We start from the raw sequence: 57,671 nt of genomic DNA on the forward strand, positions 1-57,671 counted from the left end.
GGCTTAACCGTCCCAGCATCCCGCGCCCAGCGCACGATCAGGTCCTTCGGCGCCCGATTGATCTGATGCACCGTATCCAGATCATAATCCTGTAAATGCGCTTGATACATCTGGAAGATCGGCATCACATCCACTTCCCGCCCGCTCAGCAACTTCACCCGGTACGTCCCGGTCAGGGCCGATTCAATCCCACTGTTGCGATAGTGCCAGCCCACCAACTCCCGGTGAATCGGCACCGCTTGATTCTTGTTCGTATCCCACACCATGAACCCGCCTAACCGCGCGATCTCAGCCGGGCTCAGCGTCTGCACTTTCCCCGAATACGTCTGTGAGAAGTCCGGCATCTGATACCCTTTGATCACTTCCCGCGGGTCCAGGTACTGGAGCGTATCCGTCCGCACCAACAACGGCATGTCCGTGTAGGCCTGACAGAAGTCATAATCGTACATGTTCTCATCGAAGATGATCTTTAAGGCCCCCAGGAACAACGCCCCGTCTGTGGCCGGCCGGACCGGAATCCAGTAGTCCGCCCGATACGCCGTCGGGTTGTACTCCGGCGTGATTACCACCACGCGGGCCCCCCGCTCAATGCTCTCGAGCTTCCAGTGCGCCTCCGGCATCTTATTCTCCACGAAGTTCTTCCCCCAACTCGTGTTGAGCTTCGAGAACCGCATGTCGTTCATGTCCACATCGGAGCCCTGCACGCCGTTCCAGAACGGATGCGCCGGGTTTTGGTCCCCGTGCCACGTGTAGTTCGACCAATACCGGCCCCCTTGCGCCTGGTTCGGCTTCACCTTCCGCACCCACGTATCCAACAACGCCCCACAACCCCCGTTCATCCGCGTAATGCCCATCTTCCCAATCACGCCCAGGATCGGCATCCCCGCTCGGAACTTAAAGCACCGGATCGCCGAGCCCTTCGTCATCTCGATCATTTCCGGCGGATACCCTTGCTCCCGCATCCGGCGCGCCCCGGCTTCCCCACTGTACCGCTTCGCGATGATGATCATCGCTTTGGCGATGTAGGTAAACGCCGTATCCCAGCTCACCCGCAGCATATCATCCAGGTACCGCGCATTGAATTTATACATCGTCATCACGTCATTGGTGAATTCCGGACTCCCGGCATCCATCCACGCTTTCCACCCCCGGCGCATCAACGGCCCCTTCAGCCGATATGGGCCATACACCCGCCGATGCATCGTGTACCCCTTCAAACACATCCGCGGATTGTGCGCAAACGTCCCCCGGTTGCCGTATAAGTCTTCGTACGTCTGATGGTCGTAGTTCTGCTCCACCCGCATCACCACCCCGTTACGCACAAAGGCCCGAATCCGGCACGCATGCGTGTCGTTGGGTGAACAACACCACGTAAACGAGGAGTCATACCGATATTGGTCGTGATACACCCGCTCCCACGACCGGTCCGGGTACTCGCCCAGGGGGTTGCCCACTTCGACCACCGGCTGCAGCGCCGTCAAGGCCAACGCCTTGTCCGCTAACGCCACCGCCGCCACGGTCCCCGCGGAGACTTTTAAAAATTGCCGTCTAGATAAAAACATGAAAACACCTCCCTACGTTAATAATGAGAGATTAAATAACTGTCTTTCACAAAAACGAGCAGGGTGTATACCTGCCTTGGTGAAATACCCTCCTTTTTGATTTAAAAAGTGGATTGATATTTTCATCTGATAACGTTGCCAATACTTTTCACTGATTTCTCAATCTGAAACAGTGAAAAAGCAAGTGACATACCTTGTTCAGCGTAAACTTACGGTGACAACAGAAAACACATAAATACTTAAAAACAAATGAGTTTTTTAATTACCACGGAGAGACAGACATCAAAATCCACGACATCAATTCGATATTTCACGGAAAATCAATGAAGTCATAGAAATTTCAATGGACCGATTGGCCTAATTTAATGCAAAAACACTAGGGTCAAGACACTAAAAAAGACAGGAAGTTACCGAAACATCACGGGAACCCTTGAAAACTTGCGGCCTTTAGCACAATGAAAGAAGCGTGGAGAGATAGTCGTACGAAAAATAGTTGGAGGTGAAAAAAAGCGGTGAGAATGCTCTATCCTTTTGACGCTGAATACCAAGCTTCTTTAAACGAGACCGAAGAGTGCTTGGGTTTAGCCCAACGAGTTTCGCAGCCCCTTTTGGCCCATCGATCCGCCAATTGGTCTGCTCGAGAACTTCAAGGATTTTATGCTTTTCGACATCACGGAGCGTATGCCCCCCATTCTGGGCCGATGAGCGGACTTCAGAAGAAGAATCCAGCGTGCAAAAATGATGATGCTCAACCTTCAAGTCCGAGCCATCAGAAAGAATTGCCGCACGCTGAATCACATTTTGTAATTCCCGAACATTTCCCGGCCAGGAATAAGCCATCAATCGCTCAAGAGACTGTTCGCTCATCCGTCGGCAAGGGAGTGAAAACTTGGCACAGACCCGGTCAAGAAAGTGCTGAGCAAGAAGAGAAATATCCGTCGGTCGATCACGAAGGGGTGGAAGCGCGATCGGGAACACATGAAGGCGGTAAAATAGATCCATACGAAATTGACCACTGCTGACCGCGTGCTTCAGGTCCGAATTCGTCGCGGCAACAATCCGAACATCGACGGGGATCGATTCTTTTCCACCGAGTCGATCGACCTGCCCATCCTGCAAGACACGCAGCAGTTTGGATTGAGTCGCTTGCGGCATTTCTCCGATCTCATCGAGAAAGAGCGTTCCGCCATTGGCCAGTTCGAATCGACCCAGCTTGAGCTCATCCGCTCCGGTAAACGCTCCCCGTTCATGACCAAATAATTCACTCTCGACGAGGCCTGACGGTAAACCGGCACAATTAATCGCGATAAAAGGCCGATGCCTCCGCGGACTCTGATCATGAATATAGCGAGCCAAGAGCTCCTTCCCTGTCCCCGTTTCGCCAGTAATGAGCACGCTGGAATCAGTAGGAGCTACAGATTTTGCGAGGCTTTGCACCTTCTTCAAGCCCTTACTCTGACCAACCATCCCTCCAATCGCATCAGGTTTCTCTAACTTCTCCCGACTCACGTGAAGACCTGAATCTTCCGAAACCGTATTACTGACCTCTAATTGATGATGGACTAATTCATTATTCACAAGGAGGCCAAGCAGGGTCGCAATCTGCTCGAGAAACGCGATTTCATCCCCGGCGCGGTTACCAGCATCGATTCTGCCGACATTTAAGGTCCCCAAGCATCGATCCCCAATCAGCAATGGAAGGGTGACCATGGAATTCAGGCCTTCTTTCACGTAGGAATAATCTTCGACATACTCCAGCCGAGCTCGCAGGTCCGAACGAATGAGTGATTGTCGGTGCTCGTAGACCCAGCCCAGCGCACTTCCCTTGCGATGAATCAACGAATCGGCCCGCAAAACCAATTCTTCCGAAAGTTTGCTTTCGACGGCATAAAATTGAAAAGAGTCCAGCTCAGGCAGAAAAAGGGTGATTTCAACTTTGTCCCAGGCGACGACATCGTCAATGTGCCTCACAAGGTCCTGCAAACAATTTTCAAGGTCTAAACGAAGGCTCAGAATTTTGGTAACTTTTGATAGAGCATGGTAGTAATGTGCCGGCATAATGTCTTTCACCATAAGTTGTTCGAGCACCATTCCTGATTGTTAAAAAGTATTAAAGGATATGACATCGTTGATCACACGATCGGCATGAATTACGAGTGTTTCCTTTACCAAATACTCTCAAGCCAAGCAATTCCAGGGCCACAAAACCATTTCAGGTCCGACAGAGAACATGTCATAAAAAAAGCCATTGCATGAACAAACAGCAAGAGCTTTCTCTTTCTAACATCTCGACTATGTAGGCTAAGATCCTCCTCTTATGCCTCTTATTTATACTATACAGGTGTTCCCTTTAATAAAGCGAGTTCAAGCGCTCATTCTGAAACCAAGTGCCGTCCGCTCATCATTAAACAACAGGCCTAGAAAAAATACAAGACCGTGCGATTTCGAACAGATTTTCTCGTGCAAACATGCACAACATCACTCTCAAGACCGTTCAATCTTCCTGCATGTCATCTTTACCATTACCATCTCCATGATCAAATGGCAGACATCCCGAAATCGGGCCCCGAGACCGAAACTGTCAACCAATGACGTTCCATGCTACACTACGACTCAGTATTTTCACTATGACAACCTCTGCCGATAAACCCAATATCTATCAACTCTCTGGACTCGATGATCGAGAACGCGGATTCACTCGACAGGTCGAAAGTCGCTTGCTGGATGGAACGTATCATGTTGTGCTGCGGTATGAACGGATGAGGTTCGATGAAGAGTCCTTGACCGATGAAAATTCAGCCCTCCAACGTTTGATCAAGACCCTGCAAAAACTGGGATATACCCAGCTTCGTTCCCAGTTAATCTTTCAGGGCGAGGCCTACTTGGGGACCCAAGAACTCTGGATTGAGTATCCAGATGACCAACCGGAAGCAGAAGATAAACTTTCAGTGTTCGAGCGTATAAACCGATGGCTCAACAAAGAAAAAAGCCAAAAGCCAAGGAATCGTTTCCTTGGTCAGTGTTAATCATCACTCTTGACCACCATTTCCGAATGATCGAGAAAGGGAATTACGACGACGCAGCCTGACACTCTAGAGTCGCTTGAGCATCTCCTGCCTGCGGAGCCGAGGGGTAGTAGGAAATAATTCGACGGGGATTCAAATAATCCCGAATTTCCGGGGAGAGTTCCCGGGGCCGGATCGCTTCTTTAATGGCAATCTCTTGTTCGCGGGCCAAATCCAGGATCATCGCCTCGTCTTTTGGTATATCGGGAGAATACACCATAACGATGGGGCGAAGGCGCGTCTCCATGTTCACGCTCGTCACGAGACCAATCGACCCATTCGTCAACGCCACCAATGATCCGGGAGGATAGACGCCTAACTGACGAATCAACGTCACGACAGCCTCTCCCCACAACGTCGAACGCTCTTTCGTATAGAGCATTGATAGCGCCTCTGAAGGAGTCAGACTTTTGTGTGGATCCGGATTATTACACAATTCATCATAGGCATCGGCTACCATCACGATTTTGGCATACTGGGTAATCCCGCCCTCTTTCAACCCCAACGGATATCCGGTTCCATTCAACCGCTCATGATGTTGCAGGACGATATCCAAACACTCATGAGGAAAAGATGGAAACGCCGTGAGCGTCTCTTTTCCGTAACGTGGGTGTTTTTTTAGGATAGCCTTGGTTTCGGCAGATGCGGTTCTGGACTTTCTCAACAACATTTCCGCGGAGTACTTGAGTTCACCAATATCATGCAGCATCGCTCCCATCGCGATTTTTTCTATTTCGTGACGTTTCAGGCCCAGATCACGGGCGATGAGGATTGCCAGCGTGCACACATTGAGAGCATGGAGAAGAAACTCTTCCCCGGTATCATTCGATCCCATAAGGTTCATCAGAGCTCGTGACGTGTTATTATCGACCAGAATATCGTTGAGTGAACCAATCATCTTTTTGGCGGTGGCCAAACCACGAGGCGAGCCGGAGCTCAGGTCTTGCAGCATGACCTTGCCTTCACGCAGGACCTCTTTATAATCGGCCTCAACTTTTCGAAGTTGTTCTTGGTAGTTTTGATAATCCTTCTGGAGTTCGATTTTGTGTTGAACCAGTTCTTCTTGCGCTGCGGCTTCATCCGCCGATGTTACGTCCTGGCCTCTTTGCAGACTGGCCGTCTCGCCTTCCAGGCCGGCTTCATCTTCCTCAAGCCCTTCAGGGTCTGATCTGTCAGGATCGAAGAGAAGTGTCACATTTTTGAGACTCTTCAACGTTTCAAGTTCCTTGTGATACCGAACCTTGAACGTATTCGTCGGGAATGGATGACTAAACCACGAACCCTCGATTTTGATGTATAGGCCTATCCGTAGATCGTTCGTAGTGATTTCTTCAAATGCCATTCTCAGATCTTTCGGGCTATGTCCATTTCATGCTTCGTTACCGACCGTTTCGACTGGCCACTTTTTCCAGGCCATAGAATCCCCTAGACCCATCAAAAAAGGCTCCCTCAAGGATTGCGCCCTTGACAGTCGTGCCTGACAGATCCGCTCGTTGAAACTGTGCGTTCATCAGATTCGCCTCCGAGAAGTCCATGTCACGAAGGTCCGCATCTTGAAAATTCGTTTCGGTACAATTGGCGTATTTGGCGTGAGCCATGAGAAAGAGGGCATGGGAACAATCAGCTCGAGCTAAACACGCACGTTCCAAAAATGCCCCAATAAAATGCGCCCCTTCGCATTGCACGCCGGAAAGATTCGCGCCCTCCAGATTCGCCCCAAACAAAAACGCCTGCGACAAATTCGCACCACTCAAGTCCGCCCCGTGAAGATTCGCTCCGGTCAAGATGATGGCTTGCAGATCTCGCCCGCGCAGGTCCACGCCACAGAGGTCCGGACGAATCTGTGGGCACGCTTCCCGCCAGGTGTTCCAGGCGGAAAGTCCGTCTTCAAGAAGACATTGAAGATGTCGTGAATTGGCCATGTAACTTCTTCTTCCTCACCCCTCATGACGAACAATTGCAGCCGATTTCTTGAGCGTGTACCGGACGGACACATACAGGCATCATTCACGCCCTCATGATAAAAACATGCAGCGTCCCTTTTGGAATCTCCGATGCCATGCGTGGCCTTTCGATCGTTCCGATGGGAAAATCCAGCAATTCGTGGGTTGAATCGGACTCCCTCCCGTCCGCAATGACCATTACTTCGAGAAGCTCGCGAATGATGTTCGTGAAGAGACGGCGTCATCAACCGTCGCGTACACCTTGATCAGGTTTCCAAGATTTGCCAATGAAAAGATTTTCCGAACATAATCTTGAGGTTCGGCAACAACGAGGCGAATTTTGGCGGCTTCCAAATTCTTATAAGCCACGGTCAGAAGGCCCAAGGCAGCACTATCGATAAAAGAAACGTCTTTCAGGTGGGCCACGATTAGGTGGACGCCGGTAGCCTTGGCTTTTTCCACCGCAGCCTGAAAGTCGTGGCGTGCATTAAAGTCCAAACGGCCAACCAATGACAAAATCGCGGCATTATCACGCGTTGTTTGAGTGATCATCATGTTCGTTCTCCTCCTTGAAGGCTCATCACCATAGCGTCAATCCAATCCCCTCGTTCCAGTCTGCGTTGACTTCGTCTCTCTCGCAGCATTTCACGTTTACTCGTTCATTAGGCAGTTATGAATGTGAATTCGAGAAACCCAGCGTCATCAACTTGCTGGTCTTAGGTCACCAGCACGCTAAGGCAAGGCAGGATAGACAACTGCACCTGTACGGGCGCCAGGCTAGGCAGCCCACATCTTTTCGGGGCCCTATGAAGAATATCGGTGAATACAGTCGGAATCTTAAGGGATCTCAGAGGAAGTATTTTCGAGGAGGGCTTGGAGGTGTTTCCTGAGTTCACCCAGCTCCTTGGATTTAAAGGCTCCTTTGGTACGCTGAAGAACTTGGATCGTCTCGTAGAGTCCTTCTCGAAGACGAAAATAGTCCGAAATCGACGGTTGAGTCGAGACCATACTTGAATCAATGAGTTCAGCCAAATCCGCGACTTGCCGTTGCAACTCCATGACATGCGGATCAGCCACCAACGCTTGCTCCACCTGAACATCCTGGACCGCATCACCCAGCATGCTTAACGTATTTTCGATCGCGGCCAAGCGTTTGGTCCGCCGTTCCGCTTCTTGCTTGGCCGCACGGATGGTTCGGAGCACCTGCTTCTGACGAACTCCTCGTTTGACAGCATCAAGCAACATGGGAAACGGCACGGGTTTGATCATATATTCCAGCACGTGTAATCGTACGGACTCCACCGCTGAGGGCACGGACGGATAACCGGTCAGGACGATCACCGGAAGCGTCTTGGCTTGCATACGAACTTCATCGACCATTTCCAGCACCCGATTCCCTGGCATGTTGAGATCTGTGATGAGTAAATCGAACTCCAGTGCTGTCAACGATTCACAGATTTCTTCGGCATTCCGAACCTTATGACAAGCAAATCCCTCGTTCTCGAGTAATTCTCCCGTTGCTTCTAGAAAGATTTCTTCATCATCTGCGAGCAAAAGATTCCCTTGAGAGACCATCGTAACGCCCTCCTTGTTCAGGATACCTTTGATTAAGGAAGCATCGTACCACACCCCCATTGCCCTTGGCCTGGATCATGGCTATAACAGGCCCGCTTGTTGTCTCAGTAATTGTACGCAAAACGTGGTGCCTTCCCCTTCATAACTGGTAAAGCTCACCGTGCCACCCATCGATTCGATCAGACTCCGAGAAACCGCCAGCCCAAGCCCCATTCCGCTCTCAGTATCTCCATATTTGGTCGTAAAGAATGGTTCAAAAATACGAGCCTGCTGATCTTTCGGAATGCCTCGTCCATGATCGTGAATAGAGATCGTCACCGTTTCCTCATCAGCCGTGATGTCCATGAAGACCGTTTGCCCAGCCACGGAAGCCTCGATCGCATTTTGCGTGATATTACACAGGACTTGAATCAAACCCGTTTTGGGGTACTGCGCATACACCCGGGACTTCGACCACCGGCACGCGATGGTGACTCCGTGAGTTTGAGCCAAGGTGGTCATAATACTCTTCGTACTCGTCAGAAGTTCAACGAGGTTGACTTTTTCCTGTTTTCCAGTCTCCGGACGATAGAGCTGGTATAACTGTTTGACGATTTGCGAAATCCGTTCGATACAGTCATCGATTTTCTGCGCGTAGTGAAAATGTCGATGTTGGGGCGGCACCGCCTGCTTGAGCAAGGCCATGGATTGCGCGATGCTCGCTAAGGGATTGTTGATCTCATGAGCCACGCCAGCCGCGACCTGAGCCAATGCCGCGAGCTTTTCCACTTGCATCCGTCGTTGTTCAAGCTCTTGAATACGTTCGCTTCGCCGCTCTACTTCAGCTTCAAGCCCTTCCGTATATCGTTTCAGTTCCTCTTCCAAACGCTTTTGTTCAGTCACATCTTGCCCGACATAGGCAAATTGTGGCTTGCCTTCTTCGGACATCCCGATAAACGACACGGTTATCGACAGCCAGTGCTGCCGGTCATCGCGAACATGTTGGGACTCAAAGTGTACAGGTGTCCCGGTCCGTTGACTCTTTCGGTAGGCCCTCAACCACATCTGACGTCTCGCCTCCGTCCCGCCAAGACCCGGGACATACCGTCCATGTAAATCAGCCACATTTAAGCCAAAAAACTTCCCGGTGGCGAAATTGTCAGAAAGATGTCGAATATCTTCACCATCGATTTCAGCCATACCCATCATGAACGGCACACTGTCGAAAAAACTTTGCAAAGCCGCCTTCCCTGACTTTAATTCTGCTGCTGTTCGTATGTGACGGGAAATATCGAGATATTCCGCACACGATACAGGAGCTTCCCATGTCTATCTTTGACGACCGAGACCATCACCAGCGAGAGAAACGTCGTTCCATCTTTTCGAAGGTTGGTCGATTCGTACGAAAGATGTCCATGCCTGTGGACTCGCCTGATGACCTCCGGTAATTCCATCCTCGACTCTTCGGTCAATACCGAGGCCATCGGCTTTCCTATCAATTCATCTGGTGCATAGCCATGCATCCTGGCATAGGCGGGATTCACCATACCAATTCCTGCGTTTTCGAATATCGCGTGAAAACGCTTGGCACTGCCCTCACGCGCGATTCCTGCACCTTGACGCTCAGCCACGTCCACCACGGTTGATCAAGACTTCACAAATCTCCTTTGGCCTCAAGAGGTCGTCTCCCGGCGCTTGTCTGTAATCTCTTGACACGTACACACCAGCCCCGCAGGGTATCGATCATGCAAATTCAAGAGGGTGAGAGAGACGAGCACGCGAAATTTCTCACCGGTTTTTCTACGTCCCAGTAATTCACCACGCCAACTGCCCTGTTGTTTCAAGATCGGAAACACTTGATGTTTAATCCGAGTCACTTCTGCTTCATCATATTGCTTTTCCCAAGAATGCCCCACTAACTCATCGCGCTCATATCCATACATCTTGGCTTCTGCTGAATTGACATAGACAAAGATGCCATTTTCATCATGAAGACTCAGACCTTCAATGGCACGATCCACCGCATACTCCAGTCGTGCCCTCCCAAGCTCAGCCTGCTTTCGGTCTGTGATATCCCGAGCCACAACCACGATGCCCTCGACAACTCCGTGACTCGTTCGTAGTGGAGTATAGGTGACGATCATATACCGTTCACCCGCACGTCGAAAGGTGAACCAGGATTCGTACATCACCTCTTTCCCGACCAGACATTGGTCGAGCCTCGGCTTAATCACGTATTGAAACGTCTCGTTACCCAATAAATCGGACACGGAGGAGCCGACGATACCCTCCATGGTCGTTCCATGCGCCATCTCATAGGCCGGATTAACCCGCCGATACCGGTAATTGAGATCGAGGATCGCAATCTGATCGGATGAACCGTCAAACATCTGTTTCGCTAACCGCCATGACCCTTTCAACAGCATCTGGTCCGTTTGGTCGATTGACACGGTCAGCACACATTCACCCGGAATGTATAACGACCGGAACGGCATTCTGGTCGTCTGGAAAATTCGTGTTTCACCTTGCCGACTCGTGTATACTTCGTGCTCATCACATTCCGGTTTTTGTTGTTCCCGTACTCGTGTTTCAGCCTGCCGACGCTTCTCCTCCTCGACAGGATCCATACTCAACCGTATCTCGTGCAATCCGAGAAGCTCTTCACGGGAGATGCCGAGCGATTCCGCCGTTTGCCGGTTCGCCATCGTCATTTTGCCATTCTCGTCTCGGACATAAATCATATGAGGTATCAGGTCGATCACGGCTTGGATATCCTCCGCCCGCTTTCGCACTTCTTCTGCATACTCTTTCCAGGAAATCATGAATAGTGAGGTCATTCCGATCGCCAGGATGGACAACCCTCGATTCACGAGCACTTGCCACTCCTTCCCTCCTGGAGGCGATAAAAAATACCCCGCGACCGTCAGCCCGGAGCAGAGAACACCCACAAGAACGGTCACACGCCGTCCCGGCATGTCTTTCGTCAGGAACACGGCGAACAGATAGGGAACGCCCGAGGCCACGCCCAGGGGCAAGACCAGGTCTAAGACAAACAGACTGCCCACCACCCCACTAAGCACGAAGATCGGCGGTAGGATCCAGGCCTTCCTTTCAGACTTGGCAATCATCCTCGTAATAAAAGCTTCGACCGTATCATGAAAGAACAGCGTGACAGAAAACGTGTATCGTCATAACGAATGTCATGAGTCTGAGAAACAATCAGGAAGGAAACTGGTACGTCGAACAGCAATCAATGTATTATGCCGGCCCATAACAACTCACGGTTTCATCCTGAAAAGATGACTGTAGAAAACACGGAGAAAAGCCGGATTCTATCTGGCGGGATAAAAACAGTGTGTAGGCTTACATGATCTGAGGAAATCCCTGTGAATGCTTGAAGATGAGTCATTTCCTTAGCGAAAATGAAACCAGAGAAACCAGGACAACATTGTACCCGTTCATTTCAATCATTTCAACGGGAATCTGGAGCGACGACAGACCGCTGACTACGGGCGCGTCCCTGAGGGCCTGGTCGGCGTTCAATCGAAAGGTAAAGTGTTTAGGAGTTGTACTCTGACACGGGCTCCATCGCTCGCACATCCACATAGGTGCGTTGCACCTCGAGCATGAGCGGGAGCATGTCTTCGAAGCGTTCCACGAGATGAGGATCAAGATGGGTGCCAGACAATTCGTGGATATGTTTGATGGCATCTTCCACGGCCCAGGCCTCTTTGTATGGACGCTGAGAGGTGAGGGCATCGAAAATATCGCAGATGGCGCAGATTCGTCCCGGTAAAGGAATATCTTCCCCTGACAATTTATTGGGATACCCTGACCCATCCCATTTTTCATGGTGAGTCAGTGCGATAATTTCCGCCATTTGGAGCAAGGGAGAATCACTCCCAGAGAGCAATTCGGCGCCGATGAGCGTGTGGCGTCGCATTGTGTGCCATTCTTCCGACGTTAACTGGTCTGGTTTTAAAAGAATGTCGTCTGGAATGCCTATCTTCCCGATATCGTGCATCGGCATCGCCTGCTGAACGAGCTTACACTCCTCTTCGGTCATGCCCGCCGCCTGGGCGAGAATCGCCGCATAGTGACTCATCCGCACAATATGAGATCCGGTATCATTGTCCCGGTATTCGGCAGCCCGTCCCAATCGATGGATGACTTCTCGTTGCGTGTCCTCGAGCGCTTGCGTCCTTGTCAGGACCGTTTCTTCCAGGGTTTCCATATACCGCTTATTTTCTTTGTGGAGCAGGCTGGTTTCCAATAGATTACGAATCCTCATCAACACTTCTACTTTATCAAACGGCTTATTCAAAAAGTCTTTTGCGCCAGACTCAAGCGCCCGCAATCGGGTTCCCCGGTCCTCTTCCGAGGTTAAGACCAGAATGGGCAAATAGGGTCGCTTATTGACGATCTTCAATTGTCCCATGACCTGAAAACCATCGACTTCAGGCATGCGAATGTCCAGGCAAATCAGGTCTGGGTTCATTTCTCGGTAGAGTCGCACGACATCGGTCGATTCGGTCGTACTATGAATGTTCGTATAGCCGGCTGACTGAAGAATGTTCTCCAACAGCATAATATTCGTCATTTGATCATCCACGATCAAAACGGCTGCTTGTTGACATTGGTGTTGAGAGATCATGATTCCTCTCGCCAAAAGGTGGACTTCAAAAAATTACTCTCAATCAAAGGAGGTAGATGAAAGCTCCGGCTTGATGTCCTCTCTGCGGCCGTAGACCGACTGACCATGAATAGAACCTATTTCGGTCACTTACCCGAGAACTTTACGCAGTTCACTGGCTTGTGACAGATTGGAACGTGCGTGAGGAAGGGTTCTTCACACAATGACCAAGAAGAATGAACAGATGCCCACAACATCCAAAGTCGGCAGCGTTACCATTTTCAGATTTGACGACTGCGTTCCTCCATGTCATCCGCGACCGGTTCCATCTCAGAACGAGCACACGCGCCGCTCTCTCCGTTGGCGGCATCAGACATCGAGGAGCCGGATTCTCCTCTGGTTAACCACTTCGTCAACACCTCCGTTAAGGCTTCCGGCTTGATTGGCTTCGTGATATAGTCGTCCATTCCAGCCTCCAAACATTTTTCACGATCACCTTGCATCGCATTCGCCGTCATAGCGATGATCGGTACTCGACGGCCACACATTCGGCCACTCGTGTCTCCATTCAGATCTTTAGCCTCTCGCTCGACGCGCAACGCTTCACGGCGTCGAATTTCTCTCGTTGCTTCATAGCCATCCATCTCCGGCATCTGACAATCCATGAGGACCACATCATACGGTTGCCGGACAACCGCCTCGATCGCCTCTTGGCCATTCGCAGCCACATCCGCCCGATGCCCCAGTCGTTCGACCATCAAGACCGCCAACTGCTGATTGACCCGATGATCATCGGCGACGAGGACTCGGACGCTTTTCTTGCGTTCGACTTCTTTCAGCGCATGGCTGGTGATCAAAGCCGGGACAGATGCTTCCGCGCTCCCAGAGCCGTCGTTCATCACCGTCAACAAGCAGGCTTCGAGTTGGCCTTTGCGAATGGGCTTCGTTAAATACGCGGAGAACCCAGCCTGACGAGCAGCCGTCGCATCACCCCGGCGGCCTAGCGAGGTGAGAAGGATCAACCTGACTGATGCAAGGGACGAGTCGGCCTTGATAGCCCGTGCCAGGTCCAGCCCATCCATCTCGGGCATCTCCATATCCAGGATGGCCATATCATACGGCAGGCCCCGCTGAACCGCTCGCCGCAAGATCTCCAGCCCTTCTGCCGGGGTGGCCGCGGTCGTCCCGTCCATCTCCCAGTCGACAAAATATTGTGCGACGAGACGACGATTGATCTGATGATCATCCACATAACACACACGAAGTCCCTGGAATGAAGTCTGACGGTCAACCGGTTCAGGTGACGCCTGACGCTGTTTCCCTAATCGCATCGTAAACCAGAACATCGTCCCGACGCCTGGCGTGCTCTGCACGCCAATCTCTCCGCCCATTTGCTCAACGAGCTGCTTGGAAATGGCGAGGCCCAGTCCCGTCCCGCCATACTTCCTCGTAGTCGAACTATCGGCTTGGGTGAAGGGTGAAAACAGCTTGGCCTGGACTTCGGGGGACATGCCGATCCCGGTATCGGTAATTTCAGCTCGTATCAGAACCGAGTCTTCTGTTTCTTCAGAGCCATGAATCTGAACGGACACCTCTCCCTGTTTGGTGAATTTAATGGCGTTACCCACTAAATTCATGAACACCTGACGAATGCGGCCAGGGTCGCCGCATAGTGCGGTCGGCACTCGTGCCGAGACAAGCCCGACCAGTTCGAGATGCTTCTCACTGGCCTTCCCGGCCAAGAGATCCAGTGTTTCTTCGAGCGCAGTCCTGAGGTCAAAATCAATCGTCTCAAATTCAAGTTTCCCGGATTCGATCTTCGAAAAGTCTAAAATATCATTGATAATGGTCAAAAGCGCTTCAGCAGAACTTCGTACCGTATCGGCATACTGACGTTGTCGGGCAGTCAACGCCGTTTCCAATAACAAGCCGGTCATGCCGATCACGCCGTTCATGGGCGTACGAATTTCATGACTCATCGTGGCAAGAAATTCGGACTTGATTCGACTGCCCTCCTGCGCCATCAAGGCGGCCTGTTTCATATGTGCTTCCGCTCGAGTTCGTTCGATGACCCGACCAAGTTGCGTGCCGATAATCGTCACCACTTCCAATAAATGATCATCCAGATAAGCCCCCTGAACGAAGAAGAGTTCCATCACTGCGGTAGCCTTACTCCCGATACAGATTGGAAAGGCAAAGGCGCCTGTCAACCCGACCGCATCGGCGACTTTCGCTCGCGGGAAAATTTGATCCTGCGCGAGGTTTTCAACCCACACCGAACGGCAACTGGCGGCGACACTGCCGGGAAGACCTCTCCCAAGACGAAAGGACGTCTGCTCAGTGATCTGTCGAAATGAGTCAAATACAGAAGATTCAAGGTGCCAGATTTTTGATGGAACTAATAGGTGTTCATCTTCCTCATGCGTCAGATAGACATGCCCGACGGGACAATGCATATGCTCGCAGACAAGATCGAGAATGGCCTGAAACGCCTCATCGATCGACCGGGCTTCATTCGCAGAAACCGCCGCTCGCTGCAGTAGTTGCACCATAGCCGTCTCTTTCTGTAATGCGGTTTCGCCTTCCTTGCGTTGGGTAATATCACGGATGAAGGCATGAAACTCCCATTCCCGGTTCATCCCTTTGACCGGGGAAACTGCCAATTCCACTGGGAACTCCCGGCCCTGCCTGTCACACGCAACCGTTTCAATGCGTGTGCCGAGGATCGTCGGGGTTTCGGTCTCGAGAAACCGATTCAGTCCCGTGAAATGTGCCTGCCGGTATCGAACCGGAATGATGCAGTCTGACAAGAGTTGTCCGACAGCCTCGTCTCGAGGCAATCCAAACATCACCTCTGCCTGAAAGTTCCAGTCCAGGATCAATCCGTAACTGTCCATGCCGACGACGGCATCCAGGGCCGTATCAATAATCCGTCGATTTTTGGTCTCACTGAGTTTGAGCGCCTGCGACAAACGCGTCACGGCTTTACGGACCAGATACATCGTCAGCAGGATAACCAACAGACTCACCGTCGCCTGCTTCATGATCACGTAATAGGTTTTCTGACGAAGACTCTCCAAGGAAAGCGTCACTCTGATCCACCCCACAAGTTGAGAATTGGCAAGAAGGGGATGAAAAATGACCATGGACTCTCGAGAGCCTTCCTTGCCCTCTTGAATCGAGACACGCACATCAGGATCAGCCTCTCCAAATGTCGGCGGCACAACGGTCTTGCCAATTTTATCCGAGCGATCAGAAGCGACCACCATATTATCTTTATCGATGACGACCACATCCAAAATTTCGTCATTCGCCTGACTACGGTTCATCAAGGCTTCTTGAACGGGAAACAGATTGTCCAACACCGCCGCCGCTCCGAGCAGCGACAGTCCTTCGGCCAGAGCCAAGCCATGTTGTTGGGCAGCACTCTCTAACTCCCTATGACGCTCGACAACCTGTAAAAAACCATAGATGCCCATCACGAGCGCAATCACTGTCGAAAGGACAACGATGAGCCATTGTTCGGGCTGCTTCTCGATGAACGTCTGGAAGCGAGACTTAAGAGATTTCATACAGGTCGTTATGGTTCCAGGACTATTCCATTCAAGCCTGACAGTTCAACAGGCACAGGGATGGTTTTCTTCTGAACGCCGAGAAACCGATGCCAAATGGCAAACTGATACGTACCCGCACAATCATGATGAGGCATTCCCATCCCCTTGTACTTGTTGAACCATCCTCCCAACACGAGCGAGTTCCTCCTTAAACTCTTGAACATTGACCGCTTCGGGAGCATCGGAACTCGAATGACAAGCTCTCTCGAGTTGTTCAGCCATCGAAGCGAAGTCCGTCGCCCCAATATTTCGGCATATGCCTTTTAATCCATGCGCCGCCTCCGCCAGCGCGGTACGATCGAGACTCGTGACAGCCCGTTCAACTTGATCCACACAGGCCGTTGCATCATGGATAAACTGGTCGAGCATCCGCATCACAAACTTGTCTCCCCCCATGGCACGCCACTCGGCCAGGACGCTTTCATCGATAGGAGGCACGTTGACGGAAAGAGCGGACAGAGGCATGGAAGATTCAGAATTTGCCGCAGACGTTACGCCTTCCTCCATGAGGGCATCCGGCTCATCTTGTCCTTCTCCGAATTCTTCACGACCCTCATTTGGGAACCATTTCTCCATGGTCTCGGCAAGCTGTGGAGGCTTAACGGGTTTGGTGATGTAATCGTCCATCCCAGCAGACAAACATTTCTCCCGATCGCCCTGCATCGCATTGGCGGTCATGGCGATGATTGGGACGCGGTGCAGGCGGTTCATCTCGCCACTCACGTCTGACGCTTCTTCACGACGTCGGATTTCCCTCGTGGTGTCATACCCATCCATTTCCGGCATTTGACAATCCATCAAAATCAATTGATAGGGAATCCGTGCATAGGCTTCGAGAGCCTCTTGGCCATTGGCCACAACATCAGCCCGATATCCAAGCCGAGCCAACATTAAAACCGCTAATTCCTGATTCACGCGATGATCATCCACGACCAAGACTCGTCCAACTCCCTTTGCTTGCCGCTCCTTGAGACTATGCCGCGTGATGAGGGAAGGTTGAATTTTCCCTAGGGGTTCAATCGTTTCTCCCATTAATATCGCCAAACCTTCAAAGAGCTGATTTTTTCTGATGGGTTTCGTGAGATACGCCCCAAATCCCGCTTCCCGGGCGTTCGCCCCATCTCCACGTTTTCCGACGGATGTGAGCAACATCAATTTCAAGTCTGACAGTTGAGAATCACCCTTGATGACTCGAGCCAACGAAAACCCATCCATGCCCTGCATCTGTCCATCGACGATACAGATATCGAAAGGATGGCCTTGCGACAGATGTTCATGCAGCAGAGCCAAGCCTTCGTCCGGAGTCGCCGCGATCACACAGTCCATTCCCCAATCTTGCGCGTAGCGCATGAGAAGATACCGATTCGTGCTGTTATCGTCGATACAACACAGACGCAGCCCTTTGAGCGTAGATCTGGGAATCACGACCGGTTGCGTCGATTGCTTTCCAAGCTTCAACGTAAACCAAAAAATACTGCCCTTCCCCACCTGACTCGTTACCCCGATCCCTCCGCCCATCAGTTCGACTAATTGTTTACAGATGGCCAACCCTAATCCTGTTCCACCATATTTTCTGGTCGTTGAACTATCCGCTTGCGTAAATGACTGAAACAGTTTTCGTTGAGCGTCCGGAGCGATCCCAACTCCAGTGTCGGACACATGCACACGAATCGTGATTTCATGCTCGGTCTCGTCTTCACGCAGCACCTGGACGCCGACTTCCCCGGATTCCGTGAATTTAATCGCATTCCCGATCAAGTTGAGTAGCACCTGTCGAATGCGTCCGGGATCTCCTCGCAGGGAGGTCGGCACGTCATCAAATACGAGACCCGTCAATTCCAACCCTTTGCGAGACGCTCGTTCGGCCAGTAAATCCAATGTTTCCTCTAGAGCCACCTGCAAGTCGAAATCGATCACCTCGAGTTCGAGTTTACCGGCTTCAATTTTCGAGAAATCAAGAATGTCATTGATGATCGTCAAGAGGGCATCGGATGAATTGCGAACCGTCTCGGCATAGTAACGTTGCGCATCGGTCAGCGCTGTCTCCAATAACAATCCGGTCATACCAATGACCCCGTTCATGGGCGTCCGTATTTCATGGCTCATCGTGGCAAGAAATTCGGCTTTCGCACGAGCTGCCTCCAACGCTTCATCACGCGAAATCCCAAGTTGGAGATTTTTACTCTCGAGGTCGAGCGCCGTCTCTCGTAGCTGAGTTTGAATTCGTTCTCGCTCTTCATTCTCGGATCGCAATAATGCGTTGGCCTGAGACAGTTCCTCTGTTCGATGGGCCACTTGCTCTTCGAGCTCTTCTTGATGTTGTGCCAATTGCCGGTCACGTTCCTGAATTTGAACAACCATCTCGTTAAAGCCGTCGATGAGCGTTCCCACCTCATCTGACGTATTTTTTTTGACGCGCAAGGAATAGTCTTTTTTCTGAGAAATCCGTCGAGAGACGGTGGTCAACTCCATGAGAGGATCCGTGATCATCCGTTGTATTCTGGAGGACAGCAGGAACGAGACGACGGCAGAAATAATAAACACCAAGACCGTGATACCCAGAATTTCCTGCAATCGTGCGCTGACCACGCTGAGACGCACTTGCAGATAGAGGACGCCTAACCGTTCGCCATTCAACGTAATGTCGCGAATAATCGCGACGGATTGCCAAGAGATTTGACTACTTTCCTCCCCGGCCTCCTGAAGTGTCCAACCCGGTTCGACGGCGTCACCATAGTTCGCAAAGACGCTCCCGTGTCGATCGAAAATCGTGACGCGGGTAATATCGGGATGAAAATGTATCGCGCCCAACGTTTCCTTCGCGGCCGCGTTATCGTTGAAAGCCAACGCGGCCGTGCTATTCGCTCCGATGACATTGGCCAGGATGGCCAGTTCACGCATCGATGCCTGCCGGAGAAGGTACAGATCGTTGAGGATCAGAATGCCATACGATGACAACAAGGCCGTCCCCGTGGTCGCAAGAATCACCAGCAACATCTTGCCTTTTATCGATGTCCTATTGAGACTCTCTCGAATTTTCTGGATCAGGTTCTTCATTGTATTCTGATAATTTTGGCGAGCCGGAGCAGCTTTGAGCTCAATCGAATATGCTTCGCCTCCAGGGCATCGGGATTGACGGCAAACCGAATTTTATTGTCTTGATGGAAAAATTGAATCATGCCGCCTTGCTCCAGAAACCCACGAGATTCTCCCACGATCAACCCCGTACTTTTCTGCAGAATCTCTTGCAGTTTTTGAGAGTGTTTGGCTGTTTTCTCATCCACGAATACCACCTGACACGTATGAATTTGTGCGGAGGATACATTGTGATGCACCCGAAACCTTCGTGATTGCACTAACTTTTCGTCCAATGTTCGTTCAAGAAAATCGATGAATGTTCGTTCGCCAAAATGACAGACATGAATGAATTTGTCCTCGTTCGTCAAAACCTCATCAGGCCATTCAGTAAATTGCGAAAAATGATACAGGAAGGCCGATTTAACGTTATATTCCATAGAAGATTCAGCGATCGTGTGACAGGGCCAGCACAGGGCGATCACCAGTCCAATTACCATGACAACAGGAGATGCGTGAGGAGAGGGAGTAACTATCGAGAAAGTCATGTGATGTGCTTTAGACGTTGGGCTCAATCACGCTAGAAATGAACGTTATGGGAGATGCTTCATTTCTGTCGCTTAAAAACTCCAAGTGACTTTTCCGTAGATGCTTCGTTGCACTTCCGTCGCCTGCGTCTGGAGAAAACTGGGGGCCATTTCAGGATGATGTTTATCCAGAAGGTTTTGCCCGACGAGTGCAACTTCAAGCTTCTTCCATGGCTTCCATCCGAGTCGAAGATCCAGCTCCCAGTAGCCCGGAATCGAAAGACTCGGAAGCGCATCGACATACCGCACCCATGAATCCAGCTCCACGTTATGGGGGAGACTCATCAAAGATCGGATCGATACTTGGTGGCTAGGACTGCCCTTTTCATCCGTATCCGGCAGCCCCAACGCCCCGGCCTCAGTATCGACATCCAGATTCAGGTACGTGTATGCCCCTCGAATTTGCCATGATTTCAACACTTGAAGGTTGGCCGCCACCTCCACACCATGCGTGCGCGCTTCTTTATTATTCACAAACTGAAAGGTCGGGAGCGGCGTGACCGCGACACGTTTTGTCGCTAATAGGTTGTCATACAAGTTATAAAACGCCGTGATATCAAGGGTCGCCTCTTGGATTGGAGACAATCGATAGCCGACTTCAAAGGCGACCAGACTCTCAACGCCAAGCTGCTGGTTGCCTGTTAGATTCAGAGGGACCGGGAGGGCAGGAGGATTGGGAGGTTGCACGACCGCGCCATGGTCAGCCGCACGCGAGGGCACTCTGACCGCGCGCGAGACGGCGACCCACCAGGCATGTTCCGGCACGGGCTGCCACAGGACTCGGCCGCTAGGCTGAAACTCAAAGCCCGTGAAGTCGTTGTGAGAAACCTTGGTCCCGAACGTGATGCTGACCTCATCATTGAACGCCGTGATTTCGTCTTGAACGAACGCATTGATCAGGTTCAACGTTTTCGACCTGGGAATAGGCGCTACGGTGAACCGCCTCCCAAAATCATCAAACCAAATTCGATACCCGAGCCCCCACACGATATCTTGCGCGTACGGCAGTGCGAACCGATGCTGGAAATCGAGGTCCAACGTGTCGATCGTCGTTTTGATCGCTGATTCCTTCCGGTAGAATCGATCGTAGAAGAACTGAAGTTCCATGTCCGAGTCTTGTGAAAAGGTCCGCGCCCACCTCAATAGAATGTGTCCCCCCGCCATCTCGACATCTTCATCTCGAACCTGCGAGAAGGATGGCGCGACAAGTGTCGGAAGCACCACGCGTTGTCCGGCATTTCCGCGGTAGATTCCCCCCTCGGCCATAAGCCGATTGTCGACATTGATATCCCAATCGCTACGAAATCCTCCTCGAACCACTCGCCAATCATCATGGGCTCCGCCTTGAATAAATGCCGTGTCTCGATTCAGGCCTTTGGCAAACAGACGGTAATGAAGGTCATTGCCAAGCTGTCCGCCATAGCGGACTCCACCGATGGCTTCCTCCGACCCACCTAAGGCCGAGACGAGTCCTCCCTGAGTCGTTTTGGCGCTTTTCGTCATAATATTGATCACTCCGTTCACCGCATTGACCCCCCAGAGGGTTCCTCCTGGACCTCGAATCACTTCGATGCGGTCGATGTCTTCAAGCAACGTATCGTTGACCTCCCAGACCGTTCCGGCAAAGAACGGGTTATACACATTCCGGCCATCGATTAAGACCAGCATTTTGTTGCTAAAGCGTCCGTTGAAGCCTCTCGCGGAAACGGCCCATTTATTATTGTCCAAACGCGCGACATGCATTCCCGGCACCATGCGCAGGGCTTCCGGAATACTGGTCACGCCAGACCGTCGAATATCTTCTTGGGTAATGACGAACACCGCCGCGGCCGCTCCTGAAAGCTTCTCTTTTTTCTTGGACACGGAAGTGATTTCGATACCCATGAGCTCTTCCAGACTTAACTGGGTAAAATCTTCGATTGGGATCTCAGTTTCTTCAGGAGATTCGAAAGATTCTCCTCCTACGGCAGAGGGCAAGACGAGACCACTGCACAAAAGGACAAGACAGGAGATGGAAATCCGAGCACCGGTACGAACGTACGCAACGAACCAATTCGTAGCGGGCGCTCTTCTTTCCAAACACGGTGATTGAAGCATGCCGAGTGCTCCTGAACAGGCCTGGAAGCCTGCTTCCTGAAACATCCATAGAAGTTCCATCCCTTCTATGTACGAAGGGTTTTCTATTTTTTCTATCGGATTCTTAAGAGTGTTTCTGAACCGTTGAAAGTGAGAGGGGGTGAACCGGAGGGCAGCAATGCACAACCCATACAGACAGGGATCTCATCGGAAAGAAGGCCGCCGTCATCTTGACGATTTCGTTATGGCCGTTTCAGTGATGCCGAAACGATACAGTGCGCCCCTGCACGCCTTGGCTCTTCAAAACGTGAGAGAGACATCCATGTGTGTCAGGACCTCCAAGCGGGCATCACCTTCCGCTTGTGACAACGTCATACCGCGCGGGGTGTGTCGTCTGTATCGATTGGAATGTAGTTGGATTCGCGATAATTCTTTTCATGAACGTATGTAGGCCTCCAGTGCCTCCTGAGCTCGACGGAATTCTGGCCGTATCCCATCTATCGTATGAATAGCGTCATCAATAACACCAGCTTTCGCCAGTCGTTCGGCTTCGGCGGCTATGGCCTGGATTCGTTGCACGCCCAGATTGGCGCATATCCCTTTCAACCCATGGGCCGCTTCGATCAACGCTCGTGTATCCCGCTCATCAACCGCCTGAATCACTTCATCCACACAGCATGTCGCGTCCTCGATAAACTGAGCGACCATTTTGCCGACAAGTTCCCGGCCACCGAGCTCAATGAGCTCATCCATCACGGCAGGATCAATGACCGGAGAATCGGCTGGACAGGCGGTCGCATTTTGTGTTCTCGCGTTTTGGTCAGTATTGTTCATGACTGGCTCCTTCTTGTTAATCTCGTCAATGGCCATCTTTCGTAACCACTTGTTCAGCAATTCGGATAGTTGAGCGGAGTGAATAGGTTTCGCCAGATAATCATCCATTCCGGCATCTAAACATTTCTCACGGTCTCCAGCCATGGCATTCGCCGTCATGGCGATGATGGGTAGCCGGTGCTGCTCACGAATTTCCTGTATCGTCCTGTGCTTGTGACGAGACATCTCAAGCCGCCGAATTTCTCTCGTGGCCTCATAACCATCCATCTCAGGCATTTGACAGTCCATCAAAATCAAGTCATAGGGAACGTCTCGTACCGCTTCGACGGCTTCTTTCCCATTGCTCACGACATCAACCCGATGTCCCCAGCCTTCAAGTCTCAACATCGCGAGTTGTTGGTTGACGTGTTGATCATCCACGACGAGGATACGAGATGCAGGATGCGAGACGTCGGCATCGCCGGGCTTGGCTTGTTTCATGGAGCGTTCACCTTCATGCCGGGCATTCGTTGGGGCGTGCATCACCGTGGCCAAACATTGCGCGAGCGCCTTCTTCCGGACCGGTTTGCTGAGATACGCTTCTAGCCCCCTTTCAGATGATTTCGTCGAATCTTCTGGTTTTCCTAACGACGACAAGAGAATTAACTTGGTGAACGAGAGTGCCGGATCGCCTTTAATGGCCCTGGCCAACGTCACCCCATCCATTCCGGGCATGTGAAAATCCAGAATGGCGAGATCAAACGGCTTTCCCCTTGCCACTCCTGCATGTAGAATCGCGAGCGCTTCAGCCGGAGTGGATGCCGTCACCGCTTCCATACCCCAATCTTGTGCGTATTGGGTCAGCAGGTAACGGTTGGTCGAATGATCATCCACGCAACAGATTCGCACCCCCTGCAGTTCGTCTTCAAAGGGTTGCTGGGCTTCGAACCTGTGCTCCTGCTTCTCAAGTTTCACGGTAAACCAGAAAAGGCTCCCTTGTCCTACTCGACTCTCGACGCCGATAGTCCCATTCATCAGTTCGACTAATCGCTTGCAGATCACGAGTCCCAACCCCGTCCCGCCATATTTCCTCGTCGTCGAGCTATCGGCCTGCGTGAACGCCTGAAACAAGCGATCCTGCACGTCGGGGGCAATTCCAATCCCCGTATCCGACACTTGAACACGGAGCTCAATGTCTGAATCCGTCTCGTTCAATCGCAACACTTGAATGCCCACTTCGCCGGCATCGGTAAACTTAATCGCGTTGCTCACGAGATTCAGGAGTACTTGCCGCAATCGACCAGGGTCACCCCGAACGGCGGTCGTGACATCAGGAAAGACAAACGTCGAAATTTCCAAGTCTTTGGACAGCGCTTTCTCAGTCAACAGGTCGAGCGTTTCCTCGACAGCAACTTGAAAATCGAAATCGATTGCTTCGAGTTCAAGCTTTCCCGCCTCGATTTTTGAGAAATCAAGAATATCGTTGATGATCGTCATCAACGCTTCTCCGGAATTCCTTACCGTTTCAGCATAAAATTTTTGCGAGCGGGTCAGGTCGGTTTCCATCAACAGTCCCGTCATACCGATCACCCCGTTCATCGGCGTACGTATCTCATGACTCATGGTCGCCAAAAATTCTGACTTTGAACGAGCGGCCGCGACCGCCTCATCCCGTGCTTGAGCCAGCTCTTGATTCTTCACTTCGAGTTCTTTCGCCACTCTGGCCAACTGCTCTTCTTTTTGCTTCCGTTCGGTCATGTCTCGAACGAGCGCAATCATGCATTCCTTCCCTCCCATTTCAATCACGGACGAGGAGATTTCCGCCACCAACCGACGACCAGTCTTCGTCGTACAGGAGAGCTGATCGGTCCATCCATACCCACGCTCGGAAACGGATTGACAGAAATCCAACAACGTTTGGCCATCATTGGGATGAATCGCAAAAACCGAAAGGGATGTTAATTCTGCCTCGGAATACTCCAACATATTCGCGGCGCAGGAGTTGGCTTCGAGGATCGTGTTGGCCTTGAGATCAACGACAAAGATGGCATCATTCGAATGGCTAAAAATCTTTCGAAACCGCTCTTCACTGTCGATCAAGGCCTTTTCCGCGCGCTTCCTCATGGAAATATCCTTGAACGTCACGACCGCGCCACTCATCTCATGGTCTTCGCCGCACAATGAGGTCCGGGTAGACTCTGCCGGAAACCGGGCTCCATCTTTTCGAAAAAATTCGCTATGATTCAACTCCCCGATGTCTCTCTCTAAGCCCACGTCATCAGCTGACCCTAGAGAGGCCTTTTGTGAAGACAGCATGATACTCGGGAGAGGTTGAATCAGATGTTCTGGCTTGCCAATGAGTTCATGACCCTCCCAACCGAGCAGTCTCGTGGCCGTCCTGTTCACGAACGTAATATTCCCCTGTTGGTCCACGCCATAAATACCTTCTCCAGCGGCCTCGAGGATCAGTTCCTGTCGTCTCGCTAATTGTCGGGCCTCCTCGGTGGCTTCTTGGATACGTTTTTCTAATTCTTCCTGTGATTGCTGAAGTTGCTTGTCTCGTTCTTGAATCTGCTCCAACATATCATTGAACCCATCGATTAACATCCCCACTTCATCATCGGTTTGCTTGTGTAAGCGAAGACTATAGTCCCTCTGTTTCGTGATTCGACGCACGAGTGCCGTCAATTCCGTCACTGGCCCGGCAATCGCGCCTTGCAAACGTGAGGACAACACGAACGCGAGCAAGGTCGCGGCAATCAACAGGACTCCGGCGTAACTGGCATATTCTGCAATCGTAACGTACAGGGACTTGATGTTGGACTTGAGGTAAAGCGTTCCGATCTTGCGATGATCATGATGAATAAGATGAACAAGCTCGAGACTATGCTTATTAAAGAGATAACTCCTGTTAGCCCTGACGACTGGTGGAGTAAACCCTTCAGGATGACGAGCATACTGAGCGAACACCAGATCATTGGCATCGTATAAGACGGCAGCGTTGATACCAATTTGTAAGTGTAGCGTGTGAAGCAATGTCGTTCCCGCGCCCGCATCCCCTTGAAGAAGGGCTGGAACGCTACTGTCCGCGATCACACTGGCTTGGGACGACAGCTCCTGGACCATCGTCTGCCGCAACGTCACTAAATAGGTCACGATAAAGACTTCGAATGCGACAAGAAGGGCGACGCAGGTCGTCAATGTTGTCAGGGATTTGAGTTTTCTCCTAAGCGGGGCGTTCACAAAACGACGAATGCTCTCCTTCGGACTAATCCGAGATCTTCTCTTTCGAGAGTTCCCTTGTGTCAACAACAGCTTGCGCAATGAACCAAGTTGTTTCATAGGAGAATCTTGCTTGACAGCTTCTTGCAGACGGTTTACTACCGGACGTCCCGGTGGAGTCGCAGCTTCACCGTGATCTCCGCGATAGGGGACACACGTATCTCAAAGTGAACGTGGGAAAAAGAATCGATGCGAGCATCGTCGTTTTTTAAGACCTTCTTCTTTCTTTTTCTCATCTCAATCGGAATTTTCTGAACGTTTCTTGAGAAGTCGAAGAAGCCAGTCGTTGGAAATCCAGACTAAGGGATCGAGAAGATCAATAGTCAGCCTGCCCACTGGCATGGTGACAAGAGGTGTCCCGATTGGGCCCGAGGGGGTTATAGCCGTTTCAGCGATACCGAAACGGTACAGCGCTTCCTTAACACGCCTTTGCGCTTCAAGACGTGAGAAAAACATCAATGCGTGTCAGGACATCCGAACGGATATCCCCTTCCGCTTGTGACAACGTCCTGCCACGCGGGGTTTGTCGTATTTGCCGAGAGGCTAGGAACTGCCTAGACGTAGCACACGTTCCAAGACTTTTCGTCGAACCGTGTGGTACATCGGCTTGCCTTCTGTCAACGAGAGGTATTCTTGATAATGTTGATGAGCTAACCTGGCATTCCCTTGATACTCTAAATTATAGGCGAGGTTCAGGTGGACCTCCGGAAGTTTCGGGGCCAAAAGTTCCGCTTGTCGAAGCGCATCCATCGCTTTGCCGAAATTCCCACGTTGCTGCGCCACCACCGCACGCTGGACCCAAAGATATCCTACGGAATCGTCCCGGACGAGACCTTCCATAAAAGACTCTTCGGCTTTGTCAAGATTTCCAACTCCCAATTGGGCCGTTCCCATCCAAAACCAGGGTTCCCAAGAGGCGGGTGGAGGCGTAAACAGCGGTTGTAAAACAGTGATCGCCTCAGCATGGGCATTTTGGCCGATCAGTAATCGCGCCTTCACGAGACGTTGCTGAGAGGAAAGGGCTTCGTCGGCCGTACCAGCGACTGACGAATTTTTCTGTGGCTCCTCTGCCTGAGGGGAAGTCTGCTGATGACTCGAAGACCGAGTCTCTGACGATGTCATGGTGGAATCAGTGGTCTTGACCTGCGAAGAATTTTCCGGGGCGTTGTCATGTGAATGGTGAGTGAAATCGGAGGCGGTACCTGATGCCTCCTGCTTTGTAGGAATAGGGGCCACGTTCAACCTGTCATTGGGTTTTCTGTATTCTTCTGCTCTAGCTTCGTGACCAGATACCCTCACAATCTCTTGCGTTCCAGTATCGCCCGAAGAGGAATCGAGTAAAGAAAAATTCGATCGAGGAAGTTCCTCGGTTTTTTGAGAATCATCACCAACCATGGGGCTCTCATTAGCCACGTCAGCCACGTCAGCCACGGTGGCGGCTACGAGGGCATCAGACCCTGACCGTTGGTTTTGCCCCAGGCCATCGATATTTTCAGGTGTTCGGACGGCTTCTCGAACCTTCACCTCACGAGTCGAGGATGTTGGGGCCTTTCCTCTCGAGGCAAGGCTTGCGACCGTTACAGGCACAGAATTCTCTTCCAATACTGGTTCTGCGGAAGCCTCACGCGATAAACTCATGACGAGTTTTTCTTGCGTCTCACCAGAAGGCTTTAACGAATGATCATCCAGTTTAGTGGTTACAACAGATGCTTTGGGACTTGGGTCGTTCGAGAGAGCCGCAACAGAACGTTCTGCCGTTTGTGGGCGGCTATTGACTGATACAGTCTCATTCATCTGTACATGGGCATTTTTTCCTGAGGAAGGATTGCCTGTACTTTTTTCGTGAGGAGTTGCCTGCGGGAGGTCTAACACAAGTGATTCGCCCCACCAATAGGCCCCCAGCGCCACAGTCGCCACAAGGAGAAATCCTCCCAGAGACACGGTCACGAAGCGTGCATCGTGTTTTGGCTTTTCCGTGTCTCCCGATTGTTCCACCTCAACTGACGGCTTCGGCTCTTCTGCCTTCATGGGAACAGGATCATGTGCGGCCGGGCGTGCGATATCCCCCCGTGCGGACTGAAGACGATTCAATGCATCAGTGATGATACTCATCAATAGCCCCCATTAAACGTAAGACGGAAAACATAAAACGCTTGGCAATAATCTTTATTCATTAATTCGCGCCCTACCCGATTTCTTTCGCCGCTTGCCGCACCATCCAGGGACTCACGATCCGTTGTCCTTTGGCGTAGGCGGCAAGAAGCGAACGATCACAAAGTTGATTGATTCGTCTCGGGACTCCTCCACTCATCGCATGAATCAGCGCCAAAATGGCGGAATTCACGTGCACACCCTCATCTTTTTTCGCGACCGCCAAACGATGTCGGACATATTTCATCGTTTCAAATAGGGTGAAAGGCTTCAGGCGATACCGTACGCTGATTCGTTGAGCCAAGGGACGCAATGCCCGTTTCATGAGTTTACTCTCGAGTTCCGGCTGACCGACGAGCAGCAGGCACATCAACTTTTCTTTTTCGGTATCCAAATTCGAGAGCAGACGCAATCCTTCCAAGACTTTTCCACTCAACCGGTGCGCTTCGTCAACGAGTACGGCAACCCGCTCACCGCCTTCGGCCAACCGCAGCAGTAAACGCGGCAACTCGCGTTGCAGCGATCCCAATGAGGCGTCCTGGGGGATCGCCCCCGTCAGGTCTTCATAGATCGAAGCCAGCAGCCCCCCGTACGATTGATCGGGGTTGAGTAAGTAGGCAAATCGCGTTTTTTCGGGTGGGTGCCGAAGCAAATGCCGGCAGATGAGCGTCTTCCCGAGCCCCACTTCACCCGTCAGCATCGTGAGATTACCGCTGGCAATCCCAAAACGGAGATGAGTAAGCGCCTCAAGATGCCGGCTTCCCGGGAAAAAGAAATCCGTATCCGGTGTAATACGAAATGGCGGTTCGATAAAACCAAGGTCCTCATAACACAAGGCTAAATTACCTGAGATCATAAACGGCCCTCCACGATTCGAGGTTGCAGAAAAATCACCAGTTCACTCTTCGCCGTGATTTTATAGGTTCCTTTAAAGAGTCGCCCTAACCAAGGAATGTCTCCCAGCAGCGGAACCTTCCGCTCGGTTTCGGATACTTCATCTTGAATCAACCCTCCGATGATCACCATCTCCCCATCCTTGAGCCGCACCAATCCAGACGACTGCTTCACATCAAGAATGGGGGCCGTCGCCGTCTGCTGAGGGGACGTGGCGATTTCACGAAGACGGGAAATTATCGGCGTTACATCCATCATGATCCATCCATCGTCCGAGATCTGAGGGGTGACCGAAAGCACGAGCCCGACAGTCACGGAGCGGGCTTGTTCCGTGACGATATTTCCCGTTCCACCCGTTCCTTGCACGACCGTTTGGGTGAAAAACGCCTGGTCGGTCGCCACTTTGATCAACGCCGGTTGATTATTGAGCGTCAACAAACGAGGCTGGGAAATCACCTTCAAATCTCCCTGCTCCTGCAAAGCCTCTATCACCGTCTCAAACGTGCCTTTCGGGAAAGACGTTCTCGTCGTGGTCGTGGCCTGGGCAGTCGCCGCCTTGGCGACGAATCCGCCAAACGGAGCCGTGATGATATTGGATAAAACAAGGTTACCGGCTACACCATCTAAGGTGATCTGGTCCCAGTTTATTCCCAGGCTATAGCTGTCATTGAGATTCACTTCATAAATACGGGCCTGTATCTCGACCTGACGGTGGAGAGAACCACTGACCTTGGCAAGATATTGAGCAATGTCGACGACTCGTTGATGCAGGTCTGTCACCTGGATCGTCCCTGAGAGCCGGTTAAACACGAGCCGGCCTTCTTTTGACATCAAGGATTTCACCTGGGTTTCCAATTCTTCCCAAAACTTGATCTCGTCCTGTTGATTAACCGTAATTTCTCCTGTTCCTTGTCCGGCGCTCCCGCCACCGCTTGACGAGATATTGGCTTTGTTTTCTCCGGTGCCTCCCCGGACAAGTCGTATGTAGTCCAGGTTAAAGATTCGCGTTTCGTACTTACGCACCCGAATCAGGTCGCCATCCTGTTCCCAATAGTACCCATGGGCATCCAGCAATGCTGACATGGCGGCTTTCAACGGCAACGTGTGGAAATTCACGGTGATATTGCCGGTAATGTCCGGTCCCGCCACGATATTGAGTTGATTCGTATGGGCAAAGAGTGTCAACGCATCAACCAATGGCATGTCCTGAGCTCGAAAGCTAAAGAGCGGCCCCAGGTCTTCTTCGGTTTGAGCGGCCTCGGCCAGATGCCCTAAAGGCATTCGATCGGCGACGGATAACACATGCGGCTCAACCATGTCTTGAGCTGGCAGTGACCCTATGAGAGCAGGCGATTGCGGGGCAACGCTCAAGACAGTTGAATCGTCTTCATCCTGAACAGCGACGGAACGTGGCGCCGTGCTACAACTACTCAGGACAAGAAATGCCGGAATGAGCGCCGTTAAGCAGGCTCTTTCCCAAAAAACATTGCCTGGAATAGTACGAACATTCATACGTATCAACTCTTCATCACTCCCATCACGAACAGGCGGAACCTGTAGAACAATCTCGACCATCCTTGAGAACGGCCTGTGTTTTCGTTCTTCGTTCGTCTCCTCTTGAATCGGACAGTCCAGACTCACGCCTCGTTCGCACCATTTCTTGGCTTCTCCGTTCCCCTCTGTTGGTAGTACCACTCGAATCTTTAAACCCCACATGATGTCGACCAGAAGGCCCCTGAAGCCACACGCCATCGGCTTCGATTTTTGCGACTCGCAGGCCTTCAACCCGATCACCTTCCTCCACGAGTTTTCGGTTGATCATCGCGACTTTCGGCGCCGGTTCCAAGGCGACGGCGCTCAACTCCAGCGCAGGAAGAACCACACGCGGGGCTGAAACCTCGGCTAATTGCCGTTTCTCTTGATCGGCCGTCTTCTCGGGATTCTTGGACTGCGCCGTCATGGGCGCAAACGGATCGCGTTCGAAGGTTGTCGTCCACCCAAATTCCGTGGTATCGGTGATCGAACGTTCATGACTCAATGACTTGAATTCAGCAAGAGGGGAGGAGGCAAGTGGCAAAGCGCGTGACGGCAAGGCCTGCCGGATGACCTCTTCTTCCGTATTGAAGTAGAAGAGCGCCACCGCTACGACACAGAGTCCAAGAACGACCCACGGATTATTCAGGTACTGTCTCATGCAGCAGCCTTGATCCACACATGCAGCCCCACATTCATATGCGCCGCTCCCGTTCCACCCTGCACCTCTACTTCCTGAAGATCCATTCGAACCTGATCTTCCGAGAGTTGACGGAGAAACCGCAGGTATTTTTGGTAGGCGCCTTGAAGCATGCTCGGCGTTTCGGGGTACACTTTTAAATCAACAGGAACCTTTTCGACCTCGGTGAAACCAGGAACAGCAATGCGAGTGGGACGCACGCGATAAGTGACCTGCAACCCCATGGTAGACGCCTGCGTCTGCAGTTGCTGAAACCAGAGGGCGAGATGATCGAAGTCGCGAAGGAGCATCTGGTCGGCCTTCTGCATGCGTTGTCGTACGTTGTCCGGATGAGCCTGCGACCACTGCGTACGAAGATCCGCGATTTCATGCGAGAGGTAGTAACTGGCCTGGTTGCTCGAATGAGCCTGTTCAATCATTGACATCTGTGTCAGCAGAACGAAACCGATAAAGCCCAGCGTAAGCCCGATGGCGAACACCATAATCGAACGGGAATATCCACCAACCTTTTTCAGCAATTCATTCATCGTCAAAACGCGGCATTATCCTTGAATTCTTCCGATCATTGAAAATGTTCGAGGCTGGGCGTCCAGCCCTCTTTGTTGTTTCGTCGAAACCTCCTGAAGCCATGCTCCGCGCCAATCCCCGACGAAGGAGACTCGGTATGGTCCCTCTCTCAAACGCTCTTCAAGAGTCGCCAAACTTTGCGAGCCAGTGACCAGATCACCAGGCGCCAGGCCGGTCAGCTCCACTCGCCACTCATTCGATTCATGCGTAATCATGGCCTTGTTCAAAGTCAGTTCCGAAGGCAGGATCGTTCCCAGGTGTCCCAAAAGCCAACCGGGCAATGGCTGAACCCGTTGGTCTAGAATACGCTCGGCTCTAGCTTTCTGATCGGCCAAATTAGCCAATCGGTCCTTCCAGGTTTTTTTTTGTTTCAGCAAATCGCTTGATTCGGCTGCGAGGGCCACCGCGAGATTATGCGTTCCATTTAATTGACCTTGAAAAAAGCTGACGAGCCCGACTCCCACGAGCAAACAGATTACCACCGCTGCAGCCGTGAGTTTCATCATCACGTTTCGCATAGGCCCCAGAATCGCTTCTTTCGATGTAAAATTACTCGGACTTCGAACTGGCAATGCCAGGCTGACCCAGACCCAATAGGATGGGTCCGGACTCATAGGACTTTGGTTCAACGGCAGACCCACGAAGGGTTGCACCGTTGCCACCGAGACATCCGATGATTCTCCGACCATCCAGACTTGCGAGACATTAATCGCATATTGTTGGGCACAAAACAGGATTGATCGTGTGATTTCGCGTCCGATCCGTTCGGACGCATTCACGCCCTCACATGTCGGCTCCAAGAAGCGTTCAAATAACGGCGTACCATCGCCCATCGCCACGAGCAACGCGATCTTATCGGCCACGAGCGTCACCAGGAGCACGACATCATGATTATCGAGGGGAAGCGACCGGACCTGCTCAACGAATGTTGCGGAGAGGGGCGCGATTTGCACTGGCGTTAAGTCCAATGCTTGGCTGACTTCGATCACGGAATCCACGACATCTTTGGGCCAAATATCAATCAGAACGCCGATTCTCCCCCGAGCCTCTCGAGTGGTTCGAAACCGCCACGTAGTCGGACCATCCCAGGTTTTCATCTCCTCGACAGCATTCTTCAGATATAGACGAAGGTCAGAGGGCTTCATCGCCGGCACTTGAATGTATTGATGAACAAAGCGTTGATCTTCAATGAGAAAAGAAATTTTTTGGCCAGAAAAGTTAGTGTGTTTGAGGGTTTCTCTGACTGCCGTCCGCAAATCGCCAGAAGACTCGACCCGATGCGGATATTCCCATTGCCCCACGACCTGATCCTTCACGACAGCCAGGGCACGAAAGCGGCCGTGAATCAGGCTCACGCCAAGAATCGTTTTTTTTCGAGGCGTCATAAAACCTGGCCTCGTGAGAGTGAGATCAATCATCATTCGAAATCGCCGGCCATCCGGCAGGCATGCACAGAGTCCTCCATAGACACTCATGTAGAGTTTCGGAGTTTTCTGTATGATTCTTGATGGTTAGGGAAAATTTCTTTTAAAAACGGATAGCGGTGAACGACAGAGATGCCCGTCGTCATTCGCCAGTGTGGTGGGGAGGCACATGAAAACGCCGTGCCTGCGGTTCGCCGTTATTTATGACGTCGTCATCTGGAAGTCGTCAAGATAGAGGAAGGATGGTCCGTCGGTGTCGATATCCTCAGCGACGCCAAAGTAGATCGTATAGGTCCCCGCACCCGGAAAATTGAAATAGGTCGTTTGGTAGCCGGTCATATTCCCGCCTGGACCACCAGGAATAAAAGACGACCCCTTGACACTGCCTAAGATCGTGAACTGAACCTCACTGCCGCTCGAATCCGTCACGTAGTAGAACGCGAGGTCATTGTACGTCCCACCGGGCGTATCCGCCGTTCCAAAGTTCCATTGGAATGACAGTTGGCTACCGTCCCCAACACGCACAGTCTGCTTGATCCCTTCAAACTCTTTAATCGATATGCCCGTCTTTGCGTTAAAGGCAGCATTGGTGAATCCAAAGAACGCCTCGAGATTTCCATTATCCTGACCACTGGTTTCGGTATCGGGAGAATCTGCGAACGTTCGGATTCTGGCCTGATACGTCCCGTCAGGAGGCGTGATACCTAGATCTGACGCTTGCTCCAGCACGAGACTGGATGTCCCGTCAAAGACCGTGCCGATCGTCCCGGCGTACGTCCACCCGGCAAAATCGAAGTATTCTTCGAAGCTGCCATTTGAGACCCTGTTCAACACGGCCGTCTCCGCCAGCATAATGCCTCCGAGATTATCCACACCCGCGTCGGTGTAGGTACTCTGCGCGTTCTTCGTCCCCCATACAGTGACCTCGATGCTTCGCGTCCCGACGGGAACCTCGACGTACGGAATCGTGAGGTCAGTCCAAGAATAGGCCGTGGCATTGTTGCTGACGGCCGCACTGCCTATCGGATTCCCCCCAGAAACCGCGTCATAAAAAGTGAGCTGCAAGCTCCCGTAGTCCCGTTTGAGAGCATCCGTCTGTCCATGACCGACTCCCGAGAGCGTCACAACCAATCCGCCAGCATCAATATTCACAGAACAAGCGCTGACGGCAATCCGCTGCGAAAGACCAGTTCGATGAGTATTTCCTCCCGTCTCCCCATTTGTTTCGGCGCTGGCAAAATAGGTCCCGCCAGGCGCACTGGGCATATAATAGGAAGCTGTCGTGGCATTCCATTGATTCACTCCACCTTGGCCAAAGACATCCTCAGTTCGTGTCCAGCCTGTGAGGTCGCCAGTCTCGAACCCCGGGTTGATAATCGGCAGGAGCCAATTGGAACAAGTCCCGCTCAATGTAATTCCGACCACTGAATCCGATGATGAACTGGGGATCAGCCCCGCATCACTCCCATCAAACAACATGGTGGCCCTCCCGGCCGACAAGAGTCCTGTTCCCGTCAAATCCAACACAAAGACATCTTCGCTGTTGACCAGCAGATTGTTGTCACCCACTAACACACCATCCCCCACCGTCGTCGACAAAATCTGTCCGGCTTTTAAGGTCACATCGCCGACCTTCAGCGGGGTCTCGACCAATTCAAACGAATAGAAATAATCATCGGCATTGTACAAGTCCGTCAAGGTGCCGGCCGTAGTGTTTCCTGCCCAGAATGGAACGAATAATTTGATTCCTGAGCGTATCGCCGTCCGCATCAAGAAAGAGCCAGCCTGGATGGTCGTCCCCCCCACTTTCGTCGCCGTTTCCACGAGCGACACCCCTTGCACACGAGCCCACCCCACATCCGATCCATCGAACAACATGAAAAACGTTCCTGAGGAATAGTCCCCTGGCTTCCAGGGACGAAACACATAGACATCTTTCTCTTCCACAAACAATGAATTGTGACTCGTCATCGTGACATCGTGAATATCGGATGCCAGGATATCACCGGCTTTGAGATCGACCGTATTGGCGCCTGTACCAATCGTTATATCTCGCGACACGAAATGGAGTGACTCAACCACCGACGCTCCAAACTCCTGAAGATCGACCAGAGGCCCGCGGAATGTCCCAGCCGTCGTCCCGGCTGGCCCCGACTCGAACGTGAGACCTGGCTCGCCATAGGCGATCATCATATCGTTATTCCATGTGCCCACCCCGGATTTCCCGGTGGGAGCCCCCCAGGTCGTGAGCCAGAACTGCGCAGGCTCACCGCCGCATTCGACGCCTGGCACATGCCATTGTTTTCCCGCCTCACATGCTGGATCGAATTCAAACTCGACATCTGACGTCAGGACGACCTGCAATTCCGGAGTCCCAAAGGTATTGGCCTCATCGAAGCTTAGAATCGTCCCGGGAAGATGGTACCGCTCATACGGCGCCAGGGTCCCACCCGATGAATGTGTCGTCGTTCCTCCAATTTGAAAGCTCCCGCCATTACCGACAGCAGATAAAGAAACTCTCAAAAAGGTGCTGGCCAGGTTTCCCCGATAGATATGCAATTCCGGATTCACCGATTCGTCCATTGACCACCATGTCGTAAATTCCGTCCCGTTGGAGATGGTCGGAGCCGCGTCAGCCACCCGGTTCGAAATCAAGAGAAATCGCGCATCGACCAGTGCCGTTTCTGCCAACCCGGTGCCGTTATTGAATCCGCTCATATTGGGATGGAGAACATAGTATCGTGGGAACAAGCGGTCGTTCCGTAAGAGCTGTGTAGAATCCAATGGCGAGTAACTCGTGTGAGCCGCAAGCGTCGGAGGCCACGTATGCGTACTCCGGAGATAGGTCGCCGAGCTCGACCCGATATGCTCAAGAATGTCATTTTCTGTCTCGTTGGCCTTCGTATTGAAGCTTGTGACCATATTCGGCAGCAGCGCGGTCGCCAAAATCACCACAATCGCCAACACTCCCATCATCGCGATGAGAGCAAACCCCTTATCATCAAGCTTTCCGCTCATCTTGTGGATGTTGGCCTTCAACTTTGAATGAACCCTCGCTCGTCTTTTGCTCCAGGTCTCTTCTCCCCCGTCTTGCGTTTTGCAGCTCCCGGGAGAGGCGTCACGCGTTCCCCATTCATCCATGCATGAGGTAAATCAACATCTCCTTTGTCGTGATGTCATATTTCACACGACCGCGAAGTTGCCGCTCTGTTGCAGTACCGCCAAATCCTTTATCCAGGATCGAATCCACGCGTTCAAAGTCTTGAAGCGTAATGTCGGAAAACGAGACATAGACCACGTTGGCCGAAGCCGGGATATCACTATTCGCATCGTCATTAAGATCCCATGCACGGTTTGATCCCGTCGTCGCTGTCCCATACGCTTCTGGTGTTCTCGCCGGCATGCGAACCGTCGTGCCAAGTCCCGGAGGAGTCGTCGAAGAGAACTTCGCGAGATAAGGCCCCTTGAACTTAACCCAACTATTGTTGCCGGTATTCAAAGGATCGGATTGATCCAGGGTCAATCGCGCAGGAAGTGATCGGCTATTATTACTATTTCCGCTGTTTTCCACGGCCGGAACGCCTGAGACGTCTAATGGAAGAAGCGAACCGATGTCCGCATAATAATCAACGACGGCCGTTTCATAGGTCTTAACCGCTGCGACCAAGGCATTCGCTTTTGATTCGGCCATAATCTCGAAGACTCTCGGGAGCAAGAGCGCGACAAGAACGGTCATGACAGCCAGTACGCCGATCATTTCGATCAAGGTAAAGCCGTCGCTCTTCCCTCGTTGTTCGATACTCAAGGTGGTCTGTATAGCTCTTTGCATGTTGCCTTCAACTATGGTTCTTCCGAATCTCATCGGCCGTATTTCGTCTTTCAATTGCTGCTGTTCACAGCGTTGGCGCCAGCGAAACCGCTTGTATATTTTCCGACGTCGTATTCAGTCCAACGTCCGCTCCCTCAAGGAGAAGTGTCGCATTGGCGACGGTTGCCCCCGATCCCATCGTCGTCGCAGAAATATCCAAATAAAATATGTCATATGGCCCGACATCCAAATCGTTCATGCCAACGTTTGTTTCCGCTTGGCCTAACGTGATGAGGAGATAACCCGGCTGAAGGGTCGTTCCCGCAAACGTCACGGCCTCTTCGATGACATCGAGGCCGACGACAGCTGTTCCTACACCAATATCAATATCACTGCCGTTTATCAGCGTTGAGGTCGTGCCGCTCGTTGTCCCAAGCCCCACCCCCATCGGCACAAAATACTGTATATTGTTCTGATTGCCGCCTGCTTCACTGAAAATGAATGTTCCGGCTTGCAAGTTCACGTCACCGACAGTCACCGTGCGTTCGATCAACGAGATGCTCGTCGCATTATTCGCAAAGATCCCCCACCCTGTGAAATTATGCAGCAACATCAAAAATGTCCCTGAGGAATAGTCTCCAGGCTTGTCAGGACGAAAAATAAACAGATCGTTGGAGCCAACGGTCAGAGCGGTATTGCTGACTAACGCTTCAAAAGTGTTCGTTGAGAGCAACAGATCCCCGGGCTTGACCTCCATCGTCGTCGTCACGCCGATCGTCATCTGAGTCGTGACGTAATGAATAGCCGAAATGCCGTTCACTCCCCCAAACGAGAATCCATCAAGAGAGACAGCCGACGAAAGGGTCCCACTCGTCAGTCCTGGCTCCCCCGCTAGATCAGGCATTCCGAATTGCAGCACCTCCCCATTCTGCCAGCTATCCAGACACGGCGCGCCGCTAGGCGAAGGCACGTCTGTTGCTGTCGTCATCCATAGGGACCAGCATTCAGGGTTCGACGCCGGCATCGTCCTCCAGCGTGAACCAGCGGCGTGACAGGGGTCGTATCGATAACTCCTATCTTCCATGAGGGAGAATTGGACTTCTGGTGTGCCATAGGGGGAGACTTCATCGAGGGCAATCATGGTTCCAGCGAGATGGTATTTCGTATGAATAAGCGCCGGTTTCGCGCGACAATCCCAATTGGTCGTCACATCCTCAATTCGATAGGCTCCTCTTGCCCCAGGAGCTTCTAGCGTCAACAAGCTGTACAGATCACTGACTTGACCTCGATGGATTTTGAGGTCCGGCGTGGAGGTTTCGTCTGTATCCCACCACGCGTCGAACTCCGCGGCGTTTGTAATCGTGGGAGCTGCGTCGTCGATCAGGCTAGAGATAAGAAGATACTGTGCGTCATCAAGCTCGTTCGAAGATAAGCCTGTCGCATTCGTGAGGCCTCTGACATCGGGATGCACGAAAAAATAACGAGGGAACCCGGCGTCATTCCGCGTCAATTGGAGAATGTCGGTGGGCAGATAATCAGGACTGAGCGACGCAAGATCTGGAGGCCAGGCGTGGGTTTCCCTGAGGTAGACTTCGATACCTTGCGCGATGCCTTGGAGTGTTGTGATTTCAGCATCGCGGACAGCCGCCTTGAGATGATTGATCACGGCCGGAGAGATCACCGCGCCAAGGATCGCGATGACCGCGATGACGCCGATAAACTCGAGAAAGGAAAACCCTCGGTTCGTCAGACGGAACGCATGAGGCGTGTGACGTGAGATGCAGGGAAAAGAACGTGATACGTCAAGCGTGAAGACTCTTATGCGATTGTTGACGAAATAGAAAAGACGCCTCAAGGATGATATCCTTCATCATGTCTGACAGGTCGAACCCAGGGCATTCCATCGCGAACCCGCGTAACAATCCGGATTGAATTGATAGCCTGCGTCGAAGGTCAGCGTAAAATTCAGTTCTGAATTTCCGTTCGAAAACGTATCCGCTTCATCCAGTTCTATCGGCGTCCCCACCAGATGATAATTGCCATAGGACGTTAATCTCCCTCCTCCGGAGTTCGTCGCCGTCCCATCGATTCGGTAACTCCCTCCATCCCCGACTGCACTCACGCTGACCAGATGAAACAGCCTGCCCATGTGGCCACGGTAAATTTCGACATCTGGTGTTGTCGTCGTATCGGTATTCCACCAGACATCGAATTGCGCCCCGTTTGTGATCGTTGGATTGGCGTCTGCCGCGAGATTGGAGATCAGGAGAAATCGCGCATCTGGCAGATCGCTGCCCGTTATCCCCATCGCATTGTTAAAGCTTCCCATGTCCGGATGCACGAAAAAATACCGGGGAAACCCTCGTTCATTCGTCCCGATCCGGGTTGAAGCAATCGGCACATAATCAGGGCTCAAGGATGGAAGGTTGGCAGGCCACGAACGGTTTTCTCGCAAATAGACTTCGATGCCTTTGGCGATATCTTCCAAATACATGGCTTCGTGGTCTCGCGCCGCGATATTCAAATGTTTGACGAATTGTGGAGCCAGCAGCCCACCCAGGATTGCCAACACGGCTAACACACCGAGCATTTCGATTAACGTAAATCCGTTGTTCGTGTCTCGTCGTCCATTGTTCATTGATCGCGAAAGTAACGCCAACACTCCTCTAGCGCGATACTGATCAGCGATGGATAACATCACTCTCCTCTACAAGAAATGGGAAACGGGACACGTTTTTCGGCCATGAACGCAAACCCTCGTGTCTTCTTTCGACACAATTTCTCTTTTTCTTAACAGTCTCTAACGAATCCTGCACGACTCGCATTCTAATAGTATGAGCTCTTCTCGCTGGTACCTTCTAAGTGTCGCTCCCCTTTACACATTGTTATCCGAAAATCATGCTCGTCATTTATCTGTTGTGATTCGTTCGTTGAGATTGTCCTCAGTTTTTCTTCCTTCTTCGACGCTTTAAGGAATTTCTCAAAGAACAATCGTTTGGTTTTTTGACAGTGCCTTGAAGACCGGCAAAAGAACTCATCGTCTTTCGTTTTCGATGAGCATGCATTGGTATCTCGTTCTCTCACATATCTCTCCGTTCCTATCAATTCTTGAGCGGCCATCAACATTGGGACCTTGGCATCTCAATTGCTCAGACTATGAGAGACATTAAATTTTCTTTCTGTACAACCGAAGTTCTTGCTATCTATCAAGGAGGTTCGCATTATGAAACGCGTATCAATTTTCGGTCTTTGCTTGACGGCCATTTTGGCGTGTGGAACGGGAACCACCGCGTTGGCCATGCCCATGGCGGCCAGTTCGTGTAATGATGCCTTTGGGTCAATAACGGCGACAGGTCGCGGCGACTACGATGCCTGTATCGGTCCCAATTCGGGGAATGAGGGCGCCATGAACTTCGCTGCCCTGTTGGCAGCCATCAACGGTGGGGTCTTCGATGGGATCACGAATTGGACGCCTGACGCCAAATATGATTCCGGCACGAGTATGGTCGATGCTGGTCCGAACGCGTCAGACTTTACGATGACCGGTCAGCCCGGCAATTCAGGAACGTGGAGTATCGACACTCCAACCACTGATGCTATCGTTCTAACCCTCAAGACCAATACCTTCTGGAGTGCCTATTACTTCGCGAGTGGTGTAGCTACAAGCGGGGGGAATTGGGATACCCTGGGAGTCTCAATTAATCACGGACAAGGACAAGGAATTTCTCATAGTACGATTTCTTTCGCGCCGGGAAACACCCCTCCTCCTCCAGGGGGAGAAGTTCCGGAGCCTTCTACGGTCCTCCTCTTTGGTTCAGGGTTGGCCGGACTCGGGTATTGGCGATGGAAGAAAGGAAACCAGAGCGAAGCAGTTTCGTCATAAATACAGTGCACGATACACAACACAAGGCCTTCGCTTTTCCATAGGCGAAGGCCTTGTTTCGTGAAGTGCTAAAGAACGTTTTTCATCCTAACTTTCCTGTGACAGATCACGCGCTCCCTCAGCGCATGCCTCCCATCAGGCTCATCATGGGAAGGAAGATGGACACAGCGACGATACCCACCGTTCCGATCAACCCAACCGTGATCATCGGTTCCATGATGCCAAAGATCTTTTTGACCCGCCGTGGAATTTCTTCGTTGTAATAATGCGCCACATGCAGCATGGTTTGATCCAGGCGACCAGCCGCCTCACCGACTGAAACCATTTGAATCAAGATTGAAGGAAAGACCGGATGGAGCCGGAGCGCATTGCTGATGGTCGCGCCTTCCGATACATCCTGCTCCACTTTCTTGAGGGCCTTGGCGATGACGAGATTGCCGACCAACCGCTGACACAAGCTCAGCCCCTGCAGCACAGGAATGCCGGCTTTGTACAGCACTCCAAAGTTATGCGTGAACCGTGAAAGCGCGACCATACTCTTGAGCGGGCCGAAAACCGGTATCTTCAGCATCCAGGTGTCCCACAACAAGGCAAAACCCGGGACCCGGGACTTGCTCGCTATTATGCCCACAGGTATGCCGATTAGCAGAATTGCCCATACCCACCAGGTATTTTCCATAAACTTGCTAAACGCCAGGACCACGACCGTGACGAAGGGAAGCGGAACATTCAGACTTTCAAGGATCGGCGTGAAGCGGGGAATGACAAAGGTAAACATCAGAATAAAGAGTGCGAGGACAGCCGTCAGGATCGTGGTGGGATAGATGACGGCCTGACGGACTTCTCCTTTCATCCGTTCTACCCATTCCAGGTATCGCTGCAACTCCACAAACGTCTCAGGCAATGTCCCACTTTCTTCACCAGCCTGCACGAGGTTCACGACGAGTTGAGGAAAGACGCGGGGATACTGACTCATGGCTGTATGCAGAGGAACGCCTGTCTCAACCGTACGCCACACTCTATCTAAAACGAGGCCAAACTGCGGGGTTGATGCTTCCTGAGCTAGATTGATCAACGAGGTGAGGACCGGCACACCGGCTTGCGACAGACTCGACATGTGTGTGACAAATTCGAGTATGACCTGCGGTTTCACTTTGACAGTGCCATGTGACCCTGTCGCCACTTCGCGAGTTTCTTTGGCCTCTATGAGGAGTTTTCCACCCTCCTTCAATCGTCCTCGAAGATCATCGACATTCTCGGCCGCCAGGACCCCTTTCTGAGTGCCGCCTTGCTGGTCAACGGCCCGGTATTTATAGTTAGCCATCGACCACCCTCAACACTTCTTCAACTGTCGTCAGTCCTTGAAACGCCTTGGCCAGCCCATCTTCCTTCATCGTAATCATGCCTTCTTTACGGGCAATTCCTCGAATCGCTGGTAAATCCGGTCCTTGTACGATCGGCAGATGTACCTGTTCGTTCATGAGAAAGACTTCATAAATACCCTGGCGTCCGCGAAAGCCGGTATTCCCGCATGCGCGGCACCCTTTTCCTTGCCACAGCCTCGGGGGCTCTCCCTCTGGCGGTTGAATCTTCAGTGCCTTCAAGACTTGCTCCACATCAGTCCGCTCTTCTTTACATCCGTGACAAATGAGCCGAAGAAGCCGCTGCGCGACAACTCCAGAAAGCGCCGATGCCAACAGATAGGGTTCAACTCCCATATCGATCAAACGAGGGATCGCCCCCACCGCATCGTTCGTATGTAACGTCGAAAAAACAAGGTGACCGGTCATGGCCGCGCGCATGGCCAAATCCGCCGTTTCGAGATCACGAATCTCTCCAACCATGATCACGTCGGGATCTTGCCGCAATAAGGCGCGAAGACCCGCGGCGAACGTCATGCCGATGCCTGGATTCACCTGAGTTTGCCTGACCATGGGCATTTGGTATTCCACGGGATCTTCTAGCGTAAACACGCCCTTCTCCTGCGCATTCACCTCTCGTAAACTGGTGTAGAGCGTGGTCGTTTTTCCACTCCCCGTCGGACCGGTGACCAGCAATATCCCGTATGGACGCTGCACGACGGATCGCACTCGCTGCTGATTATGCGCGGTAAACCCTAGCGAAGAGAATTCCAGGTTCACGGCGGATTTATCGAGAATTCGCATAACCACGCTTTCACCGAAATTCGTCGGTAAGGTCGACACACGCAAGTCGACCCGACGGGTGCCGGAAGTAAATGGAATTCGTCCATCCTGAGGCAACCGTTTTTCAGTCACATTTAACGTCGCCATGAGTTTCAATCGCGCGATAATCGAGGCTTGCAGAATTTTGGGAATGAGAATTTCTCGTCCGAGCAACCCATCGACTCGGATACGAATCCGCAAATACTGCTCATCTGGTTCGACGTGGATATCTGTGGCTCGAATCTGGATCGCAAAGGTGATGATCTGGTTACAGAGCCGAATCATCGGCGCTTCGGTCCCTGATTGTTCCCCCAACGCGCCCAATCCTTGCTTGGCCAATTGGTCAACCAGATTCGTAATGGTCTCGCTCTGGGCATACAGGCGTTCGATCGCATCGGAGATCGTTTGCGACGGGGCGGCGACCACTTCGACGTTCAATCCCGTGATACGCTCAATGGTATCGACCGCCATGACGTTGTACGTATCAGCGAATGCGACTTTTAGCAGATTGCCTTTTCTCTCGATCGGCAGGAGACGGAACTGCGCAGACAACTCATGGGGGACGAGTGCAAGCACATCGGGAGGAATGAAACAATCGGAGAGATCGAGAACCGTTGCTTGTGACTCGGTCGCCAGATAGGTCGTCAGAACTTCATCCGTGATGAACCCAAGACTGACGAGGGTTTCACCAAGAAATTTTCCGTTCCGCTTCGATTCTTTAAGGGCCAGATCGAGTTGGTCTTCTGCGAGCAGACCGTCAGCGACGAGTCGGTCACCAAGACGCTTGGGCTTGGTCGGTGCATGTTCCATGACGGATAAATTCATGTATCGGTACCCATCGGAAAAGACAGCAAAGAAGAAACGCGAAGGAAGCTCAGAGGATCGAGTAGAAGGTGTCGGCTATAAAATATTCAAGTATGATTAGTCTCGTCTCACGCCTCCTTTTCCCATTGCTCCACCAGGGGGCAAAGCCCTTACCCATGATTGAGGTAAATCATCATTTGGTCAGTAGCCGAATCATATTTCACCCGGCCGCGCAAGACTCGTTGGGCCGTCGTGGTGCCCATACCCGGATCAATAATCGCGTCGACTTTGTCGAAATCGGAATCGCTGATTCCCGTAAAATAGACATAGACCACATTGGCCCCACTCGGGATATCGCTGTTCCCATCATTATTCAGGTCCCACGCGATATTGGAGGCTGTTGTCGCTGTCCCGTAACTCACGGGTGCCGTGGCGGGCATGTATACGCCTGTTCCAAGCCCTGGAGGCACAGCCGTGACAAATTTGGCTAAATACGGGCCTTTGAACCTGGACCAGCCATTCGCGCCGGTGTTCAACGCATCGGATGAATCCAACGTCAAACGTGCCGGAAGCGAGACTGCCGTGGCGCTATCGCCGGTTGCCTCCGCGGTCGGGACTCCCGTGGCATCGAGAGGCAGCAACGAACTGATGTCGGAGTAGTAATCCACCACGGCCGTTTCATACGTCCGGATAGCTGCAACCAAGGCATTAGCCTTTGATTCCGCCATAATCTCAAACACCTTTGGCAACAGTAATGCGACCAGAATAGCGATGACGGCCAATACGCCGATCATTTCGATTAAGGTAAATCCTTGTTCGCGTCGTTCCTTATTCATAGAGAATTCCCTTCTTGTTCTCGACCAGAGGCTTAGACATACGTACGCACCGTTTCCCGCTTATAGTCATTATCCTGATAGCATTCTTCCCTTTTTCTTTCTTTGTTTCTCATCGGACATCTGATTCTCAGGCTTTAGGGAATTTCTGCCTACAACGTGAAAATTGTCTCAGGTCTTTTCATTCGGTGCCTATTTTCCTATTCGATGAATCTGCAAAGCCTGTCTTACACGAGAAACGAAGGCCAAACGATGACATACGTTTTACTCGGCATTCTCGGTGTTATTGATGAGCTAAATAGAGATTCAACGTCATGTCGGTTGAATCGTACTTGGCCCGCCCTCTGAGGCGTCTTTCTGTCGCGGTTGCCCCGATGTCCGGCTCGATGATCTTATCAACTCGCAGGAATTGCTCGGGCGTCAAGCCGACCACTCGAAGCATCACCACCGTGGCATTCGTGGGAATATCGTTTTTTCCATCGTCACCCTTGAGGTCCCAGGCATGATTACTCCCTGTCACGCTCACCCCCAGGGAGAGCGACCGAATGGTGGGCATATACATCGTTTCCCCCAATTCCGGCGGATACCGGGTATCGAATTTTTCGAGATACGGCCCTTGAAATCTGCTCCAAAGATTGACCGTCCCAGCCTGCGGCCCACTAGCTGCGAGCGTGAGCCGGGCAGGAAGGGACTTGGGATTCGCACTATTCCCCGCCGGCTCCAGCCGCGGAATCCCCAGACCGTCTAAAGGCAATACGGTTCCTATGTCGGCATAATATCGACTGATCGCATGTTGATAGACTTTGGTCGACGCCACGAGCGACTCGGCCTTGGAGTCGGCGATGAGATCATAGACATGCGGGACGGTGATGGCGGCCAATACGGCTCCTATCGAGACCGCGCCGATGGTCTCAAGCAAACTCAAACCACTTTGGGCTCGAAGATCCATCGCTTCTCGTCTTTTTAAATTTTCCATTGATCTAATCAGCTTTTCTCACCTCGTATTTTCGGTTCTTTTCCAGATGATCTAGAGTTGTAGTTTAGAATTCAGACCGGTGAACTAACATTTAACGATTATCTAAGCAGAGACTAGCGTGTTACATACGTATAAATATTTACATCTAGTCTATTCACGTACACCAGACATCGATGACCTCGCTCTCAGTAAAAATTAGTATTTTGTACGTATATTGCTTTTTAGTGATTTGTGCATTACCATCCACAATCCCAAAAGTTTCTGTAGGCAGTTATTATTAACCGCAGTTATTTATATTCTCTTCGGCCTTTGCTATACCCCTCATACACTAAAGGCCAAGAGTGCAGAAGGAGGTTGTGAGATGAGGATTAACTCAAAGGTAGCAATACCTGTTTTACTAGGTTCATTTTTAGCCTTAACAGTTAGCACGAGTTGGGCAGCGCTATTTGATCTCTCGTCTGCCCCTTCATCAGCCACTATCAATGGAGCAATGTTCGAAACGTCTGATACCAATACGGGAGCCGGTTCAGGGCACATTCAATCGTTCCTTCGAACACAAAAAAACGGCTCTGAAGCAGGGTTTAACACAGATGCTAGACCTTTTAACCTAGATCAAGTTACCGGAAACTTCACTCGTTCCCTCATGCTTAGCGATCTGGCCGTTGTTGATGTGGGCGGCACAGACTATTTTGAATTACGGTTGGACATTAATGAGCCGGGTGGCGCTCAGTCCTTGATCACACTGCAGGAGTTAGAATTATGGGTTCACACCACTCCTGATGATAACGATTATAGCGACGGATTGGGCACAAAAGTTTATGACCTAGGAGGAAACACAGTCCTCATGGACAACGGGGTCGGAGGAAGTGCCGGTAGTGGTGACTTTGATTACGATGTCTTATTCCCTACCGCAATCTTGAGCGGTTTTAGCCCTGACAACTTTCTCTATCTCTACAATGTCTTCGGTGATACAGACATGATGAGCGAACCTTCGCAAGCCGGGTTTGAGGAGTGGGCCGCCGTAACGAACGGCCCCACACCTGTTCCTGTTCCATCAGCCGTCTGGCTATTTGGTACCGGACTCATCGGACTCATCGGCATCACCCGACGAAAAAACTTCCTTCAGAATAAGTAACATAATTCTCTAGAGGATTATAAAATAAAGAGCCCCAGCCGTTAGAAAGCTGGGGCTTTTTTGTTTTTATGATTTATCGAAACTCTAGTCGAAGATTTGAATGGATGGTAATCGTCTTCCAAAAATTACGTCACTGATGAGTTTTCAGCCCTGTTAGCGCAATTTTCGCGAATGGATCGCCTTGCTTGGAAGCGCGAGCGTACAATCGCTTGGCTTTTTCGATATTCCGATGGGCTGGCTCTCCATCAGCATAGAGAGACCCCAGGTGAACTAAGGCCGACGGATTATCCGGTTGCAGCTCAAGAGCCTGCTCGTAAGCCTCAATAGCTTCCGTGACCTTGTTTTGCATTCTGAGCGCACTTCCGAGTCCTACATACGCTTCGACAAACGTGGGGTTCTGACGAATCGCCTGCCGATAAGACGCGATCGCTCCTTGGGAGTTTCCCCCAACCAGCAATGACCATCCTAATTCAGTATGCCACCGCTCATCATGATCTTGATTCAAGGATTCTCCCGGTTCCGGTACGTGGACTGGAGTTTCGGGGAGCTGCGCATTGAGAGGCAACGGAGGCGCCACGAGCGCGAGGGGAGTGACGTGGGTCAGCGGTTGCTGGATTCGCTTGGCTGTTTGAAAGATCGTAGCATCCCGCAGGCTATCGTGAATGGCGACGCCCGTAAACTGCCCATGCCGTGCAGACTGCTGGTCCATCTGGAGTGACGAGTGCATCACGTCAGCTTTCGGGCTTGCTGAACATCCCAGGACCAGTGAAAAACCGATAATGATAGACACGCAGACCGTTGGTCTTTGCTGTTTGTTGTCACCATGCATGATATGCCCCCCCCGCTGAATTCCGAGACGCATTGCTCGTCCCCCTAGCCATTCGCGTCTCGTACAAGAACTGGTTTTCGGCGTATCGTAGAGTTGACGAGTCACGAAAACGCCTCTTGATGGATTTCCTACCCTATCGGGCTCTGCACCAATTGCTTGACGCAAAGGGAAAAAGCAAGAATGATCAGCGTGAAGAAAGTAACACAAGCGGTATGAAAAGGGGGGTTGGGTGCAGTATATGAAAAGAATATCGGGGAACAAGATTCAACGGCTACAATTTCAGAGCATCGCTCGACTCTTTTTACGAACAAACAGCACAATCAGCTATGGGGTCAGAAAGCACGAAGCCCGCCAAAAAGCGGCGGGCTTGAGCAAGAGCCATCCTCAATGGAAATGGCTTAATGGAAAGGCCTTGATGGAAAGACTTAAAGTCAGGTGTGGGAACGTTTATTCACTCTTAAACGCTTCGTCCAACAGGGGTTGAAGCTCTCCCTTTTGTTCCATTGGTCCCAGCACATCCGTATCGCCATAGAACGTTCCGTTGATAAACACTTTTGGCAAGGTTGGCCAATTGGTCATTTTATTCAGAAACTCCCGCTTTTCCGGGTTGGTCAAGACGTTAATGAGTTCGTACGGATGGCCAAATTTATTGAAGAATTCCATCGTCTCGACGGTAAACCCGCATTGTGGCGCGGTCTTCGTGCCCTTACCATAGATCAGTATCTTATGTTCTTTGATTTCACGCTGCACTTCTTCTTCGATAGGGTTAGACATTTTTCTTCTCTCCTTATGTTTCGTCTGGGGTTTTTGCCTGGAGTTCCACCGCATGGATACGGCCATCTTTCATGGGCTCGTCGAGGGCTTGATAGATCATACGATGACGATCTAAAAGATTTTTCCCTTCAAACATACCTGACACGACTTCCACGTTAAAATGATCCATCGTGCCCGTTCGATCGACGACAGCGACCTTAGCGTCGCTCATGGATCGTTGTATGTATATGGTAAGGTCTTCTTTACTGATCATGATTCATCACGCTCCAATGTATGATTTCCGTGCCTGATCTCTTGCTCCTCAATATAGCCAACCTTCTCATCGTTGTGCAATTCTTCTTCCTCATGTCATCTTTCCCGTTTCGATCCATTTGCAGGGTGGGATAGGGCTCCAGTGATAAAGGGTCCCAGGTTGGCGAGCACATTCATGGGAATCTCATGTCCTCCCCGGAACTCATGCCAGTCGACTGAAAGACCTTCGTGTCTCAGCATATCGCAAAGCTGTTTCGCCACATCGGGCGAGAGGATTGGATCATCCGTTCCATGGCTCTGAAAAACCGGAATCCCTTTCCGGCGACACGCCAATGGCGCCCATTCATCTCGAGCGATCAGGGAGCCTGACATCATGACTAAACCGGCAAATGGATCATCTGTTCGCAACACGACGTCACAGGCCAGCATGGCCCCTTGGGAGAATCCACCGAGGAGCAATTCGCTCGAATCCACTCGGAAATCTTCTCTGATCACTCCCAACAGTTCAACAACCGCCTCACGCGCCCTGTCCAAACCAGCCGGCACTTCTTTCGTCAACTGCTCCCAGTTACCCTGTGCGCGTTCACGGGCCAGACGCTCCATATCCAACATCCACCAGGCCCTTGATTCGCCAAACCCCATCATGAGCGACAACGGCGCGGCCGGGAACACAAACCTGGTATCTTCTGGAACGTCTAGCACTCGCCAAAGCGGCGACAAGATCATCTCCTGGCGCCCCAAATCCATGGAGTAACACGACTACCGGGCCTGTGCCGCCTCCTTCGCGATCATTCCCGCCGGCGATGCGAACCTGTAACCCAGCGATCGTGCGTTCTTTCATACCGATGCCCCGAAATCGAAAATCATGAAACCTTCACCTTAATAATGCAGTGCCTGACGATACAGAAAATGCTATAGACGAGAGGCGAACAAGGAGCGACGAGTTCAATGCCCCATTTTGGGGGACCCGGCATTGGCACCTTGAGTGATCAATGGTATCCTGAGGGTTTGCTTGCAGTGCGTGCAATTGATTTTCATCGTGTTAGGATCAGGATAGACGATGTCCTGTTCTTTGATCCAGAACAACAGGCTGCATTTGGGACACTTTCTCACGAGCATCGGCATAAGGCATTCTCCATCGATCACTAGTTTTTTAGTAGCCGTTTAGTGTAATACAGAGCAGCCTGTAATCTCCAGCCATGGTCACATTTTCCGAATCGAAAGATTTTCCTCCTGAGCTCCTGATCGTCTTATTTAATCAGACCCAGTGGTCGCAAGGACGAACCGTTCACGATACCTTGACCATGCTCGCTCAGAGCGACCTCGTGATATCTGCCTGGGACAGCAACCGCTTGATTGGATTTGGCCGCGTTCTGACGGATTATGTGTTTCGGGCCTCGATCTGGGACGTCATTGTCGACCGGCAGTATCAAGGGCGGGATATTGGCACACAGGTGATGCGCCGCATCCTCGATCACCCATCCTTAAAAAACGTGGAACTGTTCTGGCTCTGCACTCGTGACAAACAAGCCTTCTATGCGACCCTGGGCTTCTCGGATCGGGAACAGACGGGCATGGTGTGGGACCGCAAGAAACATGGTTCATGAACGCCTGTCTTTATTCGTGCGCCTCGACATTCTATGAATCTTTCCGGCACTCGTTCAGTCATAGGATCCCCACGATGATTGTCGTCGGCCTCATGTCCGGTACATCGGCGGATGGAATCGACGTGGCCATCGTCAAGATTCGAAATACAACCCATCGCCTATCCATTAAACTTATCTCCTTTGAATCCGTTCCGTACTCGCGATCTCTCCGCAAACGATTGTTACAGGCCGCGGAACATGCGCATGTCGCTGAAATTTGTCACTTGCATGCTTTGATGGGAGAGATGTTCGCCAAAGCAACGCTCAACGCTCTGACCCACGCCAATCTCTCCGCACACAGGGTACAACTCATCGGATCTCATGGTCAGACGATTCATCACCTTCCCCAGCCCAGACGAGAACCGGGCGTCGGACCGATCAGATCGACGCTTCAAATTGGCGACCCTTCGATCATCGCCGAACGAACAGGGATTGCCACCATCGCCGATTTTCGCGCTCGCGATATGGCAGCTGGCGGAGAAGGCGCGCCATTCGCCCCGTATGCTCACCATTTGCTCTTTGGCCATCACTCACGATCACGGTTGGTCGTGAACTTGGGAGGCATCGCCAATGTGACGGTGCTGCCGGCCCGTGCAAAGCTGACGCAGGTTCGCGCCTTTGATACCGGTCCATGCAACATGCTGCTTGACGCGATCGTTTCCGAATTGTCCAGCGGTCGCCGGTCCATGGACCGTGGTGGGCGACTCGCGAAAAACGGACGGGTGGATGAGACGATTCTTCGATTCCTGCTCTCACACCGTTACCTTCGAAAGAAACCCCCGAAATCTACAGGGAGGGAAGAGTTCGGGCATGACTATGTTCGTCAAATCCTGACAAAGACCCGACAACGTCATCTCTCACTAGCCGATATTCTGGCCACATGTTGCCGTTTTCTCGCACGATCTATTCATGATTCTGGCCGCTGGATCAAAGAGGATATTCACGAAGTCATCATTGGAGGAGGTGGAATCTACAATGCCTCTCTGGTTGAAGAATTGAAAAAGGCTTTCACTCCCGTTCCGGTTCGGACCATGGACGACTGTGGCACGCATAGCAAAGCGTTCGAGGCCATGGCGTTCGCGATTCTCGCCTACCAGAGTTATCATGGGGTCTGCGCCAATATTCCGTCCGTCACCGGCGCGCGACATCCCGTCGTGCTAGGCACGATGGCTCCTGGGAGAACCAATGTGACGCGAACTCAGGCCAGAATCACGGGAAGCATGGCGCGAAACGCTTGATGACCCGCATGCGCCATCACGCCGGATTGGACGATGGGATCGCTTAGCGGGACGAAACGAGCGAGCTTTACGAATGATCGATTCGCCAAGACTGCCGCCGTTTGCGACTTGCGATCCTGCGTGAGTTCCATCGTGTAACCGGCTCCATGTTTCCACTCCCATAACGAAGCGCTCAAACACAGACAAATCGAGTGACCGGCAATCTCAGAAAAATGGTTTATGAGATTTTCTTTGTATTGACGTACATGAGGGCCTTCGAGGATCAAGGCAAACACGACGTGATGCCCCCACCAAAAAAGCGAGCGAAAGGCAAATTTTTCAGTCCTCGTATAGTGCCGGGGAAAGTCCAGATATTGATAGGGGAAGTCTTCAAGATGTTCGCCCTTCACGAATTGGACGGCCTCCGGATTAAAGCGTTGAGGCACGATCAAATCTCGTCCTTCCATCTCGGATTGAATGTTCCCATGCAGTTCCTCAAGGATGTGACGAACCTTGACAGTGATTTGCGCTTTGGTTCGAAAGAAGTCCCTGTCGGCAAAACAGTCAATTTCTTCTTGGGAAAATGTCAATATTTGACTCCTTGAAGGCTTATCGGAAATACTCGTGCTTGAACGCTCGTCAATGGTCTCTCGTGTCGGAGACGGGCATTACTCGTTCTTTCTCGATCGATGTGTTTCTATCCTCATGAAAATCGCCACGTTTAACGTCAATTCCATCCGCAAACGCCTTCCTATCGTGTTGCAATGGCTGAAGAAAAACAAGCCTGACGTGCTTTGCTTGCAGGAAACGAAGGTTCAGGATACAGAGTTTCCAGCAGAAGCCTTCTCAGAAACCGGATATCACCTGACGTTTCGAGGCATGAAATCCTACAACGGGGTCGCCATCTTGAGTCAAAGTCCACCTGATGTCGTATCGTCGGGGTTTGAGGATCAGGACGAACATCAAGACGATCCAATGCGTCTCATGCGAGTGGTCATCCAAGGAATTTCCATCCTGAATACGTATATCCCTCAGGGATTTTCGATCGACTCTCCAAAGTATCAGTACAAGTTGAATTGGTTCAAACGGCTGACGCGCTACTTTCAACGCCATTTATCTCCTCAAAAACCTGCTATCTGGTGCGGTGATATGAATGTCGCGCCAGAGCCGATCGATGTACACAGCCCGGAGAAACATCTCAAGCACGTCTGCTTTCATGAAGATGTTCGGCATGCCTATCACCAGACGGTTGCCTGGGGATTCGTGGATGTCTTTCGGGCCCGGTATCCCAAACGACAGCAATTCACATTTTGGGATTATCGACAACCAAGCGCGCTCGACGCGAATCGAGGGTGGAGAATCGATCATATTCTGGCGACGCCCACCCTGGCCCGGGCATGCAGGAAAGTCGCCGTTGATCTTGGACCTCGACGGGCAGAACAGCCGTCGGACCACACAGTGTTATGGGCAGATTTTGATAGTTGAGAGGGCTGAAATGGAGAGCATGCTCACGACGAAACCAACTCATCTATGGACACGGTATTATCTGGTTGATTTCTTTTTCCTCGTCGTCTTTGCCTTGTCAATCAGATGGACGTTTTCCAGGGGAATAAACACCGCGCAGGCAACGACGGTCGTCCAGAGGTTCGGCTTGCCGATGGCCGATTGGGTAATATTTTGAGTCCGTACGATTTTTCCGCCCATCTTGAAAACCTGTTCTCGTTCTTTCCAGGCGACATCCGGGTCGAAATCAATGCCGAGCGTCGTCGCCAGCATCTGAGCAGCTAAATCTTCAGTGTACTCCCCAGCCTCTTCGTCCGTTTCGCCATAGGCATGATGCTCTGATAAATATCCGTAATGAGACCTTCGCCCGGTGGGAATCGCCAATCCTATCGAGGATGAAATCAAGCGATTTCGCTCATTGGTCTCTGATCGAGCCATTACGCAAAAGGTGATTTCTCCTGGGTTTAAGAGTTTCTCTCCTCGCTTCCGAGGAATGATTTTACAATCTGGCGGAAAGATCGAAGAAACGCTCACCAAGTTGCACGAAGCTATTCCCGCGCTGCGTAAGGCTTCCTCAAAAGAAGTCAGCTTTTCCCGATGAACGCCGACCCCACGAGTCAAAAACATATGTGTTGGTACCATGGCTCCTCCTCTTTTCTCGTGACTCTACCCCTTGTCCTTGCCGATTTTCTTGAACAATGTTCAACCGCACAACCCCCTAGCTCTTCCGATAACCACCAGATTATTGAATTGTGAGTGGATTAAGAAAAGAATGGATGATGAAGGATCGTTGGATTATTGCTCAACACGAAGCCTTTTTACCAAGAGTCGCGGGTCAGGTGCAAGAATGAACTGGCCGGAAACTTGTGACGTTTTACGTGGGAAACCAATTCATCTGTCCTTTTACTGCTCTCTCTCAAGCCGATCGGGCACGTTCACGATGAGTAATTTTGGCTCTGTGAGTTCCTGAATCGCATACTTGACACCTTCTCGTCCCAGCCCCGAATCCTTCACTCCCCCATACGGCATGTGATCGGCTCTAAACGTAGGAATCTCATTGATCAACACCGCTCCGACGTCAAGGTGCTCATACGCTCGATGCATGTTCTGAATATTCTGGGTAAAAATTCCCGCTTGAAGGCCGTACGACGAATGATTGAGAAGTGCCAAGGCATCGTCAAAGTCTTGATAAGGCGTCACGGTAATGACTGGGCCAAATACCTCTTCACACGAGACTTTCATTTTGGCATCGACATCGGTCAACACGGTGGGATGCATGACTGAACCATCACGCGTTCCGCCTGTTCGAACCCTGGCTCCCTGTTTCTCTGCCTCCTGCACCCATGCTTCTACTCGCCGGGCAGCCCTTTCATCGATAAGCGGGCCTACCACCGTTTCAGTTTTCCCGGGATCCCCGACCTCTACCTGACGGACTCGTTCAACCAACTTCCCGACCACCCCTTCATAGATCGTCTCCTGAACATACATTCGTTGAACGGAAATACAGGTTTGCCCGGAATATCCCATTCCCCCAACCACACACCGCTGAACCGCGGTCTCTATATCAGCATCTGGCTCAATGATCACACCCGCATTGCCTCCGAGCTCCAACAACACCCGTTTCCTTCCGGCTTTGGCCTTGAGCATCCATCCCACCGCCACACTTCCCGTGAAACTCACGGCGCGAAAACGATCATCCAGAACAAGCGTTTCCGCCATCTGATTGTCACAGGGTATGACATCCATGGAACCTGGCGGGAGATCCGTCTCACGTATGACTTCCCCAAGCAGGAGAGCCGTGAGCGGAGTTTGCGGGGCGGGCTTTATCACGATAGGGTTGCCTGCCGCCAAACACGGAGCTACTTTATGCGCGACCAGATTAAGCGGGAAGTTAAACGGCGTGATACCCAGCACCGGGCCGATGGGAAACCGTTGGAGCACGGCCGAAAAGGCTTCCATCCCCGGCATACGATCCATCGGAATAGTCTCGCCCGAAATTCTCGTCGACTCCTCGCTTGCGATTAAAAAGGTCTGTATCGCACGATCAACTTCTCGCCCTGAATCCGTGATGGGCTTTCCGGCTTCTGCGCAGATGGTTTTGGCAAATTCCTCTCGACGCCGCTGAAGGGTATCCGCAATCTGCCGTAGAGCTCTGGCCCTCGCGTACGCGGGCACTTTTTTCAAGGCCGAGAAGGCATCTGTCGTGGACTGGAGAACGCTGGAAATTTCAGGCTGCCCGGCCACACACACATGGGCAAAAACCTGTTGGGTATAAGGATTGAGAACCGGTTGTACGTGTGGAGTATGAACCCATTCTGATCCGATCAGAAAAGGCTTGGGAGTTTCTAAGGACTGAGTCGTCATGTCGATTCAGCGGAGTGAGGCGCGTCATTCGAAGACGATGAATCTACCGGAGGCGTTGATGGCTGGGATTGCGGCTGGGCTCCTAGGGATTGAGCTTTGGCCAGCAGTTCAGGGGTGGCCCAATCTTGCAAGGACTCAAGGGTAAAGGCCTCGAACATTGAGACAGCTCCACAACCTGGACACCCTTCAACGGGAAGCTTGGCTCGAAACACTTCGCCGAGACAATCCATGCACACGAAGAGATCCGGTTCACCTGGAGAACATTCCATTGACCAAAAAGTAGAAGAGTCGGACATCATCCCCATGATTCCTTTACGAGTTAAAACGGTGAGAGCACCACGCCGTACGATGCGGAGAGAAGGACTTGGCCCTATGTTGATTCTCCGGTACCTGTTTCCAACACGAAATTAGGAGTCGATACCTTGACCTTGAGGAACCGGAATCGCCGACGTCGATGGATGCTCCAAGGTTTGGTCAGCAGGCACAGCTTTGAGAACTTTTTCAATCTCTTTCTGAAAGACATCGTAGGGAAATGCTCCGGGAATCATGACCATCTCTCCATCCTCCGGCAAGGAGGTGATGAAAATGACGAAGCCTGGCGTTCCCCGGACTCCCAGAGTCCCACCTTCGATCCGATCCTGATAAATTTCCTTGACATACTTCTCGCTCAACAGACATTCGGAAAACTTCATGTCGTCAAGGCCCAGTTTTTTCGCATAACCACGAAGTTGTTCCACTGAAAACTGTTGATCGCTATTGAACAGAAGGTCATGCATGGGCCAGTACGAACCCTGTTCTCCTGCGCAACGAGCCGCCATGGAGGCACGAAGCCCTGGTCCTCCCGGAGAACGAGGGAAATCCCGGTACACAAAGCGTACCTTTCCTGTATCGACATATTCGGAGAGCAACCGTGGGAAGGTATCATGAAAGAACTTCTCACAAAATCCGCACGTAAAGTCTGAATATTCCAACACGGTGACAGGTGCGTTCGGATTCCCTCGCACAAAATCGGAATCTCGCACTAAAAAGTCTGTCGAAGGCTCAGCTGATACGAGAGAGACGACAGAAAGAACCAACACACAAAGGGTGACAACAAAAACACGCTTGCCTCCCCAACGCTCGTTGATCGTCTGTTGAATAGGCATGAACATCCGCTTTCGTAGAATGTTAACGGTTTCGCTTACGGCAAGTGAACGCATCTTGAATGCGTATTGTGTCATCCTTCGCGAGTCATTGTCGAGACTGACTAGGTTGCGGACTGCCTGGACATTCGACGTTCAAGAAGCCCCATCATCAGCAGGGGCCAGACAACCGTCGCGTCGCTCAATACTTCTGAAAACTGCCCACCTTCCTGTTGAGGAACAAATTTGCCCCAAGACATCCCTTCCTGGTAGGTACACCCGCTCAATCCTCCCCAATAATCGGGTTCAGGGCATATCCGCACGCCATAGTGAAATCGAGGCGGCTTCAAATTTGTCCCGAGACGGAGGTTTAAAATTTCAATATACGGCGGCGTTTGCTGAGCCCAATTTCTGGGCACGCCTCCTCCGATCGTGAAAATACCCAATCGCTTCGCGGCGAGTAACTGTTCCGCATAACTGTTGAGGTCCAGGAATGGATTAAACGACGGGCGATGTTGACGAAGTTTTTCCCAATTATCCGTGTCAGACTCCTTCTCCGAAGGCAGGGCATATCCCTTTCGGTAATGTTCCCCCATGGCCCAAATCGAGACGTCCAGTCCGAGTTCAGAATCCGTGAACGCGGGAATATACACAGGCACATTTTTCTGGTACGCGCTCTTGAGAATCGCCGCTCCTTCATACTTTTCATCTAGCGTCCGCCCTAACTCTCGGTTGAGCAGTTCAGACGACAAGGGTTGATCCGGCGAGAGCCTTTTTAAGGTTTCACCGACGACTTCTTCCACATGATTCAGGTTCAACTCCATTTCTAACGTGTCATAGACCCGGTTGTATCCTTTCTCGAATAGCTCA

The 57,671-nt window shown here is 51.6% G+C and carries 47 protein-coding genes (2 of these 47 running past the window's edge); 7 read left to right on the forward strand and 40 right to left on the reverse strand.

Annotation, left to right across the window (positions count from 1 at the left end; genetic code table 11):
* Both MRJ96_03565 and MRJ96_03570 read right to left on the reverse strand, forming a co-directional pair.
* Window positions 1-1,562: the beginning of a molybdopterin-dependent oxidoreductase gene (locus MRJ96_03565; protein MDR4500516.1), read on the reverse strand. Its footprint begins 1,876 nt before the window's first position; 1,562 of the gene's 3,438 nt are visible here — the first part of the coding sequence; it begins with the start codon at window positions 1,560-1,562; its stop codon lies beyond the left edge, outside the window.
* 447 nt (window positions 1,563-2,009) lie between these two features.
* Complete coding sequence (locus MRJ96_03570) at window positions 2,010-3,635, reverse strand: sigma 54-interacting transcriptional regulator (GenBank protein MDR4500517.1); 1,626 nt, start codon at window positions 3,633-3,635, stop codon at window positions 2,010-2,012.
* Window positions 3,636-4,189: 554 nt separating this feature from the next.
* Between MRJ96_03570 and MRJ96_03575 the strand changes: the two genes are divergently transcribed.
* A complete protein-coding gene (locus MRJ96_03575) occupies window positions 4,190-4,588 on the forward strand; it encodes a hypothetical protein (GenBank protein ID MDR4500518.1) in 399 nt (132 codons plus the stop codon).
* 43 nt (window positions 4,589-4,631) lie between these two features.
* Here the strand turns inward: MRJ96_03575 and MRJ96_03580 are convergent, their stop codons facing one another.
* From MRJ96_03580 to MRJ96_03690, 23 genes are all read right to left on the reverse strand, one after another.
* Window positions 4,632-5,969 (reverse strand): DUF3391 domain-containing protein, encoded by a 1,338-nt coding sequence (locus MRJ96_03580; GenBank protein ID MDR4500519.1) that lies wholly within the window; start codon window positions 5,967-5,969, stop codon window positions 4,632-4,634.
* Window positions 5,970-6,006: 37 nt separating this feature from the next.
* On the reverse strand, window positions 6,007-6,549 hold the full coding sequence (locus MRJ96_03585) for a pentapeptide repeat-containing protein (protein ID MDR4500520.1): 543 nt from the start codon (window positions 6,547-6,549) through the stop codon (window positions 6,007-6,009).
* Between the two features lie 219 nt (window positions 6,550-6,768).
* Window positions 6,769-7,125, reverse strand: a complete 357-nt coding sequence (locus tag MRJ96_03590) for an STAS domain-containing protein (GenBank protein MDR4500521.1) — start codon at window positions 7,123-7,125, stop codon at window positions 6,769-6,771.
* A 282-nt stretch (window positions 7,126-7,407) separates the two neighbouring features.
* The gene (locus tag MRJ96_03595; GenBank protein ID MDR4500522.1) at window positions 7,408-8,145 is read right to left on the reverse strand and encodes a response regulator; all 738 of its coding nucleotides are present in this window, start codon (window positions 8,143-8,145) and stop codon (window positions 7,408-7,410) included.
* A gap of 81 nt (window positions 8,146-8,226) precedes the next feature.
* On the reverse strand, window positions 8,227-9,363 hold the full coding sequence (locus MRJ96_03600) for a PAS domain-containing sensor histidine kinase (protein ID MDR4500523.1): 1,137 nt from the start codon (window positions 9,361-9,363) through the stop codon (window positions 8,227-8,229).
* A 17-nt stretch (window positions 9,364-9,380) separates the two neighbouring features.
* Window positions 9,381-9,755 carry a PAS domain S-box protein gene (locus tag MRJ96_03605; GenBank protein MDR4500524.1) on the reverse strand — a complete coding sequence of 125 codons (375 nt, stop codon included), beginning with the start codon at window positions 9,753-9,755 and terminating at the stop codon, window positions 9,381-9,383.
* 42 nt (window positions 9,756-9,797) lie between these two features.
* Window positions 9,798-11,252, reverse strand: coding sequence for a PAS domain-containing protein (locus tag MRJ96_03610; GenBank protein MDR4500525.1), 1,455 nt, complete (start codon window positions 11,250-11,252; stop codon window positions 9,798-9,800).
* 431 nt (window positions 11,253-11,683) lie between these two features.
* Window positions 11,684-12,778: a response regulator gene (locus MRJ96_03615; protein ID MDR4500526.1), complete on the reverse strand. Its 1,095-nt coding sequence runs from the start codon at window positions 12,776-12,778 to the stop codon at window positions 11,684-11,686.
* A gap of 260 nt (window positions 12,779-13,038) precedes the next feature.
* Window positions 13,039-16,329 carry a response regulator gene (locus MRJ96_03620; protein MDR4500527.1) on the reverse strand — a complete coding sequence of 1,097 codons (3,291 nt, stop codon included), beginning with the start codon at window positions 16,327-16,329 and terminating at the stop codon, window positions 13,039-13,041.
* 123 nt (window positions 16,330-16,452) lie between these two features.
* Entirely contained in the window at window positions 16,453-19,428 is a 2,976-nt protein-coding gene (locus MRJ96_03625) for a response regulator (protein ID MDR4500528.1), read from the reverse strand.
* Window positions 19,425-19,994: a YfiR family protein gene (locus MRJ96_03630; GenBank protein MDR4500529.1), complete on the reverse strand. Its 570-nt coding sequence runs from the start codon at window positions 19,992-19,994 to the stop codon at window positions 19,425-19,427. The genes MRJ96_03625 and MRJ96_03630 overlap by 4 nt, the downstream gene beginning before the upstream one ends.
* Window positions 19,995-20,066: 72 nt before the next feature.
* Window positions 20,067-22,130, reverse strand: a complete 2,064-nt coding sequence (locus tag MRJ96_03635) for a TonB-dependent receptor (protein ID MDR4500530.1) — start codon at window positions 22,128-22,130, stop codon at window positions 20,067-20,069.
* A 414-nt stretch (window positions 22,131-22,544) separates the two neighbouring features.
* The gene (locus MRJ96_03640) at window positions 22,545-26,264 is read right to left on the reverse strand and encodes a response regulator (protein ID MDR4500531.1); all 3,720 of its coding nucleotides are present in this window, start codon (window positions 26,262-26,264) and stop codon (window positions 22,545-22,547) included.
* Between the two features lie 483 nt (window positions 26,265-26,747).
* Window positions 26,748-28,316 carry a hypothetical protein gene (locus tag MRJ96_03645; protein ID MDR4500532.1) on the reverse strand — a complete coding sequence of 523 codons (1,569 nt, stop codon included), beginning with the start codon at window positions 28,314-28,316 and terminating at the stop codon, window positions 26,748-26,750.
* A gap of 73 nt (window positions 28,317-28,389) precedes the next feature.
* Complete coding sequence (locus tag MRJ96_03650; protein MDR4500533.1) at window positions 28,390-29,211, reverse strand: AAA family ATPase; 822 nt, start codon at window positions 29,209-29,211, stop codon at window positions 28,390-28,392.
* Entirely contained in the window at window positions 29,208-30,761 is a 1,554-nt protein-coding gene (locus MRJ96_03655) for a hypothetical protein (GenBank protein ID MDR4500534.1), read from the reverse strand. The genes MRJ96_03650 and MRJ96_03655 overlap by 4 nt, the downstream gene beginning before the upstream one ends.
* 25 nt (window positions 30,762-30,786) lie before the next feature.
* Window positions 30,787-31,443 (reverse strand): general secretion pathway protein GspB, encoded by a 657-nt coding sequence (locus MRJ96_03660; GenBank protein ID MDR4500535.1) that lies wholly within the window; start codon window positions 31,441-31,443, stop codon window positions 30,787-30,789.
* Window positions 31,440-32,015 (reverse strand): hypothetical protein, encoded by a 576-nt coding sequence (locus MRJ96_03665; protein ID MDR4500536.1) that lies wholly within the window; start codon window positions 32,013-32,015, stop codon window positions 31,440-31,442. The genes MRJ96_03660 and MRJ96_03665 overlap by 4 nt, the downstream gene beginning before the upstream one ends.
* Before the next feature lie 9 nt (window positions 32,016-32,024).
* A complete protein-coding gene (locus tag MRJ96_03670) occupies window positions 32,025-33,434 on the reverse strand; it encodes a hypothetical protein (GenBank protein ID MDR4500537.1) in 1,410 nt (469 codons plus the stop codon).
* Between the two features lie 240 nt (window positions 33,435-33,674).
* Entirely contained in the window at window positions 33,675-36,491 is a 2,817-nt protein-coding gene (locus MRJ96_03675; protein ID MDR4500538.1) for a type II secretion system GspH family protein, read from the reverse strand.
* Between the two features lie 115 nt (window positions 36,492-36,606).
* Window positions 36,607-37,302, reverse strand: a complete 696-nt coding sequence (locus MRJ96_03680; protein ID MDR4500539.1) for a type II secretion system GspH family protein — start codon at window positions 37,300-37,302, stop codon at window positions 36,607-36,609.
* Between the two features lie 64 nt (window positions 37,303-37,366).
* Complete coding sequence (locus MRJ96_03685) at window positions 37,367-39,136, reverse strand: hypothetical protein (protein ID MDR4500540.1); 1,770 nt, start codon at window positions 39,134-39,136, stop codon at window positions 37,367-37,369.
* Window positions 39,137-39,151: 15 nt separating this feature from the next.
* Window positions 39,152-39,979 (reverse strand): type II secretion system GspH family protein, encoded by an 828-nt coding sequence (locus MRJ96_03690; GenBank protein MDR4500541.1) that lies wholly within the window; start codon window positions 39,977-39,979, stop codon window positions 39,152-39,154.
* Between the two features lie 525 nt (window positions 39,980-40,504).
* Here MRJ96_03690 and MRJ96_03695 point away from each other — a divergent pair.
* Window positions 40,505-41,164, forward strand: coding sequence for a PEP-CTERM sorting domain-containing protein (locus tag MRJ96_03695; protein MDR4500542.1), 660 nt, complete (start codon window positions 40,505-40,507; stop codon window positions 41,162-41,164).
* 118 nt (window positions 41,165-41,282) lie between these two features.
* On the opposite strand, the gene MRJ96_03700 is transcribed toward MRJ96_03695, so the two are convergent.
* From MRJ96_03700 to MRJ96_03715, 4 genes are all read right to left on the reverse strand, one after another.
* Window positions 41,283-42,488: a type II secretion system F family protein gene (locus MRJ96_03700; GenBank protein ID MDR4500543.1), complete on the reverse strand. Its 1,206-nt coding sequence runs from the start codon at window positions 42,486-42,488 to the stop codon at window positions 41,283-41,285.
* The gene (gene tadA / locus MRJ96_03705) at window positions 42,481-44,157 is read right to left on the reverse strand and encodes a Flp pilus assembly complex ATPase component TadA (protein ID MDR4500544.1); all 1,677 of its coding nucleotides are present in this window, start codon (window positions 44,155-44,157) and stop codon (window positions 42,481-42,483) included. The genes MRJ96_03700 and tadA overlap by 8 nt, the downstream gene beginning before the upstream one ends.
* A 164-nt stretch (window positions 44,158-44,321) precedes the next feature.
* Complete coding sequence (locus MRJ96_03710; protein ID MDR4500545.1) at window positions 44,322-44,987, reverse strand: type II secretion system GspH family protein; 666 nt, start codon at window positions 44,985-44,987, stop codon at window positions 44,322-44,324.
* Window positions 44,988-45,267: 280 nt separating this feature from the next.
* Complete coding sequence (locus MRJ96_03715; protein ID MDR4500546.1) at window positions 45,268-45,933, reverse strand: type II secretion system GspH family protein; 666 nt, start codon at window positions 45,931-45,933, stop codon at window positions 45,268-45,270.
* A gap of 517 nt (window positions 45,934-46,450) precedes the next feature.
* On the opposite strand from MRJ96_03715, the gene MRJ96_03720 reads away from it, so the two are divergent.
* Window positions 46,451-47,095 (forward strand): VPLPA-CTERM sorting domain-containing protein, encoded by a 645-nt coding sequence (locus MRJ96_03720; protein MDR4500547.1) that lies wholly within the window; start codon window positions 46,451-46,453, stop codon window positions 47,093-47,095.
* Between the two features lie 130 nt (window positions 47,096-47,225).
* Here MRJ96_03720 and MRJ96_03725 read toward each other — a convergent pair whose 3' ends face one another.
* From MRJ96_03725 to MRJ96_03745, 5 genes are all read right to left on the reverse strand, one after another.
* A complete protein-coding gene (locus MRJ96_03725) occupies window positions 47,226-48,029 on the reverse strand; it encodes a tetratricopeptide repeat protein (GenBank protein ID MDR4500548.1) in 804 nt (267 codons plus the stop codon).
* Window positions 48,030-48,371: 342 nt separating this feature from the next.
* Window positions 48,372-48,698 carry a glutaredoxin gene (locus tag MRJ96_03730; GenBank protein MDR4500549.1) on the reverse strand — a complete coding sequence of 109 codons (327 nt, stop codon included), beginning with the start codon at window positions 48,696-48,698 and terminating at the stop codon, window positions 48,372-48,374.
* A gap of 13 nt (window positions 48,699-48,711) precedes the next feature.
* Window positions 48,712-48,909, reverse strand: coding sequence for a BolA family transcriptional regulator (locus MRJ96_03735; protein ID MDR4500550.1), 198 nt, complete (start codon window positions 48,907-48,909; stop codon window positions 48,712-48,714).
* A 137-nt stretch (window positions 48,910-49,046) separates the two neighbouring features.
* On the reverse strand, window positions 49,047-49,592 hold the full coding sequence (locus MRJ96_03740; GenBank protein ID MDR4500551.1) for a hypothetical protein: 546 nt from the start codon (window positions 49,590-49,592) through the stop codon (window positions 49,047-49,049).
* Window positions 49,534-49,791: a hypothetical protein gene (locus MRJ96_03745; protein MDR4500552.1), complete on the reverse strand. Its 258-nt coding sequence runs from the start codon at window positions 49,789-49,791 to the stop codon at window positions 49,534-49,536. Before MRJ96_03745 ends, MRJ96_03740 begins: the two co-directional genes overlap by 59 nt.
* Before the next feature lie 107 nt (window positions 49,792-49,898).
* Here MRJ96_03745 and MRJ96_03750 point away from each other — a divergent pair, with 107 nt between their 5' ends.
* From MRJ96_03750 to MRJ96_03760, 3 genes are all read left to right on the forward strand, one after another.
* A complete protein-coding gene (locus tag MRJ96_03750) occupies window positions 49,899-50,099 on the forward strand; it encodes a hypothetical protein (GenBank protein MDR4500553.1) in 201 nt (66 codons plus the stop codon).
* A gap of 50 nt (window positions 50,100-50,149) precedes the next feature.
* On the forward strand, window positions 50,150-50,557 hold the full coding sequence (locus MRJ96_03755) for a GNAT family N-acetyltransferase (GenBank protein ID MDR4500554.1): 408 nt from the start codon (window positions 50,150-50,152) through the stop codon (window positions 50,555-50,557).
* A gap of 74 nt (window positions 50,558-50,631) precedes the next feature.
* Window positions 50,632-51,834 carry an anhydro-N-acetylmuramic acid kinase gene (locus MRJ96_03760; GenBank protein ID MDR4500555.1) on the forward strand — a complete coding sequence of 401 codons (1,203 nt, stop codon included), beginning with the start codon at window positions 50,632-50,634 and terminating at the stop codon, window positions 51,832-51,834.
* Here MRJ96_03760 and MRJ96_03765 read toward each other — a convergent pair.
* Window positions 51,795-52,403, reverse strand: a complete 609-nt coding sequence (locus tag MRJ96_03765) for a hypothetical protein (GenBank protein MDR4500556.1) — start codon at window positions 52,401-52,403, stop codon at window positions 51,795-51,797. The genes MRJ96_03760 and MRJ96_03765 overlap by 40 nt on opposite strands.
* A gap of 34 nt (window positions 52,404-52,437) precedes the next feature.
* Here MRJ96_03765 and xth point away from each other — a divergent pair, with 34 nt between their 5' ends.
* A complete protein-coding gene (gene xth, locus MRJ96_03770; protein MDR4500557.1) occupies window positions 52,438-53,298 on the forward strand; it encodes an exodeoxyribonuclease III in 861 nt (286 codons plus the stop codon).
* Window positions 53,299-53,355: 57 nt separating this feature from the next.
* Here the strand turns inward: xth and MRJ96_03775 are convergent, their stop codons facing one another.
* From MRJ96_03775 to MRJ96_03795, 5 genes are all read right to left on the reverse strand, one after another.
* Window positions 53,356-53,958, reverse strand: a complete 603-nt coding sequence (locus tag MRJ96_03775) for an arginine decarboxylase, pyruvoyl-dependent (protein MDR4500558.1) — start codon at window positions 53,956-53,958, stop codon at window positions 53,356-53,358.
* A 261-nt stretch (window positions 53,959-54,219) separates the two neighbouring features.
* A complete protein-coding gene (locus MRJ96_03780; protein ID MDR4500559.1) occupies window positions 54,220-55,680 on the reverse strand; it encodes an aldehyde dehydrogenase family protein in 1,461 nt (486 codons plus the stop codon).
* A complete protein-coding gene (locus MRJ96_03785) occupies window positions 55,677-55,979 on the reverse strand; it encodes a hypothetical protein (protein MDR4500560.1) in 303 nt (100 codons plus the stop codon). The genes MRJ96_03780 and MRJ96_03785 overlap by 4 nt, the downstream gene beginning before the upstream one ends.
* 108 nt (window positions 55,980-56,087) lie before the next feature.
* Window positions 56,088-56,825 carry a DsbA family protein gene (locus MRJ96_03790; protein ID MDR4500561.1) on the reverse strand — a complete coding sequence of 246 codons (738 nt, stop codon included), beginning with the start codon at window positions 56,823-56,825 and terminating at the stop codon, window positions 56,088-56,090.
* Window positions 56,826-56,926: 101 nt separating this feature from the next.
* Window positions 56,927-57,671, reverse strand: partial view of a deoxyhypusine synthase family protein gene (locus MRJ96_03795; GenBank protein MDR4500562.1) — the 3' portion only. 362 nt of this gene lie beyond the right edge of the window; only the last 745 of its 1,107 coding nucleotides appear in the window; its start codon lies beyond the right edge, outside the window; its stop codon occupies window positions 56,927-56,929.

The sequence above is a fragment of the Nitrospirales bacterium genome, from assembly GCA_031315865.1.
Classification (GTDB): Bacteria; Nitrospirota; Nitrospiria; order Nitrospirales; family UBA8639; genus JAGQKC01.

Excerpts from the sequence above, each read along its gene's own strand:
- MRJ96_03695 (MDR4500542.1), top strand. The coding sequence starts at position 40,505 with ATGAAACGCGTATCAATTTTCGGTCTTTGCTTGACGGCCATTTTGGCG.
- MRJ96_03740 (MDR4500551.1), bottom strand. The coding sequence starts at position 49,592 with ATGGGGTTTGGCGAATCAAGGGCCTGGTGGATGTTGGATATGGAGCGT.
- MRJ96_03720 (MDR4500547.1), top strand. The coding sequence starts at position 46,451 with ATGTTCGAAACGTCTGATACCAATACGGGAGCCGGTTCAGGGCACATT.
- MRJ96_03680 (MDR4500539.1), bottom strand. The coding sequence starts at position 37,302 with ATGCAAAGAGCTATACAGACCACCTTGAGTATCGAACAACGAGGGAAG.
- MRJ96_03760 (MDR4500555.1), top strand. The coding sequence starts at position 50,632 with ATGATTGTCGTCGGCCTCATGTCCGGTACATCGGCGGATGGAATCGAC.
- MRJ96_03710 (MDR4500545.1), bottom strand. The coding sequence starts at position 44,987 with ATGAATAAGGAACGACGCGAACAAGGATTTACCTTAATCGAAATGATC.
- MRJ96_03780 (MDR4500559.1), bottom strand. The coding sequence starts at position 55,680 with ATGACGACTCAGTCCTTAGAAACTCCCAAGCCTTTTCTGATCGGATCA.
- MRJ96_03785 (MDR4500560.1), bottom strand. The coding sequence starts at position 55,979 with ATGATGTCCGACTCTTCTACTTTTTGGTCAATGGAATGTTCTCCAGGT.
- MRJ96_03735 (MDR4500550.1), bottom strand. The coding sequence starts at position 48,909 with ATGAGCGACGCTAAGGTCGCTGTCGTCGATCGAACGGGCACGATGGAT.
- MRJ96_03625 (MDR4500528.1), bottom strand. The coding sequence starts at position 19,428 with ATGAAGAACCTGATCCAGAAAATTCGAGAGAGTCTCAATAGGACATCG.
- MRJ96_03750 (MDR4500553.1), top strand. The coding sequence starts at position 49,899 with ATGCCCCATTTTGGGGGACCCGGCATTGGCACCTTGAGTGATCAATGG.
- MRJ96_03580 (MDR4500519.1), bottom strand. The coding sequence starts at position 5,969 with ATGGCATTTGAAGAAATCACTACGAACGATCTACGGATAGGCCTATAC.
- MRJ96_03645 (MDR4500532.1), bottom strand. The coding sequence starts at position 28,316 with ATGAGTATCATCACTGATGCATTGAATCGTCTTCAGTCCGCACGGGGG.
- MRJ96_03690 (MDR4500541.1), bottom strand. The coding sequence starts at position 39,979 with ATGTTATCCATCGCTGATCAGTATCGCGCTAGAGGAGTGTTGGCGTTA.
- MRJ96_03575 (MDR4500518.1), top strand. The coding sequence starts at position 4,190 with ATGACAACCTCTGCCGATAAACCCAATATCTATCAACTCTCTGGACTC.
- MRJ96_03570 (MDR4500517.1), bottom strand. The coding sequence starts at position 3,635 with ATGGTGAAAGACATTATGCCGGCACATTACTACCATGCTCTATCAAAA.
- MRJ96_03670 (MDR4500537.1), bottom strand. The coding sequence starts at position 33,434 with ATGACGCCTCGAAAAAAAACGATTCTTGGCGTGAGCCTGATTCACGGC.
- MRJ96_03655 (MDR4500534.1), bottom strand. The coding sequence starts at position 30,761 with ATGAATGTTCGTACTATTCCAGGCAATGTTTTTTGGGAAAGAGCCTGC.
- MRJ96_03610 (MDR4500525.1), bottom strand. The coding sequence starts at position 11,252 with ATGATTGCCAAGTCTGAAAGGAAGGCCTGGATCCTACCGCCGATCTTC.
- MRJ96_03660 (MDR4500535.1), bottom strand. The coding sequence starts at position 31,443 with ATGAGACAGTACCTGAATAATCCGTGGGTCGTTCTTGGACTCTGTGTC.
- MRJ96_03640 (MDR4500531.1), bottom strand. The coding sequence starts at position 26,264 with ATGAAACAACTTGGTTCATTGCGCAAGCTGTTGTTGACACAAGGGAAC.
- MRJ96_03775 (MDR4500558.1), bottom strand. The coding sequence starts at position 53,958 with ATGGTACCAACACATATGTTTTTGACTCGTGGGGTCGGCGTTCATCGG.
- MRJ96_03650 (MDR4500533.1), bottom strand. The coding sequence starts at position 29,211 with ATGATCTCAGGTAATTTAGCCTTGTGTTATGAGGACCTTGGTTTTATC.
- MRJ96_03790 (MDR4500561.1), bottom strand. The coding sequence starts at position 56,825 with ATGCCTATTCAACAGACGATCAACGAGCGTTGGGGAGGCAAGCGTGTT.
- MRJ96_03715 (MDR4500546.1), bottom strand. The coding sequence starts at position 45,933 with ATGGATCTTCGAGCCCAAAGTGGTTTGAGTTTGCTTGAGACCATCGGC.
- MRJ96_03595 (MDR4500522.1), bottom strand. The coding sequence starts at position 8,145 with ATGGTCTCTCAAGGGAATCTTTTGCTCGCAGATGATGAAGAAATCTTT.
- MRJ96_03635 (MDR4500530.1), bottom strand. The coding sequence starts at position 22,130 with ATGCTTCAATCACCGTGTTTGGAAAGAAGAGCGCCCGCTACGAATTGG.
- MRJ96_03615 (MDR4500526.1), bottom strand. The coding sequence starts at position 12,778 with ATGATCTCTCAACACCAATGTCAACAAGCAGCCGTTTTGATCGTGGAT.
- MRJ96_03730 (MDR4500549.1), bottom strand. The coding sequence starts at position 48,698 with ATGTCTAACCCTATCGAAGAAGAAGTGCAGCGTGAAATCAAAGAACAT.
- MRJ96_03755 (MDR4500554.1), top strand. The coding sequence starts at position 50,150 with ATGGTCACATTTTCCGAATCGAAAGATTTTCCTCCTGAGCTCCTGATC.
- MRJ96_03620 (MDR4500527.1), bottom strand. The coding sequence starts at position 16,329 with ATGAAATCTCTTAAGTCTCGCTTCCAGACGTTCATCGAGAAGCAGCCC.
- MRJ96_03745 (MDR4500552.1), bottom strand. The coding sequence starts at position 49,791 with ATGAAAGAACGCACGATCGCTGGGTTACAGGTTCGCATCGCCGGCGGG.
- MRJ96_03675 (MDR4500538.1), bottom strand. The coding sequence starts at position 36,491 with ATGAGCGGAAAGCTTGATGATAAGGGGTTTGCTCTCATCGCGATGATG.
- MRJ96_03700 (MDR4500543.1), bottom strand. The coding sequence starts at position 42,488 with ATGGCTAACTATAAATACCGGGCCGTTGACCAGCAAGGCGGCACTCAG.
- tadA (MDR4500544.1), bottom strand. The coding sequence starts at position 44,157 with ATGGAACATGCACCGACCAAGCCCAAGCGTCTTGGTGACCGACTCGTC.
- MRJ96_03630 (MDR4500529.1), bottom strand. The coding sequence starts at position 19,994 with ATGACTTTCTCGATAGTTACTCCCTCTCCTCACGCATCTCCTGTTGTC.
- MRJ96_03590 (MDR4500521.1), bottom strand. The coding sequence starts at position 7,125 with ATGATGATCACTCAAACAACGCGTGATAATGCCGCGATTTTGTCATTG.
- MRJ96_03585 (MDR4500520.1), bottom strand. The coding sequence starts at position 6,549 with ATGGCCAATTCACGACATCTTCAATGTCTTCTTGAAGACGGACTTTCC.